52 protein-coding genes and 1 pseudogene are annotated in these 55,939 nt (G+C 71.6%); 34 read left to right on the forward strand and 19 right to left on the reverse strand.

From position 1 onward, the window contains the following. The first annotated feature begins 673 nt into the window (after positions 1–673). The 11 genes from AB4Y83_RS11320 to AB4Y83_RS11370 all read left to right on the forward strand — a co-directional run bounded on the left by AB4Y83_RS11320 (position 674) and on the right by AB4Y83_RS11370 (position 13,925). Entirely contained in the window at positions 674–1,678 is a 1,005-nt protein-coding gene (locus AB4Y83_RS11320; RefSeq protein ID WP_442274209.1) for a Gfo/Idh/MocA family protein, read from the forward strand. Between the two features lie 14 nt (positions 1,679–1,692). Continuing rightward, a complete protein-coding gene (iolC, locus tag AB4Y83_RS11325) occupies positions 1,693–2,706 on the forward strand; it encodes a 5-dehydro-2-deoxygluconokinase (protein WP_442274210.1) in 1,014 nt (337 codons plus the stop codon). After that, positions 2,703–3,626: a Cgl0159 family (beta/alpha)8-fold protein gene (locus tag AB4Y83_RS11330; RefSeq protein ID WP_442296937.1), complete on the forward strand. Its 924-nt coding sequence runs from the start codon at positions 2,703–2,705 to the stop codon at positions 3,624–3,626. The genes iolC and AB4Y83_RS11330 overlap by 4 nt, the downstream gene beginning before the upstream one ends. After that, entirely contained in the window at positions 3,623–4,543 is a 921-nt protein-coding gene (gene iolB / locus AB4Y83_RS11335) for a 5-deoxy-glucuronate isomerase (protein WP_442296938.1), read from the forward strand. The genes AB4Y83_RS11330 and iolB overlap by 4 nt, the downstream gene beginning before the upstream one ends. Beyond that, positions 4,540–6,510 (forward strand): 3D-(3,5/4)-trihydroxycyclohexane-1,2-dione acylhydrolase (decyclizing), encoded by a 1,971-nt coding sequence (iolD, locus tag AB4Y83_RS11340; protein ID WP_442296939.1) that lies wholly within the window; start codon positions 4,540–4,542, stop codon positions 6,508–6,510. The genes iolB and iolD overlap by 4 nt, the downstream gene beginning before the upstream one ends. Then, complete coding sequence (locus AB4Y83_RS11345; protein WP_442296940.1) at positions 6,507–7,388, forward strand: sugar phosphate isomerase/epimerase family protein; 882 nt, start codon at positions 6,507–6,509, stop codon at positions 7,386–7,388. The genes iolD and AB4Y83_RS11345 overlap by 4 nt, the downstream gene beginning before the upstream one ends. 97 nt (positions 7,389–7,485) lie before the next feature. Continuing rightward, on the forward strand, positions 7,486–8,985 hold the full coding sequence (locus AB4Y83_RS11350) for a CoA-acylating methylmalonate-semialdehyde dehydrogenase (RefSeq protein WP_442274215.1): 1,500 nt from the start codon (positions 7,486–7,488) through the stop codon (positions 8,983–8,985). 32 nt (positions 8,986–9,017) lie between these two features. Next, complete coding sequence (locus AB4Y83_RS11355) at positions 9,018–9,950, forward strand: TIM barrel protein (RefSeq protein WP_442274216.1); 933 nt, start codon at positions 9,018–9,020, stop codon at positions 9,948–9,950. 33 nt (positions 9,951–9,983) lie between these two features. After that, complete coding sequence (locus tag AB4Y83_RS11360) at positions 9,984–10,988, forward strand: Gfo/Idh/MocA family protein (RefSeq protein WP_442296941.1); 1,005 nt, start codon at positions 9,984–9,986, stop codon at positions 10,986–10,988. Between the two features lie 219 nt (positions 10,989–11,207). Beyond that, positions 11,208–13,025, forward strand: a complete 1,818-nt coding sequence (locus AB4Y83_RS11365) for an amino acid permease (protein ID WP_082619634.1) — start codon at positions 11,208–11,210, stop codon at positions 13,023–13,025. 3 nt (positions 13,026–13,028) lie between these two features. Further along, positions 13,029–13,925, forward strand: coding sequence for a universal stress protein (locus AB4Y83_RS11370; protein ID WP_442296942.1), 897 nt, complete (start codon positions 13,029–13,031; stop codon positions 13,923–13,925). A 30-nt stretch (positions 13,926–13,955) separates the two neighbouring features. Here the strand turns inward: AB4Y83_RS11370 and uvrA are convergent, their stop codons facing one another. The 3 genes from uvrA to AB4Y83_RS11385 all read right to left on the reverse strand — a co-directional run bounded on the left by uvrA (position 13,956) and on the right by AB4Y83_RS11385 (position 17,517). Further along, positions 13,956–16,442 (reverse strand): excinuclease ABC subunit UvrA, encoded by a 2,487-nt coding sequence (uvrA, locus tag AB4Y83_RS11375; protein ID WP_442274220.1) that lies wholly within the window; start codon positions 16,440–16,442, stop codon positions 13,956–13,958. A 56-nt stretch (positions 16,443–16,498) separates the two neighbouring features. Continuing rightward, positions 16,499–16,963: a phage tail protein gene (locus AB4Y83_RS11380; protein ID WP_442274333.1), complete on the reverse strand. Its 465-nt coding sequence runs from the start codon at positions 16,961–16,963 to the stop codon at positions 16,499–16,501. Between the two features lie 110 nt (positions 16,964–17,073). Then, positions 17,074–17,517, reverse strand: coding sequence for a ferritin-like domain-containing protein (locus tag AB4Y83_RS11385; protein WP_442296943.1), 444 nt, complete (start codon positions 17,515–17,517; stop codon positions 17,074–17,076). A 202-nt stretch (positions 17,518–17,719) separates the two neighbouring features. On the opposite strand from AB4Y83_RS11385, the gene AB4Y83_RS11390 reads away from it, so the two are divergent. Next, positions 17,720–18,838 (forward strand): ANTAR domain-containing protein, encoded by a 1,119-nt coding sequence (locus tag AB4Y83_RS11390; RefSeq protein WP_442296944.1) that lies wholly within the window; start codon positions 17,720–17,722, stop codon positions 18,836–18,838. 42 nt (positions 18,839–18,880) lie between these two features. Here AB4Y83_RS11390 and AB4Y83_RS11395 read toward each other — a convergent pair whose 3' ends face one another. From AB4Y83_RS11395 to AB4Y83_RS11410, 4 genes are all read right to left on the reverse strand, one after another. Further along, on the reverse strand, positions 18,881–19,468 hold the full coding sequence (locus AB4Y83_RS11395; RefSeq protein ID WP_442296945.1) for a DUF6529 family protein: 588 nt from the start codon (positions 19,466–19,468) through the stop codon (positions 18,881–18,883). A gap of 264 nt (positions 19,469–19,732) precedes the next feature. After that, positions 19,733–20,137 carry a DUF1294 domain-containing protein gene (locus tag AB4Y83_RS11400; protein WP_442296946.1) on the reverse strand — a complete coding sequence of 135 codons (405 nt, stop codon included), beginning with the start codon at positions 20,135–20,137 and terminating at the stop codon, positions 19,733–19,735. A gap of 160 nt (positions 20,138–20,297) precedes the next feature. Then, the gene (locus AB4Y83_RS11405) at positions 20,298–20,903 is read right to left on the reverse strand and encodes a dihydrofolate reductase family protein (RefSeq protein WP_442296947.1); all 606 of its coding nucleotides are present in this window, start codon (positions 20,901–20,903) and stop codon (positions 20,298–20,300) included. Between the two features lie 118 nt (positions 20,904–21,021). Next, a complete protein-coding gene (locus AB4Y83_RS11410; RefSeq protein ID WP_442296948.1) occupies positions 21,022–21,885 on the reverse strand; it encodes a patatin-like phospholipase family protein in 864 nt (287 codons plus the stop codon). 419 nt (positions 21,886–22,304) lie between these two features. Between AB4Y83_RS11410 and AB4Y83_RS11415 the strand changes: the two genes are divergently transcribed. The 6 genes from AB4Y83_RS11415 (at position 22,305) to AB4Y83_RS11440 (ending at position 26,144) form a co-directional block, all read left to right on the forward strand. Further along, positions 22,305–22,517, forward strand: coding sequence for a helix-turn-helix domain-containing protein (locus AB4Y83_RS11415; RefSeq protein WP_442274226.1), 213 nt, complete (start codon positions 22,305–22,307; stop codon positions 22,515–22,517). Between the two features lie 4 nt (positions 22,518–22,521). Beyond that, positions 22,522–23,154: a Clp protease N-terminal domain-containing protein gene (locus AB4Y83_RS11420; protein WP_442296949.1), complete on the forward strand. Its 633-nt coding sequence runs from the start codon at positions 22,522–22,524 to the stop codon at positions 23,152–23,154. 79 nt (positions 23,155–23,233) lie between these two features. After that, positions 23,234–23,599 (forward strand): nitroreductase/quinone reductase family protein, encoded by a 366-nt coding sequence (locus tag AB4Y83_RS11425; protein WP_442296950.1) that lies wholly within the window; start codon positions 23,234–23,236, stop codon positions 23,597–23,599. Between the two features lie 264 nt (positions 23,600–23,863). Beyond that, positions 23,864–25,273, forward strand: coding sequence for an alkaline phosphatase family protein (locus AB4Y83_RS11430; RefSeq protein WP_442296951.1), 1,410 nt, complete (start codon positions 23,864–23,866; stop codon positions 25,271–25,273). Between the two features lie 49 nt (positions 25,274–25,322). Beyond that, positions 25,323–25,523 carry a hypothetical protein gene (locus AB4Y83_RS11435; protein WP_442274230.1) on the forward strand — a complete coding sequence of 67 codons (201 nt, stop codon included), beginning with the start codon at positions 25,323–25,325 and terminating at the stop codon, positions 25,521–25,523. Between the two features lie 60 nt (positions 25,524–25,583). Beyond that, on the forward strand, positions 25,584–26,144 hold the full coding sequence (locus AB4Y83_RS11440) for an NYN domain-containing protein (protein WP_442274231.1): 561 nt from the start codon (positions 25,584–25,586) through the stop codon (positions 26,142–26,144). Positions 26,145–26,159: 15 nt separating this feature from the next. Here AB4Y83_RS11440 and AB4Y83_RS11445 read toward each other — a convergent pair whose 3' ends face one another. Further along, positions 26,160–26,570, reverse strand: coding sequence for an MmcQ/YjbR family DNA-binding protein (locus tag AB4Y83_RS11445; protein WP_442274232.1), 411 nt, complete (start codon positions 26,568–26,570; stop codon positions 26,160–26,162). 78 nt (positions 26,571–26,648) lie between these two features. Between AB4Y83_RS11445 and AB4Y83_RS11450 the strand changes: the two genes are divergently transcribed. Continuing rightward, entirely contained in the window at positions 26,649–27,242 is a 594-nt protein-coding gene (locus AB4Y83_RS11450) for a GNAT family N-acetyltransferase (protein WP_442274233.1), read from the forward strand. 40 nt (positions 27,243–27,282) lie between these two features. Here the strand turns inward: AB4Y83_RS11450 and AB4Y83_RS11455 are convergent, their stop codons facing one another. Beyond that, complete coding sequence (locus AB4Y83_RS11455; RefSeq protein ID WP_442297019.1) at positions 27,283–27,960, reverse strand: Type 1 glutamine amidotransferase-like domain-containing protein; 678 nt, start codon at positions 27,958–27,960, stop codon at positions 27,283–27,285. Positions 27,961–28,222: 262 nt separating this feature from the next. Here AB4Y83_RS11455 and AB4Y83_RS11460 point away from each other — a divergent pair, with 262 nt between their 5' ends. Continuing rightward, positions 28,223–30,946: a GAF domain-containing protein gene (locus AB4Y83_RS11460; RefSeq protein WP_442296952.1), complete on the forward strand. Its 2,724-nt coding sequence runs from the start codon at positions 28,223–28,225 to the stop codon at positions 30,944–30,946. A gap of 106 nt (positions 30,947–31,052) precedes the next feature. After that, the gene (locus tag AB4Y83_RS11465; RefSeq protein WP_442296953.1) at positions 31,053–31,469 is read left to right on the forward strand and encodes a nitroreductase/quinone reductase family protein; all 417 of its coding nucleotides are present in this window, start codon (positions 31,053–31,055) and stop codon (positions 31,467–31,469) included. A 53-nt stretch (positions 31,470–31,522) separates the two neighbouring features. On the opposite strand, the gene AB4Y83_RS11470 is transcribed toward AB4Y83_RS11465, so the two are convergent. Both AB4Y83_RS11470 and AB4Y83_RS11475 read right to left on the reverse strand, forming a co-directional pair. Continuing rightward, positions 31,523–32,392 (reverse strand): oxidoreductase, encoded by an 870-nt coding sequence (locus AB4Y83_RS11470; protein WP_442274236.1) that lies wholly within the window; start codon positions 32,390–32,392, stop codon positions 31,523–31,525. 566 nt (positions 32,393–32,958) lie between these two features. Beyond that, positions 32,959–34,350, reverse strand: a complete 1,392-nt coding sequence (locus tag AB4Y83_RS11475) for a ferredoxin reductase family protein (protein WP_442274237.1) — start codon at positions 34,348–34,350, stop codon at positions 32,959–32,961. Positions 34,351–34,597: 247 nt separating this feature from the next. On the opposite strand from AB4Y83_RS11475, the gene AB4Y83_RS11480 reads away from it, so the two are divergent. Beyond that, the gene (locus tag AB4Y83_RS11480) at positions 34,598–36,193 is read left to right on the forward strand and encodes an alkaline phosphatase PhoX (RefSeq protein WP_442296954.1); all 1,596 of its coding nucleotides are present in this window, start codon (positions 34,598–34,600) and stop codon (positions 36,191–36,193) included. A gap of 84 nt (positions 36,194–36,277) precedes the next feature. On the opposite strand, the gene AB4Y83_RS11485 is transcribed toward AB4Y83_RS11480, so the two are convergent. Both AB4Y83_RS11485 and AB4Y83_RS11490 read right to left on the reverse strand, forming a co-directional pair. Next, complete coding sequence (locus tag AB4Y83_RS11485; protein WP_442296955.1) at positions 36,278–37,264, reverse strand: sugar phosphate isomerase/epimerase family protein; 987 nt, start codon at positions 37,262–37,264, stop codon at positions 36,278–36,280. 49 nt (positions 37,265–37,313) lie between these two features. Then, entirely contained in the window at positions 37,314–38,492 is a 1,179-nt protein-coding gene (locus AB4Y83_RS11490; protein ID WP_442296956.1) for a Gfo/Idh/MocA family protein, read from the reverse strand. A 177-nt stretch (positions 38,493–38,669) separates the two neighbouring features. Here AB4Y83_RS11490 and AB4Y83_RS11495 point away from each other — a divergent pair, with 177 nt between their 5' ends. Both AB4Y83_RS11495 and AB4Y83_RS11500 read left to right on the forward strand, forming a co-directional pair. After that, on the forward strand, positions 38,670–39,737 hold the full coding sequence (locus tag AB4Y83_RS11495; RefSeq protein ID WP_442296957.1) for a LacI family DNA-binding transcriptional regulator: 1,068 nt from the start codon (positions 38,670–38,672) through the stop codon (positions 39,735–39,737). 74 nt (positions 39,738–39,811) lie between these two features. Further along, positions 39,812–40,468: a VOC family protein gene (locus AB4Y83_RS11500; protein ID WP_442296958.1), complete on the forward strand. Its 657-nt coding sequence runs from the start codon at positions 39,812–39,814 to the stop codon at positions 40,466–40,468. A 6-nt stretch (positions 40,469–40,474) separates the two neighbouring features. On the opposite strand, the gene AB4Y83_RS11505 is transcribed toward AB4Y83_RS11500, so the two are convergent. From AB4Y83_RS11505 to AB4Y83_RS11515, 3 genes are read right to left on the reverse strand one after another with little or no spacing between them, the layout of a single operon-like run. Further along, positions 40,475–41,311, reverse strand: a complete 837-nt coding sequence (locus AB4Y83_RS11505) for an alpha/beta fold hydrolase (protein ID WP_442274243.1) — start codon at positions 41,309–41,311, stop codon at positions 40,475–40,477. 26 nt (positions 41,312–41,337) lie between these two features. Further along, a complete protein-coding gene (locus tag AB4Y83_RS11510; RefSeq protein WP_442296959.1) occupies positions 41,338–42,150 on the reverse strand; it encodes an alpha/beta fold hydrolase in 813 nt (270 codons plus the stop codon). Continuing rightward, positions 42,147–43,187: a LacI family DNA-binding transcriptional regulator gene (locus AB4Y83_RS11515; protein WP_442296960.1), complete on the reverse strand. Its 1,041-nt coding sequence runs from the start codon at positions 43,185–43,187 to the stop codon at positions 42,147–42,149. Before AB4Y83_RS11515 ends, AB4Y83_RS11510 begins: the two co-directional genes overlap by 4 nt. 117 nt (positions 43,188–43,304) lie before the next feature. On the opposite strand from AB4Y83_RS11515, the gene AB4Y83_RS11520 reads away from it, so the two are divergent. Further along, entirely contained in the window at positions 43,305–44,345 is a 1,041-nt protein-coding gene (locus tag AB4Y83_RS11520; RefSeq protein ID WP_442296961.1) for a Gfo/Idh/MocA family oxidoreductase, read from the forward strand. Beyond that, positions 44,345–45,136 carry a TIM barrel protein gene (locus tag AB4Y83_RS11525; protein ID WP_442274247.1) on the forward strand — a complete coding sequence of 264 codons (792 nt, stop codon included), beginning with the start codon at positions 44,345–44,347 and terminating at the stop codon, positions 45,134–45,136. The genes AB4Y83_RS11520 and AB4Y83_RS11525 overlap by 1 nt, the downstream gene beginning before the upstream one ends. A gap of 102 nt (positions 45,137–45,238) precedes the next feature. Here the strand turns inward: AB4Y83_RS11525 and AB4Y83_RS11530 are convergent, their stop codons facing one another. From AB4Y83_RS11530 to AB4Y83_RS11540, 3 genes are all read right to left on the reverse strand, one after another. Continuing rightward, positions 45,239–46,090 carry an SCO6745 family protein gene (locus AB4Y83_RS11530; RefSeq protein WP_442274248.1) on the reverse strand — a complete coding sequence of 284 codons (852 nt, stop codon included), beginning with the start codon at positions 46,088–46,090 and terminating at the stop codon, positions 45,239–45,241. Between the two features lie 44 nt (positions 46,091–46,134). Further along, a complete protein-coding gene (locus AB4Y83_RS11535; RefSeq protein WP_056774618.1) occupies positions 46,135–46,869 on the reverse strand; it encodes a sulfite exporter TauE/SafE family protein in 735 nt (244 codons plus the stop codon). A 75-nt stretch (positions 46,870–46,944) separates the two neighbouring features. Further along, positions 46,945–47,442, reverse strand: coding sequence for a MarR family winged helix-turn-helix transcriptional regulator (locus AB4Y83_RS11540; RefSeq protein ID WP_056774616.1), 498 nt, complete (start codon positions 47,440–47,442; stop codon positions 46,945–46,947). A gap of 39 nt (positions 47,443–47,481) precedes the next feature. On the opposite strand from AB4Y83_RS11540, the pseudogene AB4Y83_RS11545 reads away from it, so the two are divergent. The 8 genes and pseudogenes from AB4Y83_RS11545 to AB4Y83_RS11580 form a co-directional block, all read left to right on the forward strand. After that, positions 47,482–48,309: pseudogene (locus AB4Y83_RS11545) on the forward strand (DMT family transporter); the annotation flags it as partial. A gap of 134 nt (positions 48,310–48,443) precedes the next feature. Then, complete coding sequence (locus tag AB4Y83_RS11550; RefSeq protein ID WP_442274249.1) at positions 48,444–49,811, forward strand: dihydrolipoyl dehydrogenase family protein; 1,368 nt, start codon at positions 48,444–48,446, stop codon at positions 49,809–49,811. A 167-nt stretch (positions 49,812–49,978) separates the two neighbouring features. After that, complete coding sequence (locus AB4Y83_RS11555; protein WP_442296962.1) at positions 49,979–50,836, forward strand: HAD family hydrolase; 858 nt, start codon at positions 49,979–49,981, stop codon at positions 50,834–50,836. 98 nt (positions 50,837–50,934) lie between these two features. After that, positions 50,935–51,402, forward strand: a complete 468-nt coding sequence (locus tag AB4Y83_RS11560) for a YciI family protein (protein ID WP_082619629.1) — start codon at positions 50,935–50,937, stop codon at positions 51,400–51,402. 30 nt (positions 51,403–51,432) lie between these two features. Continuing rightward, positions 51,433–52,755, forward strand: a complete 1,323-nt coding sequence (locus AB4Y83_RS11565; protein WP_442274252.1) for an RNA polymerase sigma factor — start codon at positions 51,433–51,435, stop codon at positions 52,753–52,755. Positions 52,756–52,853: 98 nt separating this feature from the next. Then, complete coding sequence (locus tag AB4Y83_RS11570) at positions 52,854–53,687, forward strand: uracil-DNA glycosylase family protein (protein ID WP_442274253.1); 834 nt, start codon at positions 52,854–52,856, stop codon at positions 53,685–53,687. After that, positions 53,672–55,114, forward strand: a complete 1,443-nt coding sequence (locus AB4Y83_RS11575; protein ID WP_442296963.1) for an amidohydrolase family protein — start codon at positions 53,672–53,674, stop codon at positions 55,112–55,114. Before AB4Y83_RS11570 ends, AB4Y83_RS11575 begins: the two co-directional genes overlap by 16 nt. Positions 55,115–55,301: 187 nt before the next feature. Further along, positions 55,302–55,922, forward strand: a complete 621-nt coding sequence (locus AB4Y83_RS11580) for a hypothetical protein (protein ID WP_442296964.1) — start codon at positions 55,302–55,304, stop codon at positions 55,920–55,922. Positions 55,923–55,939 lie beyond the last annotated feature (17 nt).

A 55,939-nucleotide genomic window follows, 5' to 3' on the forward strand; every position in this document is an offset into this window, starting at 1 on the left:
GTGCTGGCGGGGGCGCCGCCGCTGCTGCACGCCGCGAGGGCGAGGGCGGCGGCCGTGGCCATCCCGGCTGCGACGGTCAGGCTCTTGCGAGTCCGAGTCGGAGTCATCGTTGATTCCTTTCGTTGCGTCGCGGTGGCCCGGTCGCCGGAGTGGCGCGACGTTCTGTGACGGTCGATCCGTCGATCAGGGTGGAGCCCGTATGCCGTGTGCCGCCTGGCACGTGAGGTGCGGGCTGGAGGGGTGTCGGGTCGTGTCGACCCGGCCGGTGCGCCTGTGGTGCGCGTGGGCTGAGCGGTCTGGCTGCGTCGCGTCCGGTGAGGACGGTGTGGGGCGAGGTCGTCGCCCGGAAGGTGTGCGGGGATCTCGGCGAGCTCCGGCGACGTGGTGGGTCTCCGTGCTCGCACTGGCTCCTCCGTCGCGGGCGGACATCGGTGTCGATGTCTGCCGGTCCCGGCGTCGGTGCCAGCGATTGGAGGATGCTCCTCTTCCTGCATGCATGTCAAGAGATTGATCAAACATCAGAATGTCCTAACATTTGCTTGACATGGCGGCGGCCACGGCAGGACCATCGTTCTCGAAGGGACGACGACGTCGAGGCGTTCGCCGTCCGGACCTCACGGCGACCACCCCCACCGGGTCGCCGCCCACCGCGATCACCCAAGGGAGTGTGCACATGCGCATCGGACTGGCCGGAGTCGGCCGCATCGGGGCGTTCCACGCCGAGACCCTCCGCGACCTGTCCGACGTCGACGAGGTCGTCGTCTCCGACCTGGACGCCGACGCCGCCCGCGCCGTCGCGGACAAACTCGAGGTCGGCTTCGCCGCCTCGCCGGCCGAGCTGCTCGCCCAGGGCGTCGACGGCTTCGTCATCGCCACGGCGACGCCGGGACACGCGCCGCTCATCCGTCTCGGTCTCGAGGCCGGCGTCCCCACCTTCTGCGAGAAGCCGGTGGCCGCCACGCTCGACGAGACGCTGGACCTCGCGCGGCTCGTCCGCACGACGAGCACGCCCGTCCACGTCGGCTTCCAGCGCCGCTTCGACCGCGGCTACCAGCGCGCCCAGCAGGCCGTGGCCGGCGGCGAGCTCGGCTTCGTCCACAGCATCCGCGCGCAGACGCACGACCAGGCTCCGCCCCATGCCGCCTACATCCCGACGAGCGGCGGCCTCTTCCGCGACTGCTCGATCCACGACTTCGACATCCTCCGCTTCGTCACCGGCCGCGAGGTCGCCTCGGTGTACGCGACCGGCGCCAACAAGGGCGCCGCGTTCTTCTCCGAGGCCGGCGACGTCGACACCGCCGCGGCCGTCCTGACGCTCGACGACGGCACGCTCGTCAACCTCTCCGCGACGCGCTACAACGGCGCTGGCCATGACGTGCGCATGGAGGTCCTCGGCAGCGACGGCACGATCGGCGTCGGCTACGACGACTCGCTCGCCGTCACCTCCGCCGAGCCCGGTGCCACCTACCCGGTCGGCCCCCGCCACTGGTCGTTCATGGAGCGCTTCCTGCCGGCCTACCGCGCCGAGCTGACGGCCTTCGCGGCCGTCGTCCGCGGGGCGCTGGCCTCGCCGTGCACCGTCGACGACGCGCTCCAGGCGTTCCGCGTCGCCGAGGCCTGCGAGCTCTCCCGGCGCGAGGGTCGCGTCGTCTCGCTCGACGAGATCCCGAGCCTGTGAGCGACGTGGACGCCATGGACACCACGACCCCCGCGGCCGGCGACACGGCATACGACGTCGTCGCGATCGGCCGCACGGGCGTCGACATCTACCCGCTCCAGCACGGCGTGGGGCTCGAGAAGGTGCGCACGTTCGAGAAGTTCCTCGGCGGCAGTGCGACGAACGTCGCGGTGGCGGCGGCCCGCCACGGGCACCGGACCGCGCTCGTCACGCGGACCGGGCAGGACGCGTTCGGCCGCTACGTCCACGAGGCGCTGCGCGACTTCGGGGTCGACGACTCCTTCGTCTCCGCCGTCGCCGGCCCGCCGACCCCCGTCACCTTCTGCGAGGTCTTCCCGCCCGACGACTTCCCGCTGTACTTCTACCGCTACCCGACCGCTCCGGACCTCATGATCGAGGCCGACGAGCTGCCGCTGGACGCGATCCGTGACGCCGGCGTCTTCTGGGCGACCGTCACGGGGCTGTCGCAGGAGCCGAGCCGGGCCGCGCACTTCCGCGCCTGGGACGTCCGGGCCCGCCGCACCCACACGGTGCTCGACCTCGACTACCGGCCGATGTTCTGGTCCGACCCGGCCGAGGCGAGCGTGCAGGTCGGGCGTGCGCTCGACCACGTGACCGTCGCCGTCGGCAACCGCGAGGAGTGCGAGGTCGCCGTCGGCGAGACCGACCCCCAGCGAGCAGCCGACGCGCTGCTCGAGCGCGGCGTCGAGCTCGCCGTCGTCAAGCAGGGCCCCAAGGGGGTGCTCGCCGCGACCCGCGACGAGCGGCTCGAGGTCCCGCCCTTCCCCGTCGACGTCGTCAACGGCCTCGGTGCCGGCGACGCGTTCGGGGGCGCCCTCTGCCACGGCCTGCTCGAGGGCTGGGACCTGCGGCGCGTCCTCGAGTTCGCGAACGTCGCAGGTGCGATCGTCGCCAGCAAGCTCGAGTGCTCCACCGCGATGCCGACCTCCGCCGAGGTCGACGAGCGCCTGGCCGCCGCCGGCCGGCAGGCCTCACCGTTCGCCACCACCGCCGAGGAGGCGCGATGACCACCACGCAGCACGAGCCCACCGTCAGCCCGAGCGTCCGGGTCGCCGACCTGACCGAGATCCGCGTGCGCGAACCCGGACGCATCGCCGCCGCGTGGGCCGCGCGCCGCCGCCGTCCACTCGTCCAGGCGGACGGCCGGATGCTCCTCGTCGCCGCCGACCACCCCGCGCGCGGTGCCCTCGGCGTCCGCGGCGCCGGCGCCGCCATGGCGAGCCGCAGCGACCTGCTCGAGCGTCTCGTCACGGCCCTCCAGCGGCCCGGCGTCGACGGCGTGCTCGGCACGCCCGACGTCCTCGACGACCTGCTCCTGCTCGGCGCCCTCGACGACAAGATCGCCATCGGCTCGATGAACCGCGGCGGCCTCCAGGGAGCCAGCTTCGAGCTCGACGACCGCTTCACCGCCTACACCGCGGCCGAGATCGCGGCGCGCGGCATCGACGGCGGCAAGATGCTGACCCGCATCTGCCTCGACGACCCGGGCACGGTGGCCACCCTCGAGGCGAGCGCCCACGCCGTCACCGAGCTCGCCGAGCACCAGGTCATGGCGATGGTCGAGCCGTTCCTCTCGACGCGCGAGGGCGGTCGGGTCGTCAACCAGCTCGACCCCGACTCGACGATCAAGTCGGTCCACATCGCCGCGGGCCTCGGCGCCTCGAGCGCCTACACGTGGCTCAAGCTTCCCGTCGTCGACGAGCTCGACCGCGTCATGGACGCGACGACCCTGCCGACGCTCCTCCTCGGCGGGGACCCCCAGGGCGACCCGCAGGACACGTACGCCTCGTGGGGCCGCGCGCTCGACCTGCCCGCCGTGCGCGGTCTCGTCGTCGGCCGCGCCCTGCTCTTCCCGCCCGACGGTGACGTCGCCGCGGCCGTCGACATCGCCGCCGGGCTGGTGCACGGGAGCGGGGTCGGCGCGTGAGCGACAACGAGCGCTGGGTGCGCCGTCTGGGGAGCGCCGGCACGACGGAGTGGTCGGTCGCCATCGACGACGCCCTCGACGGGTGGTCGCACACCCGGTTGTATGCCGCCGCGCTGGCTGCCGGGGAGAGCCGCACCGTCGCGGCCGGGGAGTGGGAGCACGTCGTCGTGCCGCTCTCGGGATCCGTCGCCGTCACGGCCGTCGACCCCGAGGGTCTCGAGCACGAGGCCGTCCTCGCGGGTCGGGCCTCGGTCTTCGCCGGGCCCACCGATGTCGCCTACGCCGCGCGCGACTGCGACGTCACGGTGACCGCCGAGGGCGGTCCCGCCACGATCGCCGTCTGCGGCGCCCGCGCGACGCGACGGCACACGCCGCCGTTCCGTCACGTGGGCGTCGCAGACGTGCCCGTCGAGCTGCGCGGCGCCGGCGTCGCGTCCCGCGAGGTCCGCAACTTCGGCATCCCGGGCGTCCTCGACGCCGACTCGATCATCGCCTGCGAGGTCATCACCCCCGGCGGCAACTGGAGCTCCTACCCGCCGCACAAGCACGACGAGGAGCGGCCGGGGGTCGAGACGGAGCTCGAGGAGATCTACTACTTCGAGGTCGCCCCGTCGGCCGGTGCTCCGGAGGCCGCGGGTACGAGTCCGGTCGGCTACCAGCGGGTCTACGGCACGGACGACCGGCCGATCGACGTGCTCGCCGAGGTGCGCTCGGGCGACGTCGTCCTCGTGCCGCACGGCTGGCACGGCCCGGCGATGGCCGCCCCCGGCTACGACCTCTACTACCTCAACGTCATGGCCGGCCCGGGTGCCGAGCGGGCCTGGCTCATCTGCGACGACCCCGCACACGGCTGGGTCCGCGACACGTGGTCCGACCAGCCGGTCGACCCCCGACTTCCCCTTGGAGGTGCTCGATGACGAGCGACACCCACGCGGCCGGGACGGTGCGTCTGACCGTGGCCCAGGCCGTGGTGCGCTTCCTCGCCAACCAGTGGAGCGAGCGCGACGGCGAGCGGCAGAAGCTCTTCGCCGGCTGCTTCGGGATCTTCGGCCACGGCAACGTCGCCGGGATCGGCCAGGCGCTGCTGCAGAACGAGCTCGCCGACGGGGAGGAGCACCTTCCGTACGTGCTCGCCCGCAACGAGCAGGCGATGGTCCACACGTCCGTCGCCTACGCCCGCCAGAAGGACCGTCTGCAGACGTGGGCGTGCACCGCGTCCGTCGGTCCCGGCTCGACGAACATGCTGACCGGCGCCGCCCTGGCGACGATCAACCGTCTGCCCGTGCTGCTGCTCCCGTCGGGCACCTTCGCGACGCGAGTGTCCTCCCCGGTGCTTCAGGAGCTCGAGCTGCCGTATGCCGCCGACGTGACGGTCAACGACGCCTTCCGCCCGCTGTCGAAGTTCTTCGACCGGGTCAGCCGTCCCGAGCAGCTGCCGTCGGCGCTGCTCGGTGCGATGCGGGTGCTCACCGACCCCGTCGAGACGGGCGCCGTGACGATCTCGCTGCCGCAGGACGTCCAGGCCGAGGCGCACGACTGGCCGCTCGAGTTCTTCGCGCCGCGCACGTGGCGGGTGGCGCGTCCGCTGCCCGAGGCCGTCGACGTCGCCGACGCCGCAGCGGTCATCCGCTCGGCGAAGCGGCCCCTCGTCGTCGCCGGTGGCGGCGTGCACTACAGCGGCGCCGAGGAGGCGCTGCGCGCGTTCTGCGAGGCCACCGGCATCCCCGTCGGTGAGTCGCAGGCCGGCAAGGGGTCCCTGCCGCACGGGCACCCGCAGGAGATGGGCGCGGTCGGCTCGACCGGCACGACGGCCGCCAACGCGCTCGCCGCAGAGGCCGACGTCGTCATCGGCATCGGCACACGCTGGAGCGACTTCACCACCGCCTCGCGGACAGCCTTCCAGAACAACGGTGTTCGCTTCGTCAACGTCAACGTCGCGCGCTTCGACGCCGGCAAGCACTCGGGGCTCTCGGTCGTCGCCGACGCCCGGGAGGCGCTCGTCGCGCTGACCGCTGCGCTGGACGGGTATGCCGTCGACGACGCCCACCGGTCACGCCAGGCCGCGCTGTGGGCCGAGTGGGACGCCTCGGTCGAGGCGGCCTTCCACCCGGCTCCGGAGGTCACCGACCGGCTGGCCGATGGCCTGCTCACCCAGGGCCAGGTGCTCGGCGCGGTCAACGAGCTGACCGACCCCCGCGACGTCGTGCTCTGTGCGGCGGGCTCGATGCCCGGCGACATCCACAAGCTGTGGCGGGTGCGCGACCGCAAGGCGTACCACGTCGAGTACGGCTACTCCTGCATGGGTTACGAGGTGCCGGCCTCGCTCGGCATCCGTCTCGCCGACGAGTCGCGCGACGTCTTCGCCATGGTCGGCGACGGCGGCTACCTCATGATGCCGACCGAGCTCGTCACGGCGGTGCAGGAGCGCATCAAGGTCATCGTCGTCCTCGTGCAGAACCACGGCTTCCACTCGATCGGCTCGCTGTCGGAGTCGCTCGGCTCGCAGCGCTTCGGCACGAGCTACCGCTTCCGTGGTGAGTCGTCCGGGCGCCTCGACGGTGACGTCCTGCCCGTCGACCTCGCCGCCAACGCGCGCTCGCTCGGCGCGCACGTCATCGAGGTGCACTCGCTCGACGAGCTGCACCAGGCGATCAAGGAGGCCAAGGCCGCTCCGGCCGACGGCGGGCCCGTGGTCATCCACGTCGAGACCGACCCGCTCGTCCACGCGCCCGACAGCGCGTCATGGTGGGACGTGCCGGTCTCGGAGGTCAGCGACCTCGACACGACGCGCACGGCATACGCCGTGTACGTCGACCACAAGACCACCCAGCGTCCGTTCATCACTCCCGTCGGCACCACCTCTCACCCGGAGTCCTCGTCATGAAGCTCGCCCTCGACCCGTACATGTTCCGTGAGACGCCGCTGCTCGAGCTGCCCTCTCTCGTAGCCGACCTCGGCTACGAGTGGATCGAGCTGTCGCCGCGCGACGACTTCATCCCCTTCTTCAACCACCCGCGCGTCGACGACGCGGGCGTGGCCGCGTTCCGGTCGGCGCTGGCGTCGGCGGGGGTCGGGGTGTCGTCGCTCCTGCCACTCTTCCGGTGGTCGGGTCCCGACGAGGACGACCGGAAGGCGGCCGTGCGCTACTGGACGCGCGCCATCCAGATCGCCAGCGACCTCGGTGTCGACACGATGAACTCCGAGTTCAACGGCAACCCCCGCGAGGCGGCCGTCTGCGAGCGGATGTTCTGGCAGTCGATGGAGGAGTTGCTGCCCGTCTTCGAGAAGGAGGGGATCCGGCTCGTGCTCGAGCCGCACCCCGACGACTGGGAGGAGGACGGCAAGCGCGCCGTCGACGTCATCAGGGGGATCAACAGCCCCAACGTGTCGTTCCTCTACTGCGCGCCGCACACCTTCCACCAGGGCAACGATCCCGACGGGATCATGGACAAGGCTGGCGACCTGCTGACGATGGTCCACGTCGCCGACGCCTACGACCACTCCGCGTCGTCCGGGCTGCGCTACATCGTCAACCCGCCCGGGTCGCAGGTCACGGTGCACCAGCACCTCGACATCGGGCAGGGCGAGGTCGACTTCGGCCAGTTCTTCGCCGGCCTCGAGCGCATCGGCTTCGACGGCATCGTCACGTCGTGCGTCTTCGCTTGGGAGGACCGCGCGCGTGAGTCGAGCACCTACATGCGCGACACCATCCGCTCCTACCTCGACAAGTGGTCGACGCCGCCGACGCTCGTCTCGCCCTGAGCCACCGAGGATCCGAGCCGATCCCAGTCGTTCCCCCTCGAGCCGGCCATCCGGCACACGCCCCCTCCGCCTTGATCTGAATTCGAAGGACACCGCCATGAGCACGCCCACCCGCATCACCCACCTCATCGACGGCCAGCCGTGGACCGGCACCGCCGAGCGCACGTCACCCGTCTTCAACCCCGCGACGGGGGAGCAGTCCGGCGTGCTCGACCTCGCCTCGGCCTCGCTCGTCGACGAGGTAGTCACGTCCGCCGCCTCCGCGTGGGAGGAGTGGGCCGACGCCTCGCTCGCCAAGCGCTCGGGCGTGCTCTTCGCCTTCCGCGAGCTGCTCAACGAGCGCAAGGAGGACGTCGCGGCGCTCATCACGGCCGAGCACGGCAAGGTGCTCTCCGACGCGCTCGGCGAGGTGACGCGCGGCCTCGAGGTCGCCGAGTTCGCCTGTGGCATCCCGCACCTCATGCGCGGCGGCTTCTCGGAGAACGCCTCGACGAACGTCGACGTCTACTCGATCCGCCAACCGCTCGGGGTCGTCGCCGTCATCTCGCCGTTCAACTTCCCGGCGATGGTGCCGATGTGGTTCATCCCGATCGCCATCGCGTGCGGCAACGCGGTGATCCTCAAGCCGTCCGAGAAGGACCCCTCGGCCGCGATCGCGGTCGCGGCGCTCTGGAAGGAGGCCGGCCTGCCCGACGGTGTCATGCAGGTCGTCAACGGCGACAAGGAGGCCGTCGACGCGCTGCTGACGCACCCCGACGTGAAGTCGGTGTCGTTCGTCGGCTCGACGCCGATCGCGAAGTACGTCTACGAGACGGGCACCGCGCACGGCAAGCGGGTCCAGGCGCTCGGCGGCGCCAAGAACCACATGCTCGTCCTGCCGGACGCCGACCTCGACCTCGCCGCGGACGCGGCGGTCAACGCCGGCTTCGGCTCGGCGGGGGAGCGGTGCATGGCGATCTCGGCACTCGTCGCCGTCGAACCCATCGCGGACGAGCTGATCTCGAAGATCAAGGACCGCATGGGCAAGCTCGTCACCGGTGACGGCACGCGCGGCTGCGACATGGGACCGCTCGTCACCTCGCAGCACCGCGACAAGGTGACGTCCTACCTCGACGCCGGGGTGTCCGAAGGTGCGACGCTCGTCGTCGATGGTCGACAGGACTCCTACGAGTCCGACGGGGAGGGCTACTTCCTCGCGCCGACCCTCTTCGACCACGTCAAGCCCGGCATGTCGCTCTACGACGACGAGATCTTCGGTCCGGTGCTGTCGGTCGTTCGCGTCGGCTCCTACGACGAGGGCCTCACGCTCATCAACAGCAACCCCTACGGCAACGGCACGGCGATCTTCACCAACGACGGTGGCGCGGCCCGCAAGTTCCAGCGCAACGTCGAGGTCGGCATGGTCGGCGTCAACGTGCCGATCCCCGTGCCGGTGTCGTACTACTCCTTCGGCGGGTGGAAGAACTCGCTCTTCGGCGACACCCACGCCCACGGCATGGAGGGCGTCCACTTCTTCACCCGCGGCAAGGTCGTCACGTCGCGCTGGCTCGACCCGAGCCACGGCGGCCTCAACCTTGGCTTCCCCCAGAACGACTGACCCGCAACACTTTTCGAGAGGAACGAACGACCATGGCCGAGTCCAAGGCCCGCAACACCGACGACCGCTACAGCAAGCTGACGATCGGTGTCTGTCCTGACCAGTGGGGCGTCTGGTTCCCCGAGGACGAGAAGCAGATCCACTGGGAGACCGCGCTCGACGAGATGGCCGAGGCCGGCTTCTCGGTCATGGAGACGGGGCCGTTCGGCTACTTCCCCAAGGACCCGAAGCGCCTGCAGGAGGAGATGGACAAGCGCGGCTTCCAGGTCGTCGCCGGCACCGGCTGGGGCATCCTGCACAAGCCGGAGGCCTGGGCCGACACGGAGAAGACCTTCCGCGAGATCGCCGAGACGCACGCCGCCGTCGGGGCGGAGTACATCGTGCACCTGCCGCCCCTCTTCCGCGACGACAAGACGTGGGAGTTCACCGACGACCGAGTGCTGTCGACGGAGGCGTGGAACGCCTACATCTCCAATGCCGACAAGCTCGGTCGCATCATGAAGGAGGACTACGGCCTCAAGATGGTCCTCCACCCGCACGGCGACAGCCACATCGAGACGCCCGAGGACATCGACCGCGTCTTCCAGGCGACCGACCCCGACTACGTCGGCTTCTGCCTCGACACCGGCCACATCGTCTACGGCGGTGGGGACCCGATGGAGCTGTGCCGCACGTACCCCGAGCGCATCTCCTACGTCCACATCAAGGCGATGGACGAGGGCCTCGTCAAGCAGGCCCACGACGAGGACTGGCCCTTCGGTCTCGCTGTCGCCAAGGGCTGCTCCGTCGCGCCGCCGGCCGGCGCGCCGGACATGCCGTCGCTCATCGAGGCTCTGGCCGACCTCGACAAGGAGCTCTACGTCGTGTGCGAGCAGGACATGTACCCGTGCGAGCCGTCCTACCCGCTGCCCAACGCCATCCAGACCCGCGAGTACCTCGCGTCCATCGGCCTCGGCCTCCGCTGAGCCCCTRCTCTCGCTGACGAAGGAGTCACACCAATGACCGTACGCATCGGCATGATCGGCCCGGGCGGCATGGGCCAGGCGCACATCGACCGGATCCACACCGTCATCGCGGGCGGGCGGGTCGTCGCCGTCTCCGACGTCGACCCCGCCCGAGCGGCCGAGGTGGCGTCGCGGATCGACGGGATGGCATACGCGTCCTCGGCCGAGCTCATCGCCGCCGACGAGGTCGACGCCGTCATGATCTGCAGCTACGGGCCGGCGCACGAGGTGGACGTGCTCGCCGCCATCGCGGCGGGCAAGCCCGTCTTCTGCGAGAAGCCGCTGACGCCGACGGCGGAGGCCGCGCTGCGGATCATGGAGGCTGAGCAGGCGGCTGGGCGGCGTCTGGTGACAGTGGGATTCATGCGGCGCTTCGATCGGAGTTACCGCGAGATGAAGACGCTGCTCGACTCGGGCGAGCTCGGCGAGACGCTCATGGTCCACTGTGCACACCGCAACCCGACCGTGCCCGAGCACTACACGTGGGACATGGCGATCAACGACACCGCGATCCACGAGGTCGACACGATGCGCTGGCTGCTCGGCGAGGAGTTCGTCTCGGCGCGCGTCGACAAGCCGAAGAAGACGTCGCTGCGCTTCGAGCACCTCCAGGACCCACTCGTGCTCATCCTCGAGACGGAGTCGGGGGTGCGCGTCGACGACGAGATCTTCGTCAACTGCCAGTTCGGCTACGACATCCGCTGCGAGGCGGTTGCCGAGAAAGGCACGGTGTCGTTGGGCGACCAGAACGCCATCGTCGTGCGCGACGGCGTCGGGGTGCGCAACGCCATCGCCCGCGACCACAACGACCGCTTCTGGGGCGCCTTCGTCACCGAGGTGCAGGAGTGGATCTCCGCAGTGGCGCGGGGCGAGCACACGGGGTCGACGTCGTGGGACGGGTATGCCGCCGCGTGCGTCTGTGACGCCGGTGTCCGAGCGCTCACCGACGAGGGCGTCGTCAAGGTCGAGATGATCGCGAAGCCCGACTTCTACGCCTGACGTCGGGCGCCGGCCGGCCCCCGGCCACACCGACGGAACGCGGTGGATCGCCCTGATCGGCAACGTTGGACTCGCGTGGACAGATGGTCCGGTCGTGGCTACTTTGGGCAGATCGTCGCGGGGGCGGTCAGCCTCCTCGGTCCGATCGAGAGGGCTGTCCCATGTCTCGTCACGTGAACCCCTGTCACTGCTCCACCACCATGGATCGGACGGCCTGACGTGGCCGGCGCGGGGCCGGAGCTCAAGCGGTCGCTCAACCAGCGGCAGCTGACGATGATCGCCATGGGCGGCGTCATCGGGGCGGGCCTGTTCGTCGGCTCGGGCACCGTCATCCACGACACGGGCCCCGGGGCGTTCATCACCTACGCCCTGTGCGGCGTCCTCATCATCATGGTGATGCGGATGCTGGCCGAGATGGCCGTGGCCAACCCGTCGACCGGCTCGTTCGCCGACTACTCCCGCAAGGCGCTCGGTGACTGGGCGGGCTTCTCCGTCGGCTGGCTCTACTGGTACTTCTGGGTCATCGTCGTGGGCTTCGAGGCCGTCGCCGGCGCCAAGGTCATCAACTTCTGGCTGCCGGGGGTGCCGACGTGGGTGCTGAGCCTCCTGCTCATGCTCCTCATGACGGGCACCAACCTCATCTCGGTCTCGTCGTTCGGGGAGTTCGAGTTCTGGTTCGCCGGGATCAAGGTCGCGGCGATCATCGTCTTCCTCGCCTGCGGTGCCCTCTTCGTCTTCGGCATCTGGCCGAACGCCGACCTCGACTTCAGCAACCTCACCGCGCACGGCGGCTTCTTCCCCAACGGCGGACTGGCGGTCACGGCGGGTGTCGTGACGGTGATCTTCTCGATGGTGGGCGCCGAGATCGCGACCATCGCCGCAGCCGAGTCCGACAACCCGGAGCGGGCCGTGTCCAAGGCCGCGAACTCCGTCATCACCCGCATCGCCATCTTCTTCGTCGGCTCGATCTTCCTGCTCGCGGTGATCCTGCCGTGGAACTCGGCCACCCTGGAGGCGTCGCCCTACGTCGCGGCCTTCCAGGAGATGGGCATCCCGTACGCCGACCACGTGATGAACGCGGTCGTGCTGACCGCCGTGCTCAGCTGCCTCAACTCCGGCCTCTACACGGCGTCCCGGATGCTCTTCGTGCTGGCCGCCCGCCGGGAGGCACCCGCCTCGATGGTCTCGGTGAACTCCCGTGGCGTGCCGATGGTTGCCATCCTGGCCTCGTCGGTCGTCGGCTTCCTCGCCGTCATCATGGCTGCCGTGTCGCCCGACACCGTCTTCTCGTTCCTGCTCAACTCGTCCGGCGCCGTCATCCTCTTCGTCTACCTGCTCATCGCCGTCTCGCAGATCATCCTGCGCTACCGGGCTGACGCGTCGACGCTCAAGGTGAAGATGTGGTGGTTCCCCGCCCTGTCGGTCATCACGGCGCTCGGCATCGTCCTGGTGCTCGTCCAGATGGGACTCACGGAGGACGTGCGCATCCAGCTCGTGCTGAGCCTCGTGTCGTTCGGCATCGTGCTCGTCCTCTTCTTCATCAACCGGGCCCGCATCGCCCGCCTACCCGAGCGGGTCGCGCCCGACCACACCGGTGAGGCACGGCGCGTGCTCGTGCTCGCCAACCAGACCCTCGAGGCCGACGAGCTGATGCGCGAGCTCCAGCGCATCGACGCCATGGGCAAGGCGACCTACTACGTCTGCGTCCCGGCCAGCGCCGTCGAGACGGGCACCGCCTCGACGCACGGCGCCGTGTCCGTCGCCGAGGCGACGACCGAGGCGGCGCAGGCCCGGCTGGACCGGACCCTCGACGCCCTCACGGCGCACCACCTCGACGCGACCGGCGGGCTCGGCGACTACCGGCCCCTGCGTGCCCTCCGGGCGGCGGTGAGCCACTTCGACCCCGACCAGATCGTCATCGTGACGCTGCCTGCCTCGGACTCGATCTGGCAGCGCTTCGAGGTCGTCGACCGGGCCGGCGAGCTCGGTCTGCCGGTGACCCACGTCGAGGCCGCCTCGCTCGTCATGCAGGCCTGAGCCGTGGCCATCGTCGTCGCCTACACGGCGCAGGACAGCGGCGCGTCGGCGCTCGAGCTGGCCGCCGTGCTGTCTCGGTCGACGGGTGAGCCCCTCACCGTTGCCGTCGTCGTGACGACCCCGCACGCAGCGGGGGCCGCGGAGTTCGTCGACGGGGACTACCTCGGGCCGCTCCGCGACTGGGGCGAGTCGGTCCTCGAGCAGGCCCGGGCGGCGCTGCCTCCTGACGTCGAGGCGAGCTTCGTGGTGCGTGCGGCATCGTCGATCCCCGCCGGCCTGCTCGAGCTGGCGGCCGAGGTCGACGCGTCCGCCCTCGTGCTCGGCTCGTCGAGCAAGGGCGCGCTGGGTCGCATCTCCTTCGGCAGCGTGACCGACCGGCTCGTGCACTCGGCGCCCCTGCCGGTGCTCCTGGCCCCCCTCGGATACCGACCCACGCCGGGCTCTCGCATCCGCCGGGTCAGCATCGGCTTCGGCGGGTCTGCGGGCGCGTCGCACGTGGCGGCCGCGGGGGCCGGGGTCGCCGAAGCCCTCGGTGCGAGCCTGCGGGCCGTGTCGTTCGCCGTCCGGCCGCCCAAGCGGATCTACGGCAGCGTCGAGGAGTCGGCCGACGACCTCGTCGTCGACCGGTGGGTGGCGCGCACGACGAGCGCTCTCCGCGCCCAGGTGGGAGCCCACGACGCCGCACTGGCCAAGCGTCTCGCCCGGTCGCTCGTCGTCGGCGAGGGGGTCTCGTGGAGCACGGCGATCTGGGACGTCGAGTGGAGCGACGGCGACCTGCTCGTCGTCGGTCCCAGCTCGTCGGCCCCGGCGGCCCGGCTCTTCCTCGGCTCGCGCGCCTCGAAGATCATCCGCTCGACGCCGGTGCCCGTCTACCTCGTGCCGGCCCCTCGAGCAGGCTGAGCCTCCTTCTGCACCAGGCAGATCCGGCCGCTACCGGTCCGTGTTGGAGGAGAGCTGGGCGGCGAGGTAGGGCGCTGTCGCACTCCCCTCGACTCCCGCGACCTGCTCCGGGGTGCCCGTCGCCACGACACGGCCTCCCGCGTCCCCACCGCCCGGGCCGAGGTCGATGACCCAGTCCGCGCTGACGATGGTGCCGAGGTCGTGCTCGACGAGCACGACGGTGTTCCCGGCGTCGACCAGCGTGTGGAGCTGGCGCAGCAGCAGGGCGATGTCAGCCGGGTGCAGCCCGGCCGTGGGCTCGTCGAGGAGGTAGAGGGCGTGCCCGCGCCGGGCCCGCTGGAGCTCGGTCGCCAGCTTGATCCGCTGGGCCTCCCCACCGCTCAGCTCGGTGGCGGGCTGACCGAGACGCAGGTAGCCGAGCCCCACCTCGCGCAGCGTCGTGAGGCTGCGCGCGGCGGCCGGCACGTCGGCGAGGAAGTCGGCGGCCTCCTCGACGGAGAGGGCCAGCACGTCGGCGACGTTCTTGCCGCGGTAGGTGATCTCGAGCGTCGCGGCGTTGTAGCGCGCGCCGTGGCAGGTCGGGCACGGCGCATACGTGCCGGGCAGGAAGAGCAGCTCGACGGAGACGAAGCCCTCGCCCTGACACGTCTCGCAGCGTCCCTCGGCGACGTTGAAGGAGAAGCGGCCCGCGCCGTAGCCGCGCTCGCGCGCCTCGGGGGTGGCGGCATACAGCTTGCGCACGGCGTCGAAGAGGCCGGTGTACGTGGCGAGGTTGGAGCGCGGGGTGCGCCCGATGGGCCGCTGGTCGACACGGACGAGCCGATCGAACGACTCGAGGCCGGTGGCGTCGTCGACGTCGATCTCGAGCTCGGTCTCCTGGGGGTCGTCGGGGCTCTGGCCGAGGTGGCGGCGGACGAGCTCGGAGAGCACCTGGGTGACGAGCGTCGACTTGCCCGACCCCGAGACGCCGGTGACGGCCGTCAGGACGCAGAGCGGGACGTCGACGGAGACGTCGTCGAGGTTGTGCCGGCTGATCCCGCGCAGGTGCAGCCAGCCCTGGGGCTCGCGCTGCGGTCGCGGGGGACGCTCGGCGCGGCCGAAGAGGTGGTGCCCGGTGACCGAGGCCTCGACGTGCTCGAGTCCGTCGACCGGACCCGAGTAGAGCACGTGGCCGCCCTGCTCGCCCGCGCCCGGGCCGATGTCGACGACCCAGTCGGCGCGGCGGACGATGTCGAGGTCGTGCTCGACGACGAAGAGCGAGTTGCCGGAGCGCTTGAGCGCGTCGAGCACCTCGAGCAGCGGCGCGGCGTCGGCCGGGTGCAGCCCCGCGGACGGCTCGTCGAGGACGTAGACGACCCCGAAGAGGCCGGACCGCAGCTGGGACGCGATGCGCAGGCGCTGGGCCTCCCCGGGGGAGAGCGTCGTCGAGCTGCGTCCCAGCGAGAGGTAGCCGAGGCCGAGGTCGAGCAGCACCTGGACGCGCGCGAGGAGGTCGGTGCAGAGGCGCACGGCGACCTCGGTGGCCTCGCCCGACGCGGCGGACGACGTCGCCGCGCCGGCCTCGGTCAGCTCGGCGACGGGGCGCACCAGGGCCGCGAGGTCGGTGAAGGACAACGCGTTGGTATGCGCGATGCTCAGCCCGCGGAAGGTGACGGCGAGGGCGTCCTCCCGCAGTCCCGTGCCGTGGCACGCCGGGCACCGGACGCTGCGGACGAAGCGCAGGGCCTTGTCGCGCATCATCTGGCTCTTCGTGTCGGCCAGGGTGTGGCGGATGTGCTTGCGGGCGCTCCAGAAGGTGCCGTGGTAGTCGCGGCCGGTCGTGTCGTCAGCCTCACCGCGCCGGTCGATGAGCACCCGCGGTTGCTCGTCGGTGTAGAGCAACCAGTCGCGGTCCGTGCGGGAGAGGTCACGCCACGGTGCGTCGACGTCGATCCCGAGGGTCCTCGTGACGCGCACGAGGTTCTTGCCCTGCCAGGCGCCCGGCCACGCCGCGATCGCGCCGTCGCGGATGCTCAGGGACGGGTCGGGGACGAGCAGGTCCTCGGCGACGTCATGGGCCTCGCCCAGCCCGTGGCACTCGGGGCATGCCCCGGCGGCGGTGTTGGGGGAGAAGGCCTCTGCCTCGAGGCGGGTCGCGCCGACGGGGTAGGTGCCGGCGCGGGAGTAGAGCATCCGCACGAGGTTGGAGAGGGTCGTCAGCGTGCCGACGGTCGAGCGCGAGCTCGGGGCGCCGCGGCGCTGCTGGAGCGCGACGGCCGGCGGCAGGCCGGTGATCTCCTGCACGTGCGGGGCGCCGACCTGCTGGAGCAGCCGGCGGGCGTAGGGCGCCACCGACTCGAAGTAGCGCCGCTGCGCCTCGGCATAGAGGGTGCCGAAGGCGAGAGAAGACTTGCCCGAGCCGGAGACACCGGTGAAGGCCACCATCGCGTCACGCGGGAGGTCGACGTCGACGGTCTTGAGGTTGTGCTCGCTGGCTCCGCGGACGTGGACGAAGTGGTCGGTCGGGTCGAGGTGCACGTGACCTGTCTAGTCGCTCGGGCCCGGGCGGGCACCATCGGTCGTGGCCGGTCGGGTCAGTACTCGCCCTTGATGACGAAGTAGGAGCCCCGGATCGTGCCGGCCAGCTTCGACTTCTGGCGGGCGAACTTGAACCGGGACGCGAGCTCCTCGGGGACCTCCATGCCGTCGGAGAGCTTGAAGCCGACGGCGCGCTTGCCGGCCGGGTCGATCGCGTACATGACGTTGATCGACAGGCCGGACTCGTAGAAGACGTAGGCCATCCTGAGCCCGTCGACCTCGAACGCCGTGGCCTCGATGGGCCGCGACTCGATCGTGAGGTCACGCTCCTCCGCGAGGATGCGGTGGACGTACTCGACGATCTCGCTCGCGTCTGCCGCGGGCTCGACGGTGAGGACGTGGTCGTACTTGTTCTTGTAGTAGCGCGCCTCGTTGGCCCGGAGGCCAGCCAGCGCCTCCGCGACGGGGGAGCTCTCGAGCCCCTCGGTGGACACGTCCACGAAGTCGACGACGAACGACACGGCATACCTCCTGGTCTCGGGGCTTCGTCGCCACAGTAGCGCCGCGCCCACGCGATGACCCCTCCACCGGACCGGGGCCGGTGGAGGGGCCAGGCCGAGCCCGGGCGCCGTCAGTCGGCGACCTGGAGGGCCTTGACCTCGTCGCGGGCAGCCACGATCGCGGCGTGCTGGCGGGTCACGACGGCGCGGAAGCCGGCGCTGAGGTCGGCCTTCTCGGCCTTCTCGTACTCGGAGACCGCGTGGTCCTCGCCGGTCACGGCCGCGCCGAGGACGCTGCCCGCGTCGTCGCCGGTCAGGGCGTCCTTGAGCGAGATCCAGCCGCGGTGCAGGTTCGCTGCGACCGAGCCGCTCTCGTCGACGTCGTCGCCGTACTCATGGCCCATCTCGACGATCTCGCGGTGGAAGCCGGCGCGCTGCTCGGACAGCCGCTGCAGGGTGGTGGCCCACCCGGCGCGGTCGCTGTCACGCAGCTTCTCCGCGGCTGAGGCGAATCCGCGCTCGCCGTCCTTCAGCGTCTCCACGAGGTCCTTGGCGACCTTCTCGTCATCCGACATGTGCACTCCTTCGATCAGGTTGCTGGTCCCTCGGGTCCTACCCGACGGCGTCACGACCCAACCGCGGGCGGCCCGGATCCCCCGCGCCGGGTGTGCCACGAGCCGGTGCTCGCGGTCGGCGCTTCACGCGTAGCGATCTGACGAGCACCGCTCGGCGATAGAGTCGAGGCAGCATCCGGGCGTCTGGGAGGAGGCCACGGCGATGGCATCGGAATCGGTCGAGGACGAGCGCCAGTGGGCGGCCGAGAAGCGCGACTTCGTCGCCGACCGACGTGACGAGCTGGCGGCTGAGCGCGACGCCGTCGCGGACGCGAGGGACGCGATCGCGGACGCGCGACAGGCTCGGCTGGACGAGCTGGAACGGCAGCTGGACGCCCGCGCGGCCGAGCTCGGATCCACAGGCGACAGTGTCGAATCGGCTGCTTCCCGAGCTGCCGACCGCGCCGGCCGGGCACGGGCGCTCGAGGACCGTGAGGAGATGGCCGCCTCACGCGATGCCGCCGAGGTCGACCGGGACGAGGCTGCCGAGCGACGGCTCGTGGCCACTCCGACGACCAAACTGGCCGCGGCGTTCGCCGAGGTCRCCGAGCACCTCTACGCCGCCGACTCCTTCGACGAGGTCATGTCGCGGATCGCCCAGGCCGCGGTGGGCACCATCGCGGGGTGCCGGATGGCCAGCGTCACGCTCCGGGAGGGCGGGGCCTTCCAGACCGCAGCGACCACGGCCTCGGCCGCCACGGCCGTCGACGACGCGCAGTACGAGGCACACGAGGGACCCTGCCTGGACGCGGTGGACGAGGCCGTCGTGTATGCGCGGGCCTTCCCCGACACCCGCTGGCCGACGCTGGCGTCACGCCCGGTCGACCACGGCGCCGAGTCCGCCGCCTCCTACCGCCTGGCCGCGCCGAGACTGTGGACCGACGGCGGCGGGGGCTCGCTCAACACGTACGGGGCCGAGCCGGATGCGTTCAGCGACGACGCGCGGGACATCGGGCTCATCCTGGCTGCGCACGCCGGGATGGCCGCGGGAGCAGCCCACGAACGTCGCGACCTCAAGGACCTGGCCGAGGGGCTGAACCAGGCACTCGTGTCCAGGGACGTCATCGGCCAGGCCAAGGGGATCCTCATGGAGCGGCTGAAGCTCACCCCGGAGGATGCGTTCGACGCGCTGCGACGGGCGTCCCAGCGGCTCAACGAGAAGCTCCGGTCGGTGGCTGTCACGGTGGCGCAGACGGGCGAGTTCGACAGCAGCGACGCCCTGCGGGCGGACTCGGGTGCGACCCGCCCGCCTGCGCGAGCCGGCGATGCGGGCGGGGCCTGAGCACCTGGCATACATCGGGTGACGATCACGGGTGCTGAGGGGTCAGCCGTAGCCACCCGAGCCCGGCCAGCCCCGGGCCGCGATGTACCAGATCGCCGACGTCAGCACGGCGCCGATGAGCAGCGCGAAGAGGAGACCGCCTGCCACGGGCAGGAACCAGCCGCGTGCGCGCCTGGACCGGACCGCGACGATCTTGACGACGACGGCACCGATGACGGCGCACCCGAGGATCCCGTGCACGACGGTGCGCGTGGAGACGGGCTCGCCGTCACGGAGCGTCCCGGACTCGAGGCCGAGCGCCCAGAGGCAGTGGTAGGCGACGAGGACGATGAGCACGACGGCGACCGCGCCGCAGATGCGGTGGGCGGTGCCGAGCCAGGACGGCGCTCCGATGCCGAGCCTGCCGTAGAGCCAGAGGGCACCGACGAGCTGGAGCAGCGCGAGCACCCCGATCACCACGGACAGCACGACCTTCATGTCGATCACCGTGCGGAAGCCGAACGTCGTCGTGCCGGCGAGCGTCGGGTCGTGGACCTTGCCGAAGACCCCGACGAGCAGAGCGACGACCCCGCCCACGGCGAACGCCGCCAAGGGGATCGCCAGGCTCTTCGCAGGCCTGCTGTCAGCCATGGTCTCAGGATCCTCCCTGCCCGGCCCGTGCGGGAGAGGAACGGCTCAAGACCGAGCCCGTCGCCTGAGACGGAGGGTCCCGGCGTGCGCGGGGCCGTCAGTCCGTGCCGGCTGGCCGGCTCCACGCCGAGAAGGGCGGCGCCAGCGAATCGCTCAGAGGCCGACGGCCGGTGGGTTCCCTGGAACTGCTTGGGAAGTGTCCGACCCATTGGGGGTCGTGTCCCGGTTCCAGCGATATCGGCGGGGACGTGGCCCGGGCTGGATCTAGACGGGCGACAGCACGTGCACGAGCCAGGCGAGGGCCGCGCCGTTGGCGAGGACGGTGAGCCAGAAGACCGTGCGGAAGGGCTGCTTGACCGTCTTGTGCCGGAAGACGTGTCGCGCGACGAGCGCCCCCGGCCAGCCACCCAGGAGGTCGATCGTGTGGAGCGTGGACTCCGGCGTACGCCGTTTGCCACTGACCGATGCCGCCGACTTGTCCGCGTGGTACATCGCGAAGGCGACGCCGCTCAGCAGGAGGTAGGCGACCGGTAGCCAGACCGGGAGGATGTCCCGCACCAGGAGGACCCCCAGGAGGCCGAAGAAGAGGATCGCGACGGCGACCGCCAGCAGGCTGCCGCGCGCTCGGCGGCGTCCACGCCGGTGTCCGACGCGGTTGTCTGCGGGCATCTCTTCGGCTCCTCGGCTCGGGATCGTCAGGCGGGACAGCCTGGCTCGAGGGGGAGCGGGTCGTCCTGACCGGACATTATGCGGCCCGCCCTGCCGCCCGTGGCGAGGATTCGCGAACGACGGTCGGATCGGCGGCGCGGCCGGTCAGGGGCGAGCTCTGTCAGGAGGAGTGGGCCGGGCGCACCGGATAGCGCAGGTGCGTCACACCGACGCCGGCGATGACGGTCGGGTCGCCGAGGACGGCCGGCGTCGTCGCGATGTGGTCGAAGAGTCGCACCCCGGAGCCGAGCAGCACTGCGGCGAGGTCGATCTGGAGGTAGTCGACCAGTCCCGCGTTGAGCAGCCGCTGGATCGTGTCGGCGCCGTGGACGCCCACGGACCTCTTGCCGGCGGCGTCCTTGGCCTGACGCACCGCGCTCTCGATGCCGTCCGTCACGAAGTGGACGGTGGACCCGGGCCGGGGCCACCCGTCCGGGACGTCGTGAGTGACGACGAAGGCCGGGCCCCACGCGTGGTTGCCGCCCCAGCCCTGGGCGACCTCGAAGGTGCGGCGTCCGGTGAGGACGGCCCCGAGCTGCGGCGTGAGCTCGCGGAGGCACCGGGCGCTCGGCTCGGACACCCGGAACGTCATGGGGTCCGAGCCTCCGGTGGTGAACTCGACGTCACCGGAGGCGAAGTACCAGTCGAAGACCTGCATCACGTCGTCGTCGGGACCGGCGACGAAGCCGTCGAGCGACATGGACATGATGGCGACGACGTCAGACATGGTGGTGGTTCCTCTCCACGGTGGGTGCGTGTGAACTGCTCTACTCTGGCAACGAACAGCACCGCCTCGGTCGGACAGCGAGCACCGAACGTTCTCGCGGGGGCGGGTGGGAGCCCGGTCAGGCCCAGAGCTCGACCAGCTGCTCCGCGAGGTCGACGCCCTGGTCGTAGCCTCCTCGCGCGGCAGGCAGACGCGTCGACGGGTCGAGCGCGTTGGCGCCGAAGACGTCACCCGCTCGGCCGTCCGGGAAGACGGTCTCGACCCTGCTGCCACCCGCCCGCAGCTCCGCGACCTGGCTGGCGAGGTCCATGCCCCACTCGAGCGGCATGCGCGTCCGGCCGCTGAAGGGTGACAGGACGAGGACCCGCCCGTAGCCCGCTGCCAGATCGGCGTTCTCGCTGCGCCGGTAGCCGCCGTTGAGGTAGTGGTGCTCGCCGATCCGATAGGGCGTCATCGCCGAGGTGCTGGCGGCAACGGCGTCCACGAGGTCGACACCGCTGTCCCGGTCGAAGACGACGGCCTCCCCGGTGTCCGCATCGACGGCGGCAATGAGGATGCGCTGTCGCGGCCAGTCGTGGTGGGGGAGACGGGACGCGACGATGCTGCGCCACCGCGTCGGGTCGGACGGGTTGGCCGCCTCCCGCTCCAGCGCGGCCGCGCCCATCCGACGACGCATGTCGTAGGCGTTCTCCGACGTCGCGATGATCGTGTCCGACCACTCCAGGTAGTTCGAGCCCGAGCCGTTCGATCCGCCTCGTCGGTGGGCCCCGCCACCCCGGGACGGAGGCGGGGGCACCTCAGCGAGGATGGCGGCATACAGCTCCGTGGGGCGTGTGCTGCCGGTGATCTGGGCTGCGACGGTCGACCCGGCCGAGGTCCCGACGACGAGGTCGGCCTCCGTGAGGTCGACGCCGGCATCCGAGAGCCCGGCGACGAGGCCGAGCTCCCACGCGTTGCCTGCGGCTCCCGCGCCGGCCAGCACCAGGGCGCGTTGGTCGGTGGAGGCCGATTGGCTTGTGGCATGGGCTTGCTGGGCGATCGGCCAGTTCCCGTGTTGTGGGTCTCGTGGCGTCGAGGAAGGAGTGGTGTTCATGGGAGTGCCTTTCGCGGGTTGCGTGGAGGGCCTCCCTGTGGCGACTACGTCGGTCGCGCGATCGTGGACTGCGGGGGAGCACCCAGTGCGGTTGCGGTGTTCACGGGTCTCACCTCCTGCGGACGGATCACGATCACTCGGACGCTAGCAGCCCGACGGCGCAGTGCGCATCGTCAGGCGACCCCGGGGTGTCCTGCCGCCTCCCGGGCACGTGTCGGCGGGTCAACTCGGGGAGCCCCTGCACTGGCGGTTGGGCTCTCCGTCAGCATGTGTTGACGACCTGGAGTTGTCAGCATATGCTGACAGGCATGACCAGGACCGCCACAGACCTTGCAGGCGACCTCGACAGCTCCGACCCGACAGTCGGACTGCGGGCCGTTGCCGCGCTGGGTCGGCTGCTCGACCAGCTCGAGGCCCTGCACGTGCGCAACGCCCGGGGCAAGGGCTGGTCCTGGCAAGAGATCGCCGACGCGCTCGGTGTCTCGAAGCAGACCGTCCACCGCAAGCACGCCCGGAGGTAGACCCGTGTTCGAACGCTTCGCCCAGGATGCGCGCACCGTCGTGGTTTCGGCTCGGGCCCGCTGTCGCGACCTCGGGGCCGAGGAGGTGCGCCCGGTTCACCTCCTCCTCGCGCTGACCGAGGAGGGCAGCGGGGTCACCGACGTCCTCGCCGCCCACGGTGTGACGACGACTGCCGTCGCCGAGTGCCTGGGTGTGGCGCCATCCCCGCAGTGGGTCCCGCTCGGCGAGGAGGACGCCGCGGCGCTGCGGTCCCTCGGCATCGATCTCGACTCCATTCGTGAGGCCGCCGAGCGTCGCTTCGGCCAAGGGGCACTCGACGAGCCGGCCTCAGGAGCGACCCGAGACGCGGGCCGCACCGCACCGTCGGATGAAGCCGATGACGACGACGCACGGGCCGCTCGGGGGCGGTTCGGGTGGGGTGGTCACATTCGGTTTGCGCGTGGCTCGAAGAAGGTGCTCGAGCTGTCACTGCGTGAGGCGGTCCGCGCCGGCGACCGCGAGATCCGCACCGAACACATCGCCCTCGGTCTCCTGCGCGCCGACGACGAGGCGGTCACCCTGCTGATGAAGACCATCGGCGCCGAACCGCTGGCCGTGCGCGCCGACCTCGTCGACCACGGCYGCCGCGCCGGCTGATCGGCGCTCTGCCCCGCTCTGCCCCGGCAGTGCCCACTGGTTCGCGGCACGTCACCGCGATGTTCCCTAGCCTTCATGGATGGACGTGGTGGAGCTGCCGCCGACCGGCACCTGCGAGATCAGCACTGTCGGGCGCAGGAGCGGCCGCGTCACCAGGATCGAGATCTGGTACGTCGTGGTCGACGGACAGATCGTCCTGACCGGCACTCCCGGCTCGAGGCACTGGCTGGCCAACCTGCGCGCACATCGCGAGGCGGTGCTGCACCTGCGTGAGCCGGCCGACGATCGTGCAGTCGTGGCAGACGAGGTGACGGATCCGACCATGCGGCGACACGTCACCGAAGAGGCCTGGCGCCTCCAACCGTGGTACGCAGCCCAGCCGTACTCCATGGACGAATGGGTGAGCGGCTCACCCATGGTCAGGCTGACAGCCCGTGATGAGTGACGTGTCCGCTCCCAGATCGACGGGGGATGGGGGTGAGCGACCGGGGCGACCCCGTTCATCGCTGACGGATGTGTGCGAAACGGTGTCAGACCGGGCCATTCCGGCGCTAACGTCAATAGGTCGGAAAGTCTTCGGCCCTGAGGGGGAGCCGTGCGTACTACCGGGTGGCGAGCTGTTGCATTGGTGACGGCGCCGATCGTCGGAGCGTTGTCCTTTGCCCCAATCGGTTCGGCGTCGACGCAGGTGAATCCGAAGGTGGAGCACGTGCTGCTGCTCAGCCTCGACGGGTTTCACGACGTCGATCTGATGAACTACGTCGCGGCGCATCCCACATCCGCGCTGGCGGAGGTCGTGGCACGAGGACGTCGCTACTCGAACGCGTCAGCCCAGACACCGTCGGACTCGTTTCCCGGCACGCTCGCCATGGCGACAGGCGGGTCACCGCGGTCGACCGGGGTCTACTACGACGTGTCCTGGGACAACAGCCTCTCGCCGGCAGGCTCGGACTGCAGTACGCGGGGCGCGCTCGTTCCGTTCAACCAGACGATCAACGTCAACGCCAACACGGGCGACAGCGTGGCCGACATCAACCCGGCCAAGCTGCCTCGTGACCCGGACCACGGGTGCAGCGTCGTCTACCCGCATCAGTTCCTCAAGGTGAACACGATCTACGAGGTGGCGCACGCGGCAGGGCTGCGCACGGCCGTCGCTGACAAGCACCCGAGCTACGAGATCCTGTCCGGTCCCTCCGGCACGGGTATCGACGACTTCTACGGCCCCGAGTTCAACGCGGCCAAGGCGGACATCACGAAGATCATGGCCAACGACGAGCTCAAGGTCCGGGCAGTGCTGAACGAGATCGACGGGCTCGACCACGACGGCACCGCGGTCGTCGGCGTCCCCGCCATCTTCGGCATGAACTTCCAGGCACCGAACATCGGGCAGAAGTTCTCCGGCTACGTCGACGGTGCCGGCACGATCCCCCAGAGCGTCACCACCATCGGCCCCCTCGCCGGGAGCGCCCCCGGGCTCGCGCAGGCGCTCGACTACGTGGACGGCGCGGTCGGCCGGATGCTGAGCCGGGTCGAGGCCAACGGGCTGAACGGCGACACGATGATCATCCTGACCGCCAAGCACGCCAACAGCCCGGTCGACCGCTCCACCCTGCGGTGGATAGACCCAGCCGGCTTCGCTCCGCTCATCAACAGCGTCCAGCCCGGCCTGACCGCGCAGGTGACGGCGGACACGATGGCACTCATCTGGCTCACGGATCGCACCCGAGCAGCCGACGTGGCGGCCGTGCTCGAGGCGAACGCCGCGACGGTCGGGGCCAGCACCGTCACCAGCGGTGCCGCAGTCGCGGAGCTCTTCGCCGGACAGCTCGGCGGCAACGCGAGCCGGATCCCCGACGTCGTCGTGCAGCCGGCGACCGGGGTCGTCTATGCGGCGCCGAACGCGAAGCTGGTCGACCACGGAAGCGGTAGCGCCGAAGACACTCACGTCCCCTTGGTCATCATCGAACCCGGTCGCAAGGGCGGTCGCACCCTCGTCTGTCCCGTCTCGCTGCGACAGATCGCGCCGACCGTCCTCCGCGCCCTCGGGCTCAGGGAAGACACGCTCGACGCGGTCCGACTGGAAGGCACGCAGCGGCTGACGAACGGGGACGAGTGTTGAGTTGGTCTGCCGTGGGCTGTCCGGCCCTGCCGAGGGCGTCCGGTGAGCGATGACGTACTTCTGGGTCGGCGTCGGCGTGCTGCTCGTGGCCGGCCTCGGCATGATCGTGTGGGCCTCCCAGTCGGGGCCGGACCGGTCCGGGCGTGACGTCTCGGCCCGGCGGAGCAGGCAGACGCAGATCGGTGCCCTCCTGGTGGCGGTCTCGCTCGGCGTCCTCGTGGTCGCCTATCTCACGGCCGCCTGGCCCTAGGCCGCTGCCCGCCTCGCTGGGCGGAGTTGCGAGAGCGGCGGGGGACGTAGGCTCCATCCCATGGCTGAGACTCCCCGCATCACGTACGTCCTCATCGACGGGGAGAACATCGACGCCACCCTCGGGACCTCGATCCTGGGACGGCGCCCGCGCCCCGAGGAGCGCCCGAGGTGGGAACGGCTGCTCCAGTTCGCGCAGGAGCTGTGGAACCAGCCGGCCGCCGGGCTCTTCTTCCTCGCGGCCAACAACGAGCTGCCCATGCCGTTCGTCCAGGCGCTGATGGCCATCGGCTACCGGCCCGTCCCGCTCTCCGGCGCGCCGGGCGAGAAGGTCGTCGACATCGCCATCCAGCGGACGCTCGTCGAGATCCGTCAACGCCGGGCCGACGTGCTCCTCGTCAGCAACGACGGGGACTTCGTCGACCAGGTGGGTGACCTGCTGGACGGCCGGCGGGTGGGGGTCGTCGGATTCCAGGAGTTCCGCAGCAACGCGTTCCTCGAGCTGACGGCCCAGGGTCTGGCCACCTTCGACCTCGAGTACGACGTGCAGGCCTTCCGGGAGTCGCTGCCGCGGATCCGAGTCATCGCGATCGAGGACTTCGACCCGGCCGACTTCCTCTAGATCCGCCTCGCGCCGTCACTGGTCCAGTCGGCGCCTCAGYGTGTGGGGCGCGCAGAACCGGTAGCTCTCGGTCACCAGCTCGGCGACCTCGTCCCAGTCGGTGTCGTCGTCGAGCACCATGCCGACGACGGTCGGCGACCACGGCGGCCGGTAGAACGGCGGACCTGCGTTGACCAGCGCCGACAGCTCCTCCCCGGATGAGCGGAAGGTCAGCACCGTGGTCGGCTCGGTCACGCCCGTCACGTCGCGGTATGCCGAGGTGTACCCCTCCTGGGCCACGAGGACGTGGGCGAAGGTCTTGCTCCGCACCCGCCACCGTATGCCCGTCCAGGCGTCCTCCTCGTAGGCGTCGGGCAGGGCCAGCGCAGTGGACCCGAGGCGCGCGACGACGTCACCGGAGGGCTCGATGCGCGGCGGCCTGGACACGCGCCGAGTCTGCCAGCGCACGCCGACAGGTGGTCGCTCGTCCCGGCGCGTCCCCAGCGCCACCACTAGTCTCGAGGTGTGCCCGAGTTCAGCTGGCGACCGGCCAACGACGCGACGACCGCGGACGTCGAGGCCGTGTTCGATGCCGGTGGCGCCGCCAAGTGCCGCTGCCAGGCGCTCAAGGTCCCGGGCTGGATCTGGCGCGACACGACTCAGGACGAGCGAGACGCTGCGCTCCTGGAGCAGGCCGGCTGCGGCACGAGCGGCCCGACATCCGGTCTCGTGGGCTACGTCGACGGCGAGCCGGCCGGCTGGGTCGCGGTCGAGCCTCGGGAGAACTACCCGAGGATCTGGGCCCGGCAGAAGGCGTGGATGCGCATGGACCCCGAGCTCGAGGGCGTCTGGTCGGTCACCTGCTTCGTCGTGCGCAAGGGCTTCCGGCGACAGGGACTGATGTACGAGCTCGCCGCCGCCACCGTCGAGTACGGCAGGAAGGTCGGCGCTCGCGTCCTCGAGGGCTACCCCACCGAGCCGCCGCCCGGGAAGACCGTGATCTGGGACGAGGCGTCAGTCGGGCTGCTGCAGGTCTTCCTCGACGCCGGCTACGAGGTGGAGGCGTCGCCCACCCTGCGTCGGCGGGTGGTGCGACACCGACTCGGCGCATCGGCCTGACGGTCGGCTCCGTCAGGGCCATCTCTGGCTCGAGGTGGCGTCAGCGGTCACGAGGGAAGTGCTTCCAGTTCCCTTCTGACACCACCTCGACGGTGCCATCGGCCACCTTGATCGCCGTCTGGTCGTCCATGGCATACGCAGGATGGGAGATGCCGGCCACCCACTGCTCCGCCTCGGCCATGGAGTTGCCCGGCATGCCGTCCGGAGCCAGATGGGGACAGATCGAGAAGTCGACGATGCCAAGCGTGCTGTCGTCCCCGGTCGGCGGTCTCCACTGGATGAAGTCTTCCCCGACCTCGGGGGTCATCACCATGCTCCCGGCGCTCAGCCCCACCCAGACCGTCTCGGTCAGGGATGGAAGCAGGTCCGCCAGCCCAGACTCCCGCATCCAGTAGCAGAGATAGAGAACGTCGCCCCCGGCCACCAAGAGCACGTCGGTTTCCCGGACCAGCGGCACCCAGCGCTCCTCATCGATGCTGGGGAGCGCGGTCAGCTCCAGCACGCCGACTGACTTCCAGCCCAGGTCGACCATGGGATTCTGGGAGTTTCCACTGATGAACTGCCACGCCTTGACGCCAGGACCGACCCACGGATGACCGTACTGGGCGGTCGGGATGCACAAAGCGCTCGAGTCTTCGATCGGCTTGCCCAGCAGATCGACCAAGGCATCGCAGATGCTCGAGTTCGTGACTCCGCCAGAGGTGAGGAGAAGACGCATTGCCTTGGCTCCGTAGGTCGTGCCGTCCCACAGGACAAGCGTGGTCAACCTCGGAGCGGGAAGGTCCGAGGCGTGTTCACACCGTACACACGCGACGCTGGGCAGCGTTCTTGGTTGTCGGTCCATCCGGAGGTCCTGTCGGCAGCTCCGGTGACGCCCGCGCTCGGAAGGCTGAGGTTGCGACTTTCCCGACCGCGCGCCGTCCGAGGGGAGGAAACTGCAGGGTGGAGCGCATCGAGGCACCAAGGATGGGGAGCCGCGCATGGTCAGGTCCGGAGAGGCGCCGGAGGACAGCATTGCCGTGATGTCGCGGCAGGCGCTCGTGGGGCGTCTTGCGCAGGTCAAGGAGCAGTTCCGGGCCACGAGCGACATCCTCAAGGTGTTGACGAGCTCGTCGGGAGACCCCGACAAGGTCTTCGACGCCGTCGTCGAGAACGCCCGGACGCTGCTCAACGCGGCCGTCGCGCAGATCTACCTCGTCAGGGGTGCCACGTACGTCATCGCGCGCCAGAGCGGCATGACGGAGGAACACCGCCGACTCCTCGAGCAACATCCCATCAAGCGCGACCGCGGCACCCTCGTCGGCCGCGTGACCATCGACCGCAGGATCCACCACATCACCGACGCCGTCGCCGACCCGGACTACAGCCGGTCCGACCTCCAACGGATGGCCGGCTTCCGGTCGATGATCGGCGCGCCGCTCATCGTGGGAGACGAGGTGGTGGGGGCACTCAACGTGATGCGGAACCGCGTCGCCCCCTTCGACGACGTCGACGAGCGCGTGCTCGCGACGTTCGCCGAGCAGGCGGCGCTCGCGCTACGGCACGTCGACCTGTTCGCTGCGCTCGAGAGCAGGTCGGCCGCCCTCGAGAGCAGGTCCGCCGAGCTGGCACGAAAGGTCGAGCAGCTGGAGGGTCTCGCCGACGTCGGCGCCGCGATCAGCTCGACGCTCGTCCCGGACGAGATGCTCGCCACGATCGTGTCGCATGCAGTCGAGCTGTCCGGAACCGACGGCGGTTCGCTGATGGAGTACGACGAGGCGACCCGGCTCTTCCGGGTGCGAACCGTGTACGGCACGAGCGACGACACGGTCTCTGCCCTTCGGGCCGCCGAGATCCACATCGACCGGACGTGGGTCGGCAAGGCGGCTCGGACCCGCCGGGTCCTGCAGATCCCCGACCTGGACGAGGCGCGGCTCGACGAGCACCTGGCCGTCCTGCACGCGGCCGGCTGGAAGTCGCTCGTCGCCGTCCCGCTCGCCAGCCCTGACCGGGTCGTCGGCGTCCTGGTCGTCCGGCGAAAGAGGACTGGCTCGTTCAGCGGTGAGACGTGCGACCTGCTCGACACGTTCGCCAGCCAGTCCGCGGTGGCACTGACGAACGCCCGCCTCTACCAGCAGCTCGAGCTGCAGAGCGCCGACCTGGCCGAGGCGAGCAGGCACAAGTCCGAGTTCCTCGCGAGCATGTCGCACGAGCTGCGCACCCCGCTCAACGCCGTGATCGGGTTCTCCGAGGTGCTCCTCGAGCGGATGTTCGGTGACCTCAACGAGCGGCAGGAGGACTACCTCAAGGACATCCATGATGCCGGCCGCCACCTGCTCGCGCTGCTCGGCGACATCCTCGACCTGTCGAAGATCGAGGCGGGGCGGATGGAGCTCGACCTCACCACGTTCCTCGTGGACGACGTCATCGGCCAGGCCCTCTCGCTGGTGCGCGAGCGGGCGGCACTGCACGGCATCGAGCTGACGCTCGAAGCCCAGCAGGGCCTCGGGCTCGTCACCGCCGACGAGCTGCGCCTCAAGCAGGTGCTGCTCAACCTGCTCAGCAACGCCGTCAAGTTCACGCCGGACGGGGGCTCCGTCGGGGTTCACGCACGTCGCGACGCAGGCGACCTCGTCGTGACGGTCACCGACACGGGCATCGGCATCTCGCGAGAGGACCAGGCCCGCATCTTCGACTCGTTCCAGCAGGGCAGCAGGTCTGCGTCGACGACGGAGGGCACAGGCCTCGGGCTCACGCTGAGCAAGCAGATCGTCGAGCTGCACGGGGGCGCGATGTGGGTGCGGAGCGCTCTCGGTGAAGGCAGCACGTTCGGCCTCAGGATCCCGCAGGCGGTGGTGCCTCCGAAGGTGCGAGACGAGCAGTGGCCAGCCGACGACCTCTCGCACTCCGGACCGACCGTGGTGGTCATCGAGGACGACCAGAGATCGGCCGAGCTCGTCGCGCTTCACCTTCGCGCCGCCGGACTCAACCCTGTGACCGTCGGCACCGGTGAGGCGGGACTCGAGGCCGTCCGCCACCTGTCGCCGGCTGCGGTCGTCCTCGACATCCACCTGCCGGGAATGACGGGATGGGACGTGCTGGAGACCCTGAAGGCGGACCCCTCCACGGCGTCCGTGCCCGTCGTGATCGTCAGTGTCGAACCCGAGCGCGGCCGCGGATTCGCTCTGGGCGCAACGGAGTACCTCGTCAAGCCGGTCGCCGGGGAGCACTTGCTCGCAGCCGTCAGCCGAGCGCTGCAACAGACTCGGAATCCCGTTCCGGTGGGAACCCTTCCCGAAGGTCGTAGCGTCGTCGTCGTCGACGACGACCCGCTCGCAGTCAAGCTCGTGCGAAGCACGCTGGAGCCGCTCCGCTGGACGGTCCACACGTGCTCGGGCGGCCTCGATGCCGCGGATCTGGTCCGCACGGTGAACCCGTCGGTCGTCATCATGGACCTGCTCATGCCGGAGGCGGACGGGTTCGCCGTCATCGACGAGCTGGGGGCCGACGGCACAGACAGCGGCCCACCCATCGTCGTCCTCACGGCGAAGTCGCTGACGTCAGAGGACCTGCGACGACTCGAGGGCCGGATCGCCTTCGTCGCGGGGAAGGCAGGGCTCGACCTGGCGAGCCTGGCACGGCGGCTGGCCCAGATCGCCGCTGCGGACGAGGCCGAGGCCGGGAGCGGGACCAGCCACGAGACGGGCGACGGAGGGACGTCATGAGCGACCGGCCGCTGGTCCCTCTCGCGGAGGACCGCCTCGTCGACCGACGACGAATGGGTGGCGGCCCCACAGCTGTGGTCGGGCCACCCCGCGTAGCCTGACGGGCATGAGCGACTGGAATGACAAGGTCATTGCCGAGTTCCGGGACCACGGCGGGAAGGTCGGCGGCAACTTCGCGGGCGCGCCCCTCCTCCTGCTCCACACCACCGGCGCCAAGTCGGGGGAGACGCGCGTCAACCCGATGATGTCCCAGGCCGTCGACGGAGGCTGGGCCGTCTTCGCGTCCTACGCCGGCCTCGACGTGAACCCGGCGTGGTTCCACAACCTCAAGGCCCACCCCGACGTGGCGATCGAGGTGGGCGCCGGGGGTGAGGTCGAGACGATCGACGTGCACGCGAAGGTCCTGACCCCCGACGAGCGCGAGCCGGTCTGGGAGGAGCAGAAGCGCCGCTACCCGGGCTTCGCCCAGTACGAGCAGAAGACCGACCGCGTCATCCCGGTCGTCCTCCTGGCGCGCCGCTGACGCGCCCTGACGCGGCGGCGCCGCTGAACGCCCAGCCTGACGCCCAGCCCCGGTCAGGCGGCGACCGCCGCCAGCTCGGCCAGGTCGTCGTCGGTCAGCTCGAGGTCGGCGACCGCCATGTTCTCCTCGAGGTGCGCGACCGACGACGTGCCCGGGATGAGCAGCACGTTGTCGGCGCGGGCGAGCAGCCACGCCAGGCCGACCCGGGCCGCGGGCACGCCGCGGCGCTCGGCCACGGCTTGGACGGCCGGCTGGTCCACGACCTTCGGCAGGTGCGGGAAGGCCGAGCCGAGCGGGAAGTACGGCACGTACGCGATCCCGGCCGACGTGCACGCGTCGAGGACGTCTGCGTCCGTCTGGTCGACCAGGCTGAAGGGGTTCTGCACGCACACGATCTCCGTGATCGCCTGCGCCGCAGCGAGAGCCGCAGCCGACACCGTCGAGAGGCCGACCCCGGCGATCTTGCCCTCGTCGCGCAGGGCGGCGAGCTCGGCCACCTGGTCCTCGAGCGGCACCTCACCGGCACCGGGCGCGTCGGCGTCCATCCGACGCAGGTTCACCGCCGTCAGGCGGTCGACCCCGAGAGCGCGCAGATTCGCCTCCACGTCGGCGCGCAGCTCTGCAGGCTTCTGGGCCGGCAACCACGCGCCGGCCGAGTCACGACGCGCCCCCACCTTGGAGACGAGAGCCAGGTCGGCGGCATACGGGTGGAGGGCCTCGCGGATCAGCTCGTTGCTGACGTCGGGCCCGTAGAACTGGGCGGTGTCGATGTGGTCGACGCCGAGCTCGACGGCTCGGCGCAGCACGCGGAGCGCCTCGTCGCGATCGCGCGGTGGGCCCATGACCCCGGGGCCGGGGAGCTGCATGGCGCCGAAGCCCACGCGTCGAACGGTGCGGTCTGCCAGGGGGAAGGTGTCGGTCATCCCATCGACGCTAGGTGTTGGAGTGCGCTCCAACGCAAGGCCGCCGGCCCCGTCCGATGCGCCAACCTTCGACACGCGGCTCCGGACCACGGTCGCCATTGCCATCACAACCTGCGAAATCACGCTCTCCGACAACGGATTTCGTCGAATTCAAACAGAAAGTGGGCGAACCTCGTCCTTTGCCTCACGCGCTGTGCGGCGCACTCACAACGTGAGTCACCCGCTACGCGCTCGGCACGACGCGGACCCGCTCTTCGGCAAGACCCGGCTGCGGTCCGTCACCCAGATCGGCTGCAACGGCCTGTTCGCCTGCCTCGCAACCGGACAAGCACACGTTCGCCTACTTCGACGACGTCGGCCGCCACGACGACGGCGACGACCTCGGCTGCCGACACGGCTTCCGCGTCGGGCCCGACCCAGGCGGCGACCAAGCCGGCGACGTCGGCCGGCGGCCAGCCCGTGACCTCGGAGGGCGGCGCCACGAAGTAGCCGTAGACCCCGGGCGAGGCGCTCGGCGCGCAGGATCTGCGAGCCGAGCACCTCGACCGAGGGAGGCTCGGGCGCGCTCAGCGCAGGTTGTAGAACTCGCGGTGGACGTTGGCCGGGCCGACACCAGCGCGCACGAGCCCGCGCTGGAGCGTGCTCACCATCTGCTCCGGTCCACAGAGGAAGGCCGAGAGGAGGCGAGGCTCGGCGCCCACCGTCGCGAGCACCTGCTCGACCGTGAGCCGCGGGTCGGTCTCGGTGTCGACGAGGTGGAGGTGCAGCTCCTCGTGGTGGCCGACCAGGTGCGCGACCTCGTCGGCGAGAGGCGCCGGACCTCGCGCCGTGTAGAAGAAGTCGACGCGGTGCGGCAGCTCCCCGGGCCTGACGGAGCGGAGCCAGCTGAGCATCGGCGAGACCCCGATCCCGCCCGCGACCCACACCTGGTGCTCGGTGCCCCGCGTGAAGTCGAAATGCCCCTGTGGGCTGCTGATGACGGCCGGCATGCCCGGCGCGACGAGATCGCCGATGCTCGACGTGAAGTCGCCGAGGGCGCGGACCGTGATCCGGACCTCCTTCTCCTGCGGGCCGCTGGCGATCGTGAAGGGGTGGCGGTGCCAGCGGTCGCGGGCCTCGAGGTTGACGAGGGCGAACTGGCCGGGGCGGAAGGCGAAGCGGTCACCGAGCGGACGCAGCCAGATCTCGTACGACGCGTCGTCGATGGGCGCCACCGACGACACCTCGTAGTCATGGGTCCGGGCGACACGTCGGGCCAGCAGCTCGCGGTAGAGGTAGAAGGCGAGACCGACGCCACCGACCGCGACATAGGACCACCGCAGCAGCTGCGAGCCGAAGACGGTCGCGTCCATGAGGCCGTGGACGAACCCGAGTCCCAGAAAGATCCCGGTCAGGCGATGGAAGCCGCGCCAGAGCCCGTAGCGGCCGATCCACCTGCCGACGAACCGGATCGGTGGCGCCGCCATGAAACGCTCCACGAGCGGGCGCGCCGGTCGCGGTGTGATGGAGCGCCAACGCGGGGCGATGGCCCACACGGTGAGGGTCGCGAGCCCGACGATGCCGATCGTGCCCATGGTCGGACCGAGCTGGGTGGGGTTGGGGTTGCCCGTCGACGCGATGTGCACGCCGATGAGGGCCGTGCCCGCCATCGCGACCCGGCGGTGCCACACCGCGGCCTTGTCGACGCCGTCGAAGAACTGCTCGACCCAGCGCAGTGTGCTGATGAGGACGAGGCCGACCGACAGGAGCAGGACCCCCTCCGCGCCGATGAGCTGACCGATGAACTGGCCCGCGTCGCCGACTGGTCGGGCCAGCAGCCAGAGCAGCGCGAAGGCGACGACGAGGGCGCCGATCGTCGCCGGCCCGACGAGGCGGGTGACGAGGTGCGCGCCGCGGTAGGGGCGTCGCTGGCGCAGCTGGGTCTCGAGGGCCATCGGGGTCTCGGCTTTCGGCGGCACGCGGCGATGCGTGCGGGGACATGGCGTCGGCCTGTGTCGCGCTCCCCGAGCAGGCCATCCCCAGACACGTACCCCGTCCGCCAGTGGCCGCGTCCGGCCGGTCGTCGAGACTTCACCGGCTCGTCGGCGCGATCTTCCACGCCGTTCACGGGATCCGAAGGGTTCTCCCAGACTCCGCCGAAAGTGTGGAGCGGTCTCAGCTCACCCACCCCGGGCACTCACCCCGGGGCCCACGAGAGGCTTCTCCGTGCACACTCCCACCATCGTCAAGGCGGGGCTCGTCGGCACCCTCGCCGCAGCCGCCGCCTTCGCCCTCGGCGGCTCCTCCGCCGACGCCCACGGCGGCCTGCCCGTCGTGGGCGTGCCGCACGCCAACCCGAAGTTCGGCGTGCAGAACAACGTCCTCACCCCGTCGGCCAGCCAGACGTCCGTCGCCTGGGGCAACCTGCCGCTGACGAACCCCGACACCGCCAACGGCGTGACCCACTACGGCTTCAACACCCTCGACGGTGCGCCTCTGACGCAGACGAAGAACGAGGCCCACAAGACCGAGCCCGACAAGAACGTCTACCTCGTCCTCGGCGGCAGGCACTACCTCTACCAGGGCCACGAGATCGGTCCGCGCGGCTACGTCACGCGCATCAACCTCGACGAGACCGATCCCCTCAAGCGGGTCACGTTGATCTCCGACACCGACGTCGCGGGCAACGCCTACCCGACGATCGACGGCATCACCTGGGACCCGTTCACCCGCCAGCTCCTCCTCACGGCCGAGTCGAGCGCCCCCAAGGGCGGCGTGTTCGCCGTCAGTCTCGACGCGAGCGGCGACCCGGTCGACGGAGGCAGGGCGACGCGGCTCGCGGCGCTGGGCTCCGGTGGCTTCGAGGGCATCCAGAACGACGCTGCCGGCAACGTCTGGATGCTCGAGGACATCGGCGGTGCCGGGGCGAGCGGCGGCAAGGTGCCCAACAGCTTCGTCTACCGCTTCGTGCCGAACGACAAGAGCGACCTCACCCGGGGCGGCACCCTCCAGGCGTTGCAGATCAGGCGCGCCGACGGCACGCCGGCCACGACGTCGCAGCTCCAGTCCAACCCGTCGGACCCGTTCATCGGTGCGCTGCACACGTACGGCTCGTCCTTCGCGACGGCGTGGGTCACCATCCACACCGGCACGACCGAGGCGTTCGACGCCACCGCCGCCGCCAAGGCAGCGAACGCGACGCCGCTCAAGCGCCCCGAGAACGGCGTCTTCCGGCCCGGCACGGGATTCAAGGAGTTCTACTTCACCGAGACGGGTGACACGAGCACCTCGAGCACCCTCCCCGGCGCGTACGGCGGCGTCTTCCGCATCTCGCAGGCGAGCTCGACCTCCGACACCGGTCGCATCTCGATCGCCGCGCTCGGCGACGTCGAGCACACCGGCTTCGACAACATCACCTTCGCGACGAAGGACGACCTGCTCGTCGTCGAGGACGCCGGCGACGGCCTGCACACCCAGCGCAACGCGCTCGACTCCGGCTACGTCTTCAACCTCGCCGAAGGCCGCGAGCAGGAGGGGGCGTATGCCGCCGGGCGGGGTCGCGCTCCGAGGCCGGTCCGCTTCCTGGCGGAAGGCCGCGACGCGTCCGCGACGTTCGACTCGATGAGCGGCCCGTCGTACAACGACGGCGACAACGAGATCACCGGCATCCACGTCTCCGACGGCGACCCGACGGTCGGCGGTCTCCTCGGCGCCAAGCTGCCCCAGCCCACGACGTCGACCTCCTGGCGGACGTTCTGGACCCAGCAGCACGGCGACAACACGACGTGGGAGATCAGCTGGAACGGCGACCGCCAGAACTGACGGGCCGCTCACCGATCGCCCGGTTGAGGTATCGCCGCCGCAGAATCTGCGGCGCGCCTACCTCAACCGGGCGGCGGCGCGGCGTCAGATGCCCTTCGCGGCCTCGATGAGGGTGTTGGCGGCGAAGCGCAGCCCCTCGAGCTGGTCGAGCTCCTGGTCCTCGTGCTCGATGTTGACGGGCATGTCGGGGTCGACCTTGTGCAGGGCGCGGAGGAACTCGGTCCAGTAGGCCGTGTCGTGCCCGCGGCCGACGGCGACGAAGTCCCACGAGGGGCTCTCGGGCCAGCCGCTCAGGGTCGTGCCGCCACCCAGCGGAAGGTAGCCGGGCTCGCCCTGGGCGACGCGGTAGAAGGAGTCGTCGATGACGCCGTTGACCTTCGCGGCGTCGTTGATGCGCGTGTCCTTGGCCGCGGCGACGAAGACGAGCTCGCCGAGGTCGGCCACGGCGAGGACGGGGTCGATGCCCTGCCAGAAGAGGTGGCTCGGGTCCATCTCGGCGCCGACGTGGGTCGCTCCGGTCTCCTCGACGAGGCGGTGCAGGGTGCGCGGGTTGAAGACGATGTTGCCCGGGTGCATCTCGATGGCGACGCGGACGTCCGCCGCGGCGGCCCGGGCCTGGATGTCCTTCCAGTAGGGCACGGCGACGCTCCACTGGTGGTCCTGCACGTCGAGGAAGGGGCTCCACCACGGGAGCGGGTTCCACACGGGGACAGAGGTGCCCGGCTCGCCGCCCGGAGCTCCGGACATCGTGATGACGCGCGGGACGCCGAGGAGCGCGGCGAGCTCGATCGAGTCGATGAGGTCCTGAGAGTGCGGGAAGCCGGCGGCCGGGTGCAGCGGGTTGCCGTTGCAGTTGAGGGCGGTCAGGGTCAGGCCGCGCGAGCTGAACTCGCCGAGGTAGTCCTGCCTGGCCTGCTCGCTCGCCCGGAGGTCGTCGACGGGCAGGTGGATGGGCGGCAGGAAGCCGCCGGAGTTGATCTCGACGCTCGTGAGCCCGAGGCTCGCGATCATGTCGAGGGCCTCGCCGAGGGGCTTGTCGCCGAGGCAGGCGTTGTAGGCGCCGAGCTGCATGGTCGAACCTTTCGAAAGTGTCTGGGGTGGTATGGGATTCGAGCGCGTGTCAGGCGAGCGAGACGGACGCTCCGTCGGCCGCGGCCGAGCGGGTGACCGCGTCGATGATGGTGAGGTCGCGCAGGCCGTCCTCGAAGGTCGCGACGGGCGGCAGACCCTCGATGCCGGCGACCTGCTCGAGGAAGGCGCGGCACTGGTAGCCGAAGAGGTCGCCGACACCGAAGGAGACGCCGGGGAAGTCCATCGGCAGGCCGCCCTTGACGTAGGGGTGGGCCGGGCCGGCGAGCACCTGGTTGTAGCCGTCGAGGCCGTCGTCGCGCAGCTTGCGGATGACCGAGAACTCGGCGGGTCGGTCCATGTCCCACTTCGCGGCGCCGTGCTCGGCCATGAGGTCGAAGGCGAGCGAGTTCGCGTGGCCCGGCGCGATGCGCGAGATCGAGAAGGTGCCGACGGCGCCGGACTCGAAGTGCGCGGTGAAGGTCGCGACGTCGTCGTTCTCGACCGGCTCGCGCACGTCGGACAGCTCGGCCCTGGCGTGGCCGTAGGTCGTGCCGAGCGGCACGGCGCGCTCCGTGACCTTCGTCGTGAACGTCGCGCCGCTCACGGAGTCCATGGGCCCGCAGAGGAACTCGGCGAGGTCGATGAGGTGGCTGCCGATGTCGGCGAGGGCTCCGGTGCCGGGGCCGCCCTTGTAGCGCCACGCCATCGGGGTCTCGGTGCTGCGGGCGTAGTCGCACCAGTAGCGGCCGTTGAAGTGACTCACCTCGCCGAGCTCGTCGCGCAGCAGGTCGCGGATCGCGGCGACGGCGGGCTGGCGGCGGTAGACGAAGGCCGTGCCGGTCGCGAGGTCCGGGTGCTTCTCGGCGGCGGCGATCATGGCCCGGGCGTCGTCGATGCTCGCCGCGATCGGCTTCTCGCAGAGCACGTGCTTGCCGGCGTCGAGGAGGGCCTCGACGATCTCGCGGTGCAGGTGGTTGGCGACGACGACGCTGACGACCTGGACGTCGTCGGCCGTCAGCAGCTCGCGCCAGTCGGTGCCGTGGCGTTCGTAGCCGTAGCGGGCAGCAGCGTCCTTGGCGACGGCTTCGTCCGCGTCGATGACGGCGGCATGCCGGATGGGCGGCAGCGGCGGGTCGAAGAGCGTGGGGGCGGTGCGGTAGCCGGCGCAGTGCGCCCGTCCCGCCATGCCGGCGCCGATGACGGCGACGCCGATGGGTGACTGCGTCATGGGATGTACCTCTCTGGACATCTCGGTCAGGGTGGCGCAACGAGCGGTTTAAAGCGCTTTAAGTTACGATGGCTCCAGTGTGCGGAGCGCCGCCCGCGCCTGTCAACACTTTGTTCTGACAATCTGTCCTGAGTCCCTCCCGACGCCGCCACCCGAGCCGCCACCCGAAGGAGCCGTATGCCGTCCCGCCCCGCGCGCCCCCGCCTCGAGGACGTCGCCTCCCGGGCCGGTGTCAGCACCGCCTCGGCGTCCCTCGTCCTGCGTGGACGCCCGGGTCCGGGTGCCGCGACGCGCGAGGCCGTCCTCGACGCCGCCCGCGAGCTCGGCTACCGCGCCGACCGCACCGCGAGCCTCCTAGCCCGGCGGCGCACGCAGCTGCTCGGCGTGACGATGGACGTCAGCAGCACCTTCCACGCCGAGCTGCTCGAAGACCTCCAGGCCGCCGCCGACGAGCGCGGCTACGACATCGTCGTCAGCCCGCTGACGCGCACCCGCGACGAGCGCCGCGCCGTCGAGTCGCTCCTCGACTTCCGCTGCGAGGCCTTGTTGCTGCTCGGTCCCCGGCTGCCCGACGCCGAGCTCGCGGCGCTGGCCGAGGAGCACCACGTCGTGGCCATCGGCCGCCGGGCGCAGGCTGCCGGCGTCGACGTCGTGCGCGCGGCCGACGACGTCGGCGTCGGCCTCGCCGTCGAGCACCTCGTCGGGCTGGGTCACCGCGACATCGCCTTCGTCGACGGACCGCGCGGGCCGATCGCCACGCTGCGCCGACAGGGCTACCGCAGCGCCATGATGCGCCTCGGTCTCGCGGACGCGGCCGTCGTCGTCGACGGCGGGGGAGACGAGGAGTCCGGCGCCCGCGCGGCCGCAGCCCTCCACCTCCCCTCTGAACCGTCGAAGGGCCGTGAACCGGGGCCCGCCGACGGTCGGGCGGCAAAACGTGGCCGCGTGCGTATGCCGTCCGCCGTCGTCGCGTTCAACGACCGGGCCGCGCTTGGCCTCCTCGACCGCCTGCGGCGCGACGGTGTCGACGTGCCGGGGGACGTCTCGGTCGTCGGCTACGACGACAGCCCCATCGCCCGGCTCGCGACCGTCGACCTCACGAGCGTCAGCCAGATTCCCGAGGCGATGGCGACGGCCGCGGTCGAGGCAGCGACGCAGCGCCTCGACGAGGGGCGCACCGAGCCCGTCGAGCTCGTCCTTGAGCCGCAGCTCGTGGTCCGCGGCACGACGGCGCCGCACGGGTGACAGGTCTACCTGGCGCGGCGGCATACGCGAGCCGTGAGGGCCGGGGCGTCGGTGCGGCGGACTACGGTCGGGTCATGGCCGACAAGCTGACCCGACAGGCGGCGTCCGACGCCCTCCCCACGTGGCGGTTCCTGCTCCAGCGGATGCACCTCACGGTGCAGGCGCCCGACGTCGCGACAGCCTTCGACTTCGTCGCGCGGGTCGGCGCCGTGGCGGCGCCCCTGGGCCGGCAGCCCGACCTCGACGTCCGCGGCGCCCTCGTGCACCTCGCCGTGTCGACCGAGCCGGCCGGTGGCGTCAGCGACGCCGACATCGCGGTCGGCCGGGCCGTCGACGCCGTGGTCGCCGAGATGGGGCTGACCTCGCAACCAGGGACCCTCACGGTCGTCGAGATCGCCATCGACGCCATGGACATCGACGCCGTCCGGCCCTTCTGGGACGCCGTGCTCGGGTGGGACGTCATCGCCCGCGACGACGTGCAGGACCCGCTCCGCCTGGGCCCGGCCGTGTGGTTCCAGCAGATGGACGAGCCTCGGCCGCAACGCAACCGGATCCATCTCGACGTCACCGTCGCCCACGACGAAGCACCCGGACGCATCGAGCGGGCACTGGCCGCCGGCGGGCACCTCGTGTCCGACTCGAGGGCCCCGGCCTTCTGGATCCTCGCCGACCCCGAGGGCAACGAGGCGTGCGTCTGCACGTGGCAGGGCCGCGACCCCGTCCCGGGCTGACGCTCCTCAGTCCTCCAGCGCGGCCGACACCAGGCGCGCGAAGCGGCCCGGGTCGTCCACCCAGGGGAAGTGGCCGGCGCCGGGCTGCACGACGGAGCGGCCGTCGACGAAGAGCGCGGCGAGCTCCGCGCCGACCTCCGGGCCCGGCATGAGGTCGAGCTCGCCGACGATGACGCGCACCGGGGCGGTCAGTGACCTGAGTGCCGCCCGCGTCGTGGCCGTGTCGACGGCTTCGGCGCGGAAGGCCCGGGTGCCCCCGCGGTTGCGCTGGGCCTCGTCCGTCGCGGCGTGCCGCCGTGCGGCCTCGGTCCACGGCCCGTAGAGGAAGGGCGACATCGCCTGCCGCGTCGCCGGGGAGTCGTCGTCGGAGTCGAGGGCGACCCTGGCCGCCGCGAACCACGGCTCGCCGGAGCGCAGCGCGACGCGCTCCTCCCAGTCGTCCTCGCTGATGTCGAGGCCCACCGCCGAGGTGCCGGGGGCGACGAGCACGAGGCGACCGACGCGTGCAGGGTGGCGTGCGGCATACAGCAGGCACACGGATGCCCCGGCGGAATGGCCGAGGAGGTCGATGCGCTCGAGCCCGAGGTGGGCGCGGAGCGCGTCGAGGTCGTCGGCGAGCCGCGACGGGCCGTATGCCGTCGGGTCGGCCGGGTCCGGGGAGTCGCCGGTGCCGCGTGGGTCCGGGACGACGAGCGTGCGCCCGGCCACTCGCGCGAGTCCGCCGAGGTCCCCGAGGTACGCCGCGTCCCGGGCGGGGCCGCCGGGCCAGACGACGAGCGGGTCGCCGGTGCCCTCGGTGCGGTAGGCGAGCTCGGTGCCGTCGTCGGACGGGTAGGTCGGCATGGGTCCACCCTGCCATTCCGGACGGCTCAGACGGCGGCCGCTGCCGTGGCGTCGGCCGCTGCCCGCACGACGAGCCCGGCGATCTCCTCCGGGTGCGTGAAGAGGTTGTTGTGCGAGCCGCCGAGCAGTGACGTGCGCACGCTCGGCGCGCTGTCGGCGGACGAGGCGAGCTGGTCGAGCCACGTGACCGGCACGAAGGCGTCGTGCACCCCCGCGGTCACCGTCACGGGTACGGGCAGGTGCGCGATCCGCTCCTCGGGGGCGTCGTGGATCCCCGACTGGAGCATCGCGATGATGCCGGTGCGACCCCGGTAGACCTCCATCGCGTCGACCTGGTCGAGGCGGTCGTCGCGGTAGGCGAAGGGGGTGGCCCGGGCCAGACGGTGCAGGCGGCGTTGCTCGGGGGCGAAGGTCGTCCCGGCGAGCACGAGCGAGAAGTCCCGACGGCGGGCACTGAGGGCGAGGGCGGCGGTCAGAGCTGCTTGCCCGCCCGTCGAGTGGCCGAGCACGACGACGGGGTGCCCGGTGGCCTGGGCCTCGATCCAGCGCGCCGCGGTGAGGCCCGCGGCGTGGATCGAGGGGCTCGCCGGACGTGGCAGGTCGGAACCGAAGCCGGGCAGGTCGAGCACCGTGCAGGCAAGGCCGCGGGCGACGAGGGTTCGCGCGGTCGGGATCGTGTAGAACGTCAGACCGAGCCCGGGGAGGACGACGACGAGCGGCGTCGTGCGGGGCGCGTCGCCCCCGAGGGACAACGACCGCACGACCCGGCCCCGGAGGCTCGTGAACTGCACGCGCACGTCCGACCCGACGTCACGACCGAGCACATCATGCGGCTTCACGAGCGCACGCCGCGGCGCGTGGCCGGAGCCGTGCTGGCACGCACGACCAGCTCGGGCTCGATGACCACCGGGGCGGGCGGTGTCGTGCCGGAACCTCCGGCCGAGGCCCTGCCGTCGAGCCGTTCGKCGAGGGTGCGCACGGTCTCGGCACCGAGCCGCTCGGCGTCCTGGCGCACCGTCGTCAGGGCCACGTGCGGGTAGCCCGCCTCGGTGATGTCGTCGAAGCCGACGACGGACACGTCACCGGGCACGTGGAGCCCGGCCTGCCGCACCACGTCGACGAAGCCGATCGCGCAGCGGTCGTTGAAGGCCGCGACGGCCGTGGGTCGTTCGCGCGCGCCGAGCCCGAGGAAGGCGCGGGCCGCCTGGGCTCCCTCGAGCTCGCTGACGCCGCCGGGCAGGACCATCTCGGTCAGGGCCGGTGAGCGGCGCATCGCCGTGCGGTAGCCGCGTCGCCGCTCGGCCGCGCCCGCGATGCGACCGCCGTCGAGCAAGGCGACCCGTCGGTGGCCGAGGCCACGGAGATGCTCGACGGACAGGCGCAGCCCCGCGGCGTCGTCGGTGCGCACGACGCCGACCCCGCCACCGGGGACGGGCCGCAGGACGCTGACGACGGGAAGGCGTGCGGCGAGTCGCTCGAGCTGGGCCGTCTCCTGGCTGCTGCCGAGCAGGATGATGCCCTCGCACCGCTCGGCGAGCAGGGTCTCGACCGCGGCCACCTCCGAGCGTGACGGCGTGACGCCACTCAGGACGAGCTCGTAGGCCGCCGCGTCGGCGCGCGTGTAGAGGCTCTCCAGCAGGTCGCCGTGGAAGGCGTGCCCGACGGCGAACGTCACGCCGAGCGTGCGGGTGCGGCTGCTGCCGAGGCGGCTGGCGCGGGTGTCCGGGCGGTAGTCGAGCTCGCGTGCGGCGGCGAGGACGCGCTCGCGGGTCGCCTCGGACGCGCCGGCGACACCGCGGAAGACGATCGACACGAGGGCGCGCGAGACGCCCGCACGTGCGGCGACGTGCTCCATCGTCACTCTCTCGCTGCCCACGTCGCGACTCTAGAGCGCTCCATGAATGTCGGCCAGCCCTTGACCGGCGTGGCGGTGGGGCGCTTCAATGAGTCACGAACTAGAGCGCTCTAGTCACCATCTGCGAAGGAGCAGCCCATGACGCGCATCGACCCGGTCCGGATCGGTCTCATCGGAGCCGGCCGCATCGGCACCCACCACGCCACGACGCTGGCTCGGAGGCTCGGGGAGGCCGAGCTCGTCGCCGTCGCCGATCGCCGGGCGGCCGCGGCCGAGCGGCTCGGCGAGGAGCTCGGCGTCGACTGGCTCACCGACGCGCAGGCCCTCATCGACGACCCGCGGGTCGAGGCCGTCGCCATCACGTGCGCCAGCACCGCGCACGCCGCCCTCGTCATCGCGGCTGCGGAGGCCGGCAAGGCCGTCTTCGTCGAGAAGCCGATGGCGATGACCCTCGCCGACGCCGACCGCGCCGTCGCCGCGGCCCGAGCTGCCGGCATACCCCTGCAGGTGGGCTTCAACCGTCGCTTCGCCCGCGACTTCGCCGCCGCCCACGAGACGGTCGCCGCCGGGGGCATCGGGACGCCCCAGCTGCTCCGCTCGCTCACCCGCGACCCCGGCCTCGCCGACCCGGACGGCGTGCCGCCGTGGACGATCTTCACCCAGACGCTGATCCACGACTTCGACGCGCTCAACTGGTTCAACGCCGGCGCGACGGCCGTCGAGGTCTCGGTCATGGCCGACGCCCTCGTCGCACCCGACTTCAAGGACGCGGGCCTGCTCGACACCGCCGTCGTGACCATCCGCTACGACAACGGCGCGATCGCCGTCGCCGAGGCGAGCTTCTCGGCCGCCTACGGCTACGACGTGCGCGCCGAGGTCTTCGGCTCGGCCGGCATGATCACCGCCGGCAGCCCGGCCCACCTCAGCACGGCGCACTGGAGCGCGGCCGGGGTCGCGAGCCCGACGGCCCGCGCCGACACCGACCTCTTCACCGACGCGTATGCCGCCGAGCTCGCCGCCTTCTGCACCGCGGTTCGCACCGGTGGGCCCACGCAGGTCGGTGGTGAGGACGCCCGTGCCGCGCTGCGGATCGCGCTCGCCTGCGTCGAGGCCGTCGAGACCGGTGGCACCGTGACGATCCGCGACGCCGACCGCGTGGCGACCGGAGCGGGTGCCTGATGGCGAGCCCGTTCACGCTCGCGGTGAGCGCCGAGATGGTCTACCTCGACCTGCCTTTCGCGGAGCGGGTGCGCTGCATCCACGCGCTCGGCTTCCAGGTCGAGATCTGGGACTGGACGCGCCACGACGTCGACGAGCTCGTCGCCCTGCGTGACGAAGGGGTCGTCTACTCGTCGATGACGGGCTACGTCCGCGGCCGGCTCAGCGACGCGGAGGGGGCGGACGAGCTGCTCACGACCGCCGCCGAGTCGGTGCCGGTGGCGCAGCGGCTCGGCATCCCGCGGCTCAACCTCCACGGCACCGGCCTCGACGACCGCGGCCTGCCCGTGCGGCCTGAGCCGGTCGCGACCGGCCCGATGTGGTTGACGGCCCAGCGCACGCTCGGGCGCATCGCCGAGCTGGGGGAGCGCGAGGGCGTGACGTTCGTGCTCGAGAACCTCAACACTGCCGTCGACCACCCCGGCGTGCCCTTCGCGACCGCCGCCGACTGCCTGGCCCTCGTCGAGGCCGTCGACAGCCCGCACCTCAAGCTGATGCTCGACCTCTACCACGCCCAGATCGGCGAGGGGAACCTCATCGAGCTCTGCCGCCGGGCTCTGCCGCACATCGGCGAGATCCAGGTGGCCGACGTGCCCGGCCGTCGGGAGCCCGGCACCGGCGAGATCGCCTATCCGGCCATCGCGCGCGCCCTCGTCGAGATGGGCTACTCCGGTCCGGTCGGTCTCGAGGGCTTCGCGTCAGGCGACGACGAGGTGGCGCTGAAACGCTTCCGCGACGCCTTCACCCCCTGACGGTCGGCGCGGCACCCCCGGCACCGCCGGGTCCGGCTGGTTCGAGGTGATCCCGACACCAGCGTGCGTCGCAGGATCACCTCGAACCGCGGTGGGGGCAGGTCAGCCGCGGGAGCTGATCCAGTCGGGGAGGATGCCGCTGCCGAGTGCGGCCGCCCGCAGCGGCGCGGCCAGCTCGGCGACCCGGCGCGTGCCCTCGAGCCCCAGGTGCGCCCAGCCCTCGAGGGCCATCCGGTCCGTCTCGCGCTCGAGGTCCTTGCGGAACGCGAGCCCCTCCTCCGTGAGCGCATCGCCGTCGACGAGCCCCCGCTCGGTGAGCCGCTCGACGCCGGCCGCCCACTCGTCGTCCGACCAGCCGCGGCTCGACCGCATGAAGCCGGTGTTGCCGGAGAAGAGGCCGCCGATGACGATCGACTCGACCGGGTCGAGCCCGGCGCGGAGCAGCGCTGCCACGTGGCCGTCCCCGCGGTGCTCACGGATGAGGGTCGCGGCGTGCCAGAGCGCGAGGCGCGGCTCGTCCGGCCACGCGAGTCCGGCGTGAGCGGCATACAACGGGCGGCCGGGGGCCGTGAGGCCCGCGCAGACGGTACGGGAAAGGGCGAGCAGCTCGGTGACGTCGGTGTCGCCGACGACGCGGTCGAGCACGACGGCCATGCCGTCGCGACGGGCCTGCTGCACCTGCTCGGGGCTCGCCGCCGCCCACGACGCGGGCAGGGCCTTGGCATGCAGCCACGGTGCGAAGACGTAGAACGTCGCGGTCGGGACCTCGGGCCCGACCGCACCGAAGGCGGCCGACCGCGCGGCGAAGTAGCTGAGGCGCGGGTGCAGGCCGAGGGCGACATAGGCGTCGCGCACGTCGTCGGCGAAGTAACCGAGCACGTGGAGCGTCTCGAGACCTCCCCAGGCCTGTCGGGAGGCGCGGATGAGATCGAGGTCGTCGGCGGCGCGGCTCATGACGAGCACCCTAGGCGGCGAACCGGGGCGAACGTCGATGAGCCTCAGCGGACGACGAGCGCGAGTGCCGAGACGATGGTCGCGGCGAGCACGAGCTGGTCGAAGCGGGTCTGGCTGAGGCGCCGTGCGGTGTGGAGCCCCAGCCAGGTGCCGACGAGCACGAGCGGAGCGAGCAGCACCGTGCGCCAAAGGGTCTCCACGCTGAAGAGGCCGAGTCCGATGCTGAAGGGCAGCTTGCAGAGGTTGACGCCGAAGAAGAAGAGCGCTCCGGTGCCGAGGAAGCGGCGCTTCTCGACGCCCTGCGCGACGAGGTAGAGCGTCATGACCGGGCCGGCAGCGTTCGCCGTCATCGTCGCGAAGCCCGCGGCCGCCCCCGTGCCGAGCGCGGCGGCGCGCGAGGAGCCGACCCGGGCCGTGTCGGGGGAGCGCCACGTGAGGACGAGCTGGAGCGCCGCGAGGACGAGGAGGAGGCCGCCGATCGCGCGACGCAGCGTCGTGTCGTCGACCCACGAGAGGAAGAGGGCGCCGAGGGCGAGTCCGGGCAGCACGGCCGGGATGAGCCGCTTGAGCAGGCCGGTGTCGGCGTCGCGGCGATAGTGCCAGACGGCGACGACGTCACCGATGAGGAGCAGCAGCAGGATCGCCGCCGTCGACTCCTTCGTCGGCAGCACGAAGGCGAAGATCGCGATGGAGATGCTCGCGACCCCGCCGATGGCCGTCTTGGCGAAGCCGATGAGCAGCGCGGCGACGCCGAGCAGCACCAGCGACGTGACGGTCATGGGGTTGGAGCGTAGGCCGCCGCGGCCGGGGGCGTCCGTCCGTCCACGGCATCCGGCCTCGGGTCAGACGCCGCGTCAGACCCCGAGCGAGGCGCCGAGCTTGCCGAGCAGGCGAGCGAGGGTGGCGCGCTCCGACGTGCTGAGTGGCTCGAGCAGGCGCGCCTCGTTGGCGAAGTGCTCGGGCGCCGCGCGATCGATGAGCTCGCGCCCCTTCTCGGTGAGCACGACGATGCGGCTGCGGCGGTCGCCGCCTGCGACCCGGCGCTCGACGAGCCCGGCGCCCTCGAGCCGGTCGAGCCGCTTCGTCACCGCGCCCGAGGTCACCATCGTCTGGTCCATCAGCTCGGTCGGGGTCAGCTCGTGCGGCTCCCCGGTGCGGCGCAGGGTGGCGAGCACGTCGAAGTCGCCCTCGCCGAGACCGTGCGCGTTGTAGACCTTGACGAGCTCGGTCGTCAGGGCCAGGGCGACGCGGTGCAGGCGGCCGATGACGAGCACCGGGGTGACGTCGAGCTCGGGGCGGACGGCGGCCCACTGGTCGACGACGTGCTGGGCGTGGTCCTCGTGGTGCTCCATGGGTGGAATATATCTTCTCCGGAAGGTATTTTACCTTCCATGGAAGGCAATCGAGCGAGCTGGACGAACATCGCGCTGACGGCGCTCCCCGCCGCCATCTGGGGATCCACGTATGCCGTCACGCAGCAGTGGCTCCCACCCGGCCGTCCGCTCTTCGCCGCCACCGTGCGAGCCCTGCCCGTCGGCCTGCTCATGCTCCTGTGGCTCCGGCGCCTGCCCCGGGGCGACTGGTGGTGGCGCTCGCTCGTCGTCGGCTCGCTCAACATCGGGCTCTTCTACGCGCTCCTCTTCTTCGCGGCCTACCGCCTCCCGAGCGGCCTCGGCGCCACGCTCGTCGCGACCGCCCCCATGGTGACGATGGGTGTCTCGTGGTTGCTCCTGGGCCAGCGACCTGCCCGGGTCTCGGTGGCGGCCGGGCTGGTCGGCCTCGTCGGGGTCGCGCTGCTCGTGCTCCAGAACGGCCTCGACAAGCCGCTCGACCCGGTCGGTCTCGGGGCCGGGCTCCTCGCCGTCGTGCTGTCGTCGTGCGGCTTCGTCCTCACGAGGAAGTGGGCGCCCACCGACGACGTCGTCACCATGACGTCGTGGCAGCTCGTCGCGGGTGGCCTCGTCCTCCTGCCGATCGGGCTCGTCGTCGAGGGCGCGCCACCGCCCCTCGACCTGCCCGCCGTGGGGGCGCTCGTCTACCTCGGTCTCCTCGGCAGCGGCGTCGCCTACGTCCTGTGGTTCCGGGGCCTGGCGATCCTCGGCCCGACCTCCGCCTCGATCATCGGCCTCGTCAACCCGGTGGTCGGCGTCCTGCTCGGCGTCGCACTCCTCGGTGAGCGCTTCGGTCCGGTGCACCTCGTCGCGATGGTCCTCGTGGTCGGCAGCGTGCTGGCCGCCCAGGACCCGGTCCGGGCCCGCTTCTCCCGGCGCGCCCCGTCGACCGGCGAGCGCGCGTCGACCCGAGGGCATACGCCCGCTCTTCCCAGCGGGGCTCCGGCGGGTAAGGCTGTGGCATGGCCACCGACACCGACCACACCTTCGACGTCATCGTCATCGGGCTCGGACCGGGCGGTGAGCACGTCGCCGGGAGCCTCGCCGAGCGCGGCCTGCGCGTGCTCGGCGTCGACCGCAGACTCGTGGGGGGCGAGTGCCCCTACTGGGGCTGCATCCCGTCGAAGATGATGATCCGCGCCGCTGACGCGCTCGCCGAGGCCCGTCGTGTCGACGGGCTGGCCGGGTCGGTCGGCGACGTCCTGCCCGACTGGTCGGTCGTCGCCACGCGCATCCGCGAGGAGGCCACCGACGACTGGGACGACAGGGTCGCCGTCGAGCGACTCACCGGCAAGGGCGCGACCTTCGTCCGCGGCACGGCCCGCATCGCGGGGCCGGGACGCGTCGACGTCGACGGCACCGCCTACACGGCGACGACGGGCATCGTCGTCAACACCGGCACGACGGCTGCGATCCCACCCGTCGACGGCCTCGCGGACACGCCCTACTGGACCAACCACGACATCGTCGAGGCCACCGAGCTGCCCGGGTCGATCGTCGTGCTCGGCGGCGGCGCCATCGGCTGCGAGCTGAGCCAGGTCATGGCCCGATTCGGCGTCGACGTGACGATCGTCGAGGCTGCCGACCGCATCCTCGCGCTCGAGGAGCCGGAGGTCTCCGACCACCTCGAGAGTGCGCTCGAGGCGGACGGCATCTCCGTCCGCGTGGGTGTCGGCGCCGAGAAGGTCACCCACGACGGCTCGACGTTCACGGTCACGCTCGCCGACGGCTCGACGCTGGCGGCTGAGAAGCTCCTCGTCGCCACCGGCCGCCGCGCCGACCCCGCCGCCGTCGGGCTCGACACGGTCGGCGTCGCCAAGGGCTCGCGCACCGCGCCCGTCGACGACCGCTGCCGCGTCGCCCACGGCGTCTGGGCCGTCGGCGACATCACCGGCAAGGGCGCCTTCACGCACGTCTCGATGTACCAGGCGGGTGTCGTCATCCGTGACGTCCTCGGCGACGACGGCCCACCGGCCGAGTATGCCGCCCTCCCGCGCGTGACGTTCACCGATCCCGAGGTCGGTGCCGTCGGGCTGACGGAGGCCCAGGCTCGCGAGAAGCTCGCGAACGTCCAGGTGGGCGTGACCCAGCTCGGCGAGACGACCCGCGGCTGGATCGCCAAGGCGGACGGTCTCATCAAGGTCGTCGCCGACGCCGACCGCGGCGTCCTCGTCGGCGCCACGACGATGGGTCCGGCCGGGGGAGAGGTGCTCGGCGCGCTCGCCGTCGCCGTGCACGGCGAGGTCCCCATCGAGCGGCTCCGCTCGATGATCTACGCCTACCCGACGCTCCACCGCGGCATCGAGGACGCGCTCGGTCGCCTCGCCTGAGGTCGCGGCGAGCCGACCGCAGCGGGCCGCGCCTGCGGCGGTGCGTCGTGTGGTGGAGCAGTGACCTGGCGACATTCGGGCGACGGGGCGGTGACGGCTGTGCGGCGCGCGGGCGACGAGTGTCCGGGCCTGCATGGGCGACTCGAGCCGGGCGATACGGTGAGCGCATGGCACAGCGACTGCTCGCCCTCGACCTCGACGGCACGACTCTCAACCACATGGGCGAGCTCTCCGACCGCGTCCGCGACGCCGTCCAGGCCCTGCCCGACGACGTCGCCGTCGTCATCGCGACGGGCCGGTCGATCATCGCGACGACGCCGATCCTCGAGGCTCTCGGTCTGCGCCAGGGCTACGCGATCTGCTCCAACGGTGCGCTGACGCTCCGCCTCGACCCGTCTGCGGCAGAGGGCTACTCGATCATCGACATGGTGACCTTCGACCCCCAGGCGGTGCTCGAGAAGATGCGCGTCGCCCTCCCCGACGCGCTCATCGCCGTCGAGGAGCCCGGCGTCGGCTTCAAGGTGAGCAAGCACTTCCCCGACGGCGAGCTGATGGGTGAGTCGCGCGAGGTCGACTGGGAAGAGCTCATCGCCCACCCCGTCACGCGCGTCACCCTGCGCCAGCCCGAGGCCACGGCCGAGGAGTTCATGGAGATGGTCGAGCGAGCCGGTCTGCACGGCGTGTCGTATGCGGTCGGCTGGTCCGCGTGGCTCGACATCAACCCGGAGGGCGTGTCCAAGGCGAGTGCCCTCGAGCTCGTCCGTCGCCAGCTGCGCGTCGAGCCGATCCACACCGTCGCGTGCGGCGACCAGCGCAACGACCTCGAGATGCTGCACTGGGCCGCGTGGGGCGTCGCCATGGGCAACGCCCCCGATCAGGTCAAGGCCGTCGCCGACGAGGTCACCGGCCACGTCGACGACGACGGCCTCGTCCCGGTGCTCGAGGCCGTCGCGCAGGCCGCGCGTGCCGGCATCGCCTTCCGCGAAGGCGTCGAGTCGGCCGCGACCGCGCGGCTCGCGCTCTAGACCCGGTAGGCCACCGAGACGTCGCCGAAGGACTCTCGGGTGTCGTGTCGAGAACGGTCCGCCCCGTTCGACGTAGAGGTGAGCAGGGTCCGACGACCGTGCACCGACCGCAGGAGGAGACCGCCATGCGCTTCATGATCATCGTCCACAGCACCCCCGAGACCGAGCAGGGCACGACCGGCACCGAGCAGCAGTTCGCCGACATGCAGGCCTACAACGAGGAGATGCTCAAGGCCGGCGTCTTCGTCGACGGGCAGGGGCTCCACCCCACCGCCAAGGGTGCCCGCGTCACGTACGAGGACGGCGACTGGGTCGTCACCGACGGGCCGTTCGCCGAGGCGAAGGAGCTCGTCGCCGGCTTCTCGATCATCGATGTCAGCTCCCGCGAGGAGGCGCTCGAGTGGCTCCGGAAGTGGCCGGTGTCGTGCGCACCCGACCCCGGTCAGGCACTCGAGCTGCGCCAGGTGTTCGCCGCCGAGGACTTCGGCGACGCCTTCTCACCCGAGCTGCGGGAGCGCGACGAGCAGATGCGCGCCGAGGCCGCTCGCAACGCCGCCCAGGGCTGAACCGACACCGGTTCGTGCCACAGTGTCGGGGTGTCATCCACCGCCGACCAGACCGACGAGACCACGTCACAGGCCACCCGGGCATCCCACGACGACGTCCAGCGCACGCTCGAGGCCGTGTGGCGCATGGAGGCCGCCAAGGTGACGGCCGTCGTGGCCCGCGTCGTCGGCGACGTCGGCCTCGCCGAGGACCTCGCGCAGGACGCGTTCGTGCAGGCGCTCGAGCAGTGGCCCCGCGACGGCATCCCGACGAAGCCGGGTGCCTGGCTGACGGCGACCGCGAGGCGGCGGGCCATCGACCGCATCCGGCGCGACGTCAACCTCGCGAGCAAGCTGCAGCAGGTGGGACACATGGAGGAGCTGCGCATGGCCGACCTGGCCGAGGGCGACTTCGACGCCGCGCTCGAGGACATCGACGACGACGTCCTCGGCCTCGTCTTCGCCGCGTGCCATCCCGCCCTGACCGCCCAGGCGCGAATCTCGTTGACGCTGAGGATGATCGGTGGCCTGACGACGCGCGAGATCGCCCGGGCCTTCCTCACCACCGAGCCGACCATCGCCCAGCGCATCTCGCGGGCGAAGAAGACCCTGAGCCAGGACGGCGTCACCATCGAGGTGCCGTCGGGTGCCGAGCTGGCACCACGTCTCGCGTCGGTCCTCGAGGTCGTCTACCTCATCTTCAACGAGGGGTATGCCGCCACGTCAGGTCGCGACTGGGTGCGTGGCGACCTCATGGAGGAGGCCATCCGGCTCGGGCGCGTGCTCTCGGCCCTCGCGCCCGGGGAGCCCGAGGTGCACGGCCTGCTCGCCCTCATGGAGATCCAGGCCTCGCGCACGCGGGCCCGCATCGGTCGCGACGGCGAGCCCGTCCTGCTCCTCGACCAGGACCGCACGAAGTGGGACTGGGCCCTCATCCGCCACGCGCTCGCCGCCCTCGAGCGCGCCGTGTCTCTCGTCGACCCCGGCCGCGGGGCGACCGGCCCGTACGTGCTGCAGGCCGCCATCGCCGCCTGCCACGCCCGCGCCCGCACGGCCGACGCCACCGACTGGGCGCGCATCGTCGCGCTCTACTCCCAGCTCGGAGCCAACCGCCCGTCGCCCGTCATCGACCTCAACCGTGCGGTGGCCCTGTCCTACGCCGACGGGCCGGCCGCCGCACTCGAGGTCGTCGACGGACTCGTGGCGTCAGGCGCGCTCGCCGACTACCACCTGCTGCCGAGCGTCCGTGGCGACCTGCTCGCCCGCCTCGGCCGCGACGAGGAGGCCCGCGCCGAGTTCGCCCGCGCGGCCGGGATGACGCAGAACGACGCCGAGAGGGCGCTCCTGCTGCGCCGCGCGGCCGGCGAGGACTGACCTCCACCGGCACGAAAGCGCCGACGGGGTCGATGTATCAGGACTACCGTCGAGAGACCCTGCACTGACAACGGCTCTCGATCGGGTGGAGGTCTGCCATGGCCGTGGTGCACCAGAGCTGTGTCGGCTACGGCGCCGAGCCCTTCGCGTCGCTCGTCGCCGACTACCCCGGTGACGACGTCTACCCGTCGGCCGACTTCCGCACCGAGTGGGGGCCTGTCTTCCACCGCGGCCGGCTCGACGGCAGCGCGCGCGTGCTCGTCCTCGGCCAGGATCCGGCGACGCACGAGGCGATCTCGCGCCGCATCCTCGTCGGTGAGGCCGGCCAGCGCGTCCAGGGGCTGCTGGCCAAGATCGGCGTCCACACGGCATACGCCATGGTCAACGTCTACCTCTACAGCGTCTTCGGGCAGGCGGCCGGCAGCCGCCACGCCAAGGACGCCGCCATCGCGGCCTACCGGCACCGCTGGCTCGACGCCCTTCTCGTCGGCACCGACGTCACGGCCGTCGTCGCGCTCGGCGACCTCGCGGCGACGGCGTATGCCGCGTGGGCACGGACCCAGCCCGCCACCGCTGCGTCGCTGCACCTCGCAGCAATCCGGCACCCCACCTACGCAGAGGGATTCGCGCGTGCGTCGGGCAAGCCGCTCGCCGAGACGACCGCCTCGCAGCTTGCGAACTGGAACGACCACCTCGGCGACCTCGCCGCGCACGTGACCCCCGAGGGGCCCACCGACCTGACGCCGTATGCCGCCACGTGGGGTCCCACGGACCTCGCACCCATCCCGGAGGTCGACCTCCCACCTGGCGCGCCCGCGTGGTGGCGCGACGTCGACGCGTGGGCGACCCGCACCGGTGACGACAAGCAGACGAAGCGCGCGACGATCAGCGTCGTCGTCCCGAAGGGAGCCCGCACATGGCCAGCTCTGTGACCCGGCCGGCACGACCCAGCGCCGGCACGACGTCCGCCCGCGAGCACTGGGATCCGGGCGGGTCCGGTGGTGGCTCGGGCCCGTTCGCCAAGGCGTACGCCCGCGGCATCACCGAGGAGCTGCCCGAGCCGACGCGCCGCTCCCGGGCGCTGCCCCCGGCCCCCTTCGCGCTGCACGGTGCCGTCATCACCCCCGACGGGGCGTGGTCGAGCGGCTACGTCACGGTCTCGGGCGGGGTCATCGACCGAGTCTCAAAGAGCAAGCCGACCGACGTCGCCGTGCTCGAGACCGACGGGGTCATCCTGCCCGGCCTGCTCGACCTCCACGGACACCCGGAGTTCAACGTCTTCGCCGCGTGGGAGCCGCCGAAGCTCTACGACAACCGCTACGCGTGGCGTCGGTCCAAGCCCTACCAGGCTCTCGTCCGCGACCCGCAGAACCTCCTGCTGACAGAGGTGCCGCCCAAGACGCAGACCCGCTACGCCGAGGTGCGCGCGCTCGTGGGCGGCGTCACCGGCATCCAGGGCGCGTCGGGTGCGAGCAGCGCGTCGTCCGAGCCGCTCGTGCGCAACCTCGACCAGTGGGCCTTCGGCGCGCACCGCGCGCGCTCGATGATCGACCTGCCCTCGGGGTCGTTCGGGCTGCCGAGCTTCGAGGCCGTCATGGCGCGGATCACGGCCGGCGACGTCAACGCCTTCTACCTGCACCTGTGCGAGGGGAAGCGCGGGGATGCCGTGAGCGCCAAGGAGTTCCAGCGATTCCTGACGCTCGGCGGGGCGACGTCGGCGACGAACATCATCCACGGCAGCGCCCTGACCGCCGACGACCTCCACACCGTCGCAGAGCTCGGCTGCCGGCTCGTGTGGTCGCCACAGTCCAACCTGCGCCTCTACGGCGAGACGACCCTCGCGGGCGAGGCCGTCGCGGCCGGGATGCCTGTCGCCCTCGGCGCCGACTGGCTGCCCTCCGGCTCGACGAGCCTGCTCGCAGAGATGAAGGTCGCCCGCCGTGAGCTCGCCCGCCAGGGTCACCCGATCGCCCCAGCCGACCTCGTCGCCATGGTGACGTCCGTCGCCGCGCGGCTCGCCGGGCTCGACGACCATCTCGGCGCCGTCGCGGAGGGCCGCCCGGCCGACCTCGTCGTGCTCGAGCGGCACCACCCGGACCCCTACGAGAACGTGTGCCTCGCCGACCCCTCATGGGTCGACCTCGTCTGCATCGGGGGCGACGTCACGTACGGCCGCGCCGACTGGTTCGGGCAGCTGTCCGGTGCCGCGACCGGCACGACGATCGAGGACCTCACCGCGTGGGGCAAGCCGATGCGGCTCGACACCGGCTACCAGGGCGGCACGGACGTCCCGTCACTGACCGCCGTGCGCACCGCCCTCACCGCCGCGTACCCCGCCGTGGGCCCGATCTTCGCCTGACGGCACACGCCCGCCTCGGCGCGCCCTCCGCTCGCGGCGGCACAGCGTGGAGCCAGCCGCCCAGCGGCTCCTGTGTGTCGCTGACCCCGACGGGTGCGGCTGCGCTCGGGCCCAGCGGCCGCCGCCCGAACACGATCCGAACACGACCCGGACCGAGGCTTCACCTGGGTGCGCGAACGTAGGGGCCATGAACACCGACACCCGCCGGACGACCGGCCTCATGCGCTCCTCCACCGCCCTCGGGGCGGCGGTCCTCGTCCTCGGCAGCCTTGCGCTCGGCGCCTGCTCGAAGACCGACGCGACCGGCACCGCCGCCAGCGCCATCGGTGCCGCGCCGATGCAGGACTCGGCAGCCGGCGACGGCGACACCATCGACCTCGTGTCCGCGGCCGTCGAGACGCCGGCCCTCGACGACTCGACCCAGGTGGCGGCCGCCGCCGCGAAGGGCGACCGCAAGGGTCTGCGCGCCCGGATGCTCCGGGCGCTGCACGGCACGTGGGTCACCGAGGGCACGTCCGGTCCGGTCACCCACCAGGCGATCCGCGGCGACGTCGCCGCCGTCTCGAAGGGCTCGATCACGGTCAAGGCCAAGGACGGCTTCTCGCAGACCTTCGCCGTCGCAGCCGACACCAAAGTCCGCGTCCGCTCCAACGGCAAGGGCGCCGACTCGACCATCGGGGCCGTCACGGTCGGCGCCAAGGCGCTCGTCGCCGGCGTCGGTGCGACGAACCCGACGGCCCGTCTCGTCGTCTTCAAGGTCACGACGTCCCAGTCCGGCGGCTCTCCCTCCCCGAGCGCGACGAGCTGAGACGCGGCACCCCGTCC

Source organism: Terrabacter sp. RAF57 (assembly GCF_052113925.1).
Classification (GTDB): Bacteria; Actinomycetota; Actinomycetes; order Actinomycetales; family Dermatophilaceae; genus Terrabacter.

What these genes read in the sequence shown, in the direction of transcription:
- AB4Y83_RS11405 (WP_442296947.1), bottom strand. Translation starts at nt 20,903, where the DNA reads ATGTCTGACGTCGTCGCCATCATGTCCATGTCGCTCGACGGCTTCGTC.
- AB4Y83_RS11345 (WP_442296940.1), top strand. Translation starts at nt 6,507, where the DNA reads ATGAAGCTCGCCCTCGACCCGTACATGTTCCGTGAGACGCCGCTGCTC.
- AB4Y83_RS11500 (WP_442296958.1), top strand. Translation starts at nt 39,812, where the DNA reads ATGGCCGACAAGCTGACCCGACAGGCGGCGTCCGACGCCCTCCCCACG.
- AB4Y83_RS11530 (WP_442274248.1), bottom strand. Translation starts at nt 46,090, where the DNA reads ATGAGCCGCGCCGCCGACGACCTCGATCTCATCCGCGCCTCCCGACAG.
- AB4Y83_RS11535 (WP_056774618.1), bottom strand. Translation starts at nt 46,869, where the DNA reads ATGACCGTCACGTCGCTGGTGCTGCTCGGCGTCGCCGCGCTGCTCATC.
- AB4Y83_RS11400 (WP_442296946.1), bottom strand. Translation starts at nt 20,137, where the DNA reads ATGCCCGCAGACAACCGCGTCGGACACCGGCGTGGACGCCGCCGAGCG.
- AB4Y83_RS11395 (WP_442296945.1), bottom strand. Translation starts at nt 19,468, where the DNA reads ATGGCTGACAGCAGGCCTGCGAAGAGCCTGGCGATCCCCTTGGCGGCG.
- AB4Y83_RS11570 (WP_442274253.1), top strand. Translation starts at nt 52,854, where the DNA reads ATGGCCGTGGTGCACCAGAGCTGTGTCGGCTACGGCGCCGAGCCCTTC.
- AB4Y83_RS11425 (WP_442296950.1), top strand. Translation starts at nt 23,234, where the DNA reads ATGGACGTGGTGGAGCTGCCGCCGACCGGCACCTGCGAGATCAGCACT.
- AB4Y83_RS11350 (WP_442274215.1), top strand. Translation starts at nt 7,486, where the DNA reads ATGAGCACGCCCACCCGCATCACCCACCTCATCGACGGCCAGCCGTGG.
- AB4Y83_RS11470 (WP_442274236.1), bottom strand. Translation starts at nt 32,392, where the DNA reads ATGACCGACACCTTCCCCCTGGCAGACCGCACCGTTCGACGCGTGGGC.
- AB4Y83_RS11385 (WP_442296943.1), bottom strand. Translation starts at nt 17,517, where the DNA reads ATGTCGGATGACGAGAAGGTCGCCAAGGACCTCGTGGAGACGCTGAAG.
- AB4Y83_RS11540 (WP_056774616.1), bottom strand. Translation starts at nt 47,442, where the DNA reads ATGGAGCACCACGAGGACCACGCCCAGCACGTCGTCGACCAGTGGGCC.
- AB4Y83_RS11550 (WP_442274249.1), top strand. Translation starts at nt 48,444, where the DNA reads ATGGCCACCGACACCGACCACACCTTCGACGTCATCGTCATCGGGCTC.
- AB4Y83_RS11455 (WP_442297019.1), bottom strand. Translation starts at nt 27,960, where the DNA reads ATGCGTCTTCTCCTCACCTCTGGCGGAGTCACGAACTCGAGCATCTGC.
- AB4Y83_RS11320 (WP_442274209.1), top strand. Translation starts at nt 674, where the DNA reads ATGCGCATCGGACTGGCCGGAGTCGGCCGCATCGGGGCGTTCCACGCC.
- AB4Y83_RS11360 (WP_442296941.1), top strand. Translation starts at nt 9,984, where the DNA reads ATGACCGTACGCATCGGCATGATCGGCCCGGGCGGCATGGGCCAGGCG.
- AB4Y83_RS11525 (WP_442274247.1), top strand. Translation starts at nt 44,345, where the DNA reads ATGGCGAGCCCGTTCACGCTCGCGGTGAGCGCCGAGATGGTCTACCTC.
- AB4Y83_RS11330 (WP_442296937.1), top strand. Translation starts at nt 2,703, where the DNA reads ATGACCACCACGCAGCACGAGCCCACCGTCAGCCCGAGCGTCCGGGTC.
- AB4Y83_RS11505 (WP_442274243.1), bottom strand. Translation starts at nt 41,311, where the DNA reads ATGCCGACCTACCCGTCCGACGACGGCACCGAGCTCGCCTACCGCACC.
- AB4Y83_RS11555 (WP_442296962.1), top strand. Translation starts at nt 49,979, where the DNA reads ATGGCACAGCGACTGCTCGCCCTCGACCTCGACGGCACGACTCTCAAC.
- AB4Y83_RS11355 (WP_442274216.1), top strand. Translation starts at nt 9,018, where the DNA reads ATGGCCGAGTCCAAGGCCCGCAACACCGACGACCGCTACAGCAAGCTG.
- AB4Y83_RS11440 (WP_442274231.1), top strand. Translation starts at nt 25,584, where the DNA reads ATGGCTGAGACTCCCCGCATCACGTACGTCCTCATCGACGGGGAGAAC.
- AB4Y83_RS11575 (WP_442296963.1), top strand. Translation starts at nt 53,672, where the DNA reads ATGGCCAGCTCTGTGACCCGGCCGGCACGACCCAGCGCCGGCACGACG.
- AB4Y83_RS11520 (WP_442296961.1), top strand. Translation starts at nt 43,305, where the DNA reads ATGACGCGCATCGACCCGGTCCGGATCGGTCTCATCGGAGCCGGCCGC.
- AB4Y83_RS11415 (WP_442274226.1), top strand. Translation starts at nt 22,305, where the DNA reads ATGACCAGGACCGCCACAGACCTTGCAGGCGACCTCGACAGCTCCGAC.
- AB4Y83_RS11465 (WP_442296953.1), top strand. Translation starts at nt 31,053, where the DNA reads ATGAGCGACTGGAATGACAAGGTCATTGCCGAGTTCCGGGACCACGGC.
- iolD (WP_442296939.1), top strand. Translation starts at nt 4,540, where the DNA reads ATGACGAGCGACACCCACGCGGCCGGGACGGTGCGTCTGACCGTGGCC.
- iolC (WP_442274210.1), top strand. Translation starts at nt 1,693, where the DNA reads ATGGACACCACGACCCCCGCGGCCGGCGACACGGCATACGACGTCGTC.
- AB4Y83_RS11580 (WP_442296964.1), top strand. Translation starts at nt 55,302, where the DNA reads ATGAACACCGACACCCGCCGGACGACCGGCCTCATGCGCTCCTCCACC.
- AB4Y83_RS11495 (WP_442296957.1), top strand. Translation starts at nt 38,670, where the DNA reads ATGCCGTCCCGCCCCGCGCGCCCCCGCCTCGAGGACGTCGCCTCCCGG.
- AB4Y83_RS11460 (WP_442296952.1), top strand. Translation starts at nt 28,223, where the DNA reads ATGGTCAGGTCCGGAGAGGCGCCGGAGGACAGCATTGCCGTGATGTCG.
- AB4Y83_RS11435 (WP_442274230.1), top strand. Translation starts at nt 25,323, where the DNA reads ATGACGTACTTCTGGGTCGGCGTCGGCGTGCTGCTCGTGGCCGGCCTC.
- AB4Y83_RS11490 (WP_442296956.1), bottom strand. Translation starts at nt 38,492, where the DNA reads ATGACGCAGTCACCCATCGGCGTCGCCGTCATCGGCGCCGGCATGGCG.
- AB4Y83_RS11485 (WP_442296955.1), bottom strand. Translation starts at nt 37,264, where the DNA reads ATGCAGCTCGGCGCCTACAACGCCTGCCTCGGCGACAAGCCCCTCGGC.